Below are 40,535 nucleotides of genomic sequence, written 5' to 3' on the forward strand. Positions count from 1 at the left end.
CGATGTGATCGTGATCGCCCGCATGGATCGCCGCCGGTTCGAGGCGGATGATCATGAAAAGAAACTGGAATTCCTGAAGTCCGATCCGGTGGTAAGCCAGATGGAGGCGGTGAAGAATGGTCGCATCGTGATCATCGACGCCCATGCAATGGACCCGTCGATCCGCAATATCGCGGCGCTGGAAGAGCTGGCGGCGGCGCTGCCGGCCTTTGATCTGAAATGATCTGCCAGAGATGAAACGCCCGGTCACCCCTGTTGCGCTAGCCGCCCATGTCGCTTTGCGCGCCATGGCGGGGGTGGCTATCCTGGCGATCGCCGTTCTGACGGGGGTGATCCTTGGCGAGACGCCGCTGCCCTGGTCGACAGTCTGGGCGGCCCTGGCGAATAATCTCTGGAATGCCGGGCTGCTGGTTGACCCGATCGATCAGGGCATCATCTGGGCCTATCGGGTGCCACGCACCCTGGTCGCTGCCGGATGCGGCGCGGGGCTGGCGCTGGCAGGTGTAGTGTTGCAGGCGCTGGTCAGAAACGCGCTGGCCGATCCTTATCTGCTGGGCGTCTCGGCGGGGGCATCCACCGGGGCGGTGGCGGTGACGATCATGGGCGTCGGCGCCGGGGCCATCGGGATCTCGGGCGGGGCCTTTCTGGGGGCGGCTTTAGCCTTTGGGCTTGTTGCGGCCCTGGCCCGCGCGGCGGGCGGCGGCCCTGCACAGATGGTGCTTGCGGGCATTGCCGGATCGCAGCTTTTCAACGCGCTGACCTCTTTCTTCATCGCGAAATCGGCCAATGCCGAACAGGCGCGCGGCATTATGTTCTGGCTTTTGGGCAATCTTTCGGGCGTGCGCTGGCCCGATGTGACACTGGCGGTGCCGGTCGCGGTCGCAGGGTTTCTTGCCTGTCTCTGGCATGCGCGCGCGCTGGATGCGTTTTCCTTTGGCTCGGACGCCGCCTCATCGCTGGGGATCGCGGTGCGCCGCGTGCAGATCGTGCTGATCGGCGCGGTGACCCTGATGACCGCGACGATGGTAAGCCTTGTCGGCTCCATCGGCTTTGTCGGTCTGGTGATCCCGCATGCGGCGCGGTTCCTTGTCGGCCCGCGCCACGGCCGGCTGATCCCGGCGGCGGCCCTGACCGGGGCCGTGTTCCTGATCGCGGCCGATGTGGTCTCGCGCATGCTGATCCCGGGCCAGGTGGTGCCGATCGGGGTGGTCACCGCGCTGGTGGGCGCGCCCGGCTTCGCGCTGATCCTGATCCGGGGGAGGGTGAGCGGATGAAGATCGCGGCGCATGATCTTGGCTGGGCCGCGCGCGGGCGCCCGATTGTCGAAGGGATCACCCTGGAGGTTGCCAGTGGCGAGACGCTCGGGCTGATCGGGCCGAACGGGTCCGGGAAATCGACGCTGCTGAAGCTCTTTGCCGGGATCGCGGCGCGGGCGCGCGGCACGGTCAGCCTGGACGGCACGGCCCTGTCGCGTATGAACCGGCGCGATATTGCGCGGCGCATCGCCTTTGTTGAACAGCAGGCCCAGACGACAGAGGCGCTGCGCGTGCAGGACGCGGTAGAGCTGGGCCGCACGCCCTGGCTCTCGCCGCTGGCGCCTTTTGGTGCGCAGGATGCCGCGATCTGCGCCGAGGCGCTGGCGCGTGTCGGGATGGCAGACATGGCCACGCGGTCTTGGACCACCCTTTCGGGCGGCGAGCGTCAGCGCGTCCATATCGCCCGGGCGCTGGCGCAGCGCCCGCAGGTCATGCTGCTGGACGAGCCGACCAACCATCTTGATATCCATCATCAGCTGTCCCTGTTGCGGCTGGTCTCGGATCTGCCGGTGACGGTGGTGATCGCGCTGCATGATCTGAACCAGGCGCTCGGCTGCGACCGGCTGGCGGTGTTGGAGGGGGGCAGACTTGCCGCCCTTGGCCCGCCGCGCGAGGTGCTCAGCGCCGACCGCCTTGCCCGCATTTTCCGCGTCGGGGCCAGGACGCTGACCGACCCGACCGATGGTGTCACGCAATTCCGTTTCCACTGCCTTGAGGATCAGCCATGAAATCCGCTCTTGCCGCCCTTTTTCTGATGATCGCGACGCCCGCGCTGGCCGAAACGCATGAGGTGGAGATGTATAACCGGTCGGAAAACGGCCCGATGATCTATGAGCCATCCTATCTGAAGATCGCCCCGGGCGATTCCGTGCGCTTTATCCCGACCCAGCCGAGCCATAATGCCGCGACCATTGATGATATGATCCCCGAAGGCGCCACGCCGTTCAGATCGAAGATCAATGAGGATTTCACTGTCACCTTCGATGTGCCGGGCGCTTACGGGATCAAATGTTCGCCGCATGTGGCGATGGGGATGGTGATGCTGATCCATGTCGGCGATGTGGCGGAAACCGTATTGCCCGAGACCCTGCCGGCACGTGCACGTGAGCGGTTCGAGACGATCCTGTCCGGAATTGAGAAGTGATCAATCACGATCTCGCTGAAGAGATCCGTGACTACTGGTCGCGCCGCTCGGAAACCTTTGACCAGGCATTCGGCCATGCGATAGCGCCAGGGGCCGAGGCCGCCGCCTGGGCGCAGCCGATGCGCGATCACCTGCCGCCCGCGCCGGCGCGGGTTATGGAACTGGCCTGCGGCACCGGCGAGGTGACGCGGCTGATCCATGATCTGGGCCATGAGGTCACGGCGCTGGATTTTTCCGAGGCGATGCTGGCGGTTGCGCGCGCGAAACATGCGGGCAAGCCGCGGCTGCGCTTTGTGCTGGCCGATGCGCAGGTCACGATGGAGCCCGATGCCAGTCAGGACGCGATCCTGTGCCGGCACCTGGTCTGGACGCTGACCCGCCCGGAAGAGGGCTTTGCCGACTGGTTTCGGGTGCTGAAACCCGGCGGGAGGCTTCTGGTCTATGATGGTGACTGGGCGCAGCCCGCGCGTTCGGGCCGCTGGCCGGCGCGGGTGCTGGCGCTGTGGGAACGATTCTCGCCCGACCCATTTTATGACGGTGCGATGGGCGCGCGCCACGCCGCGATCATGGCGGGGCTGCCTTTCGGCACCGGTCTGCGCTTTGAAATGCTGGTGCCGTTGCTGGAAAAGGTGGGGTTCACCGCCATCACGCGCCACTCGCATGAGCCGATTGCCCGGGCGCAGCGGCGGGTCAACGGGCTGCGCAACCGGCTCAGAACCCGGGTTTATGACCGCTTTATCCTGACGGCGCAAAAGCCCGGCTGAGAGCGGCAGGGTCAGCCCTGGGGGTAAAGCCGTTCCGACCGGTCGAGATGCTTTTGCATCCGCTCCGCCGCGAGATCGGGGTCCTGGGCCGCGAGTGCATCGGTGATCGCCTCATGTTCCGCAAGCGTCACCGTCTCATGCCCGGACCAGTGCAGAAGCGTGTTGTGATGTTTGAAGAGCCAGCCCAGCATCGCATGTGACAGCGCCGTGATCACCGGATTGCCAAGGATCGCGGCCAGAGCCGTGTGAAAATCGATATCGGCGCGCATGAAAGCCGCCGTATCGCCAAGCGCCGCACGCTGCAGGCCGACCAGCCCGCGCAGGCGTGCCACATCTGCGGGCGTCGCCTTTGTGGCGGTCATCCGGGCCAGCCCGGTCTCGAACAGCTTTCGCGCATCGCGCAGATGCCCGAGATTGCCCGGCTCTGCCGCGATCAGAAGGCTCGCGATATCATTGATCTGATGCAGTGCCAGATCCGGGTTCAGCGGATTGACGCGGCTGCGTTCGCCATGAGAAATCGTGATCAGCCCCTGGGTGTGCAGCTGCTGCAGAGCCTCCCGCACGGCGGGGCGGCCGACACCCATCCGCGCCATCATCTCGCGCTCGGAGGGCAGGGCGTCGCCAGGACGCAACTGACCCGAGGCGATCATGGCGCGCAGTTGCTCGACCACCGAGTCCGACAGCTTGCGCCGTGCGACCGGCGCAAGAGAAAGATCGGAAGATCGCGGTTCTGGCTTCATGGCGGCCCTTAAATGGCGCTTTGATGGACGGATGTTCCCGCCCGGTGGCATGATGATATAATGACCCGGGCGGCAGGGAAAGCACAGCCTGGTCAGAGCCACGCAAAACGGGTGAAAAACCCTGCTGCCCGATCCATGTCAGAAGCGGTTTCGAGGCGCGTGCCGGAACGGAGAACAGCAGAATGAAATTTGCCGTCATCGGGCTTGCCTAATTCGGGCGGTTCGACGCCGTCTTGCTGTCGCGCCATCATGACGTCACCGCGGTCGATGTCTCTGCAATCCCGGCGGATCGCCGCACATTGCAACAACTCCTCCTTCGGCTATGACGTCTATTGTCTGCCGAAAGATACCAAACAGCTTTTGACCAGGTATTCCGAGGTGCCGCAGAATCTGATCACGGCGATTGTCGATCCCAACAGGACACGCAAGGACTACCTTGCGGGGCTGACCATTGCGCTGAATCCGCAGGTGGTGGGTGTCTGCCGACCGGTGATCAAAAGGGGCTCTGACAATTTCCGCGATAGCTCGATCCAAAGCAGCATGAAGCGGATCAAGGCGAAGGGGGTCTGCGTCGTTATTTTCGAGCCGCCGCCGGAGGGGCGCGCGTTTTTCGGATCGAAAGCCGAACGCGAACTGGAGGCTTTCAAGCCCGGATCTGATCCTCGTAAACCGCCGGACGCCCGAGCCTGAGGACCTCCGTGAAAAGGTCCCGACCCGCGATCTTTTCGGCGCGGATTGAGGGCGGGGCGGGGTTTTTCGGGTGCGGGGAACGGGTCTTGCGCCACGTCGCCGCTGTTCGTCACCGAGAGCGATTTCCGGTCTGTTCTCACCGGGCAGCTGCCCGCGACCCCTGACCATGCCGCAACCGTCTTTGGCTGTCTGGAACTGGCCTGCGCATTACAGGCGGGCGTGGCGGTAAGGCTCGTTCATTTCGTCGAACAGCCGGATGCCGCACGCGCGACGACCATGTTTGAGGCGGGAAACTTCCGGTGGAATGCCGGGATCTTCCTGTTCCGCACTGCCGGCCTTTCACCGTCCATGACGACGGGACGCCGCTGACGGAACATCAGTCGGTTTATCGGCTGCTCGGTTTGATCCACCGGATGAAACCGGATTAAGAAGCCGGGCAAGGTTCCGTTGGGGCTGCCGAACAGCAGGCCGGCCGCTATCCGGGTGAGGATGTTTATGCGCGTGGCCAGGGCGCGAAGGGGTGAGGGCAGGAATAGATGCGGGCAGGTGCAGGTTCCGCCGCCTGACCGGGCCAATGGCGGCGGATCGCCCTCATCGCGCTTGCGGCAGCGGGGCGGCGCCTGACATCAGTGTTGCGGTGCGCTGCTTTCGCCAAAGCCATGCATACGCCGCGACCATTGCATGGCGACCATAAAGCCCTTGGTCGAAGGCAGCATCACCAGAGCCAGGGGGATCACGGTCAGCGAAACGATCAGGCCGACGATGCCCGGCGTCAGGTCGGTATAGCTGAAGAGACCGTGGATCATGAACCCGGCGATATGGCAGATGATCAGCATGGTGATATAGGCCGGGCCGTCATCGGCCCTTTGATGCCAGAGTTCTTCGCCACAGGCCGGGCATTGCCGTACCACCTTGAGATATGACGAGAAAATCGCGCCCTCACCGCAGGCCGGGCAGCGGCACATCAGGCCACGGCGGATCGCCTGTTTCAGCGGGCGTTCAGGAAGCTCTGCGGCGGAATGCGACGTATCGGTCATGCTGTCCTCGGGTCACGGAAGCCTGCGGGCGCTGCTGTTGGCCCGTTGCCAATGATGTAGGGCAGTTTCATCATAAAGACAAGATCCCGGCAGTGTATGGGTCTGCGACGGAATGACCCATATATTCAGCCGGGATTGTGCGGATCGCGGCCCTTTGAGAGCCGGTGATAGGTGTCTCGATGTCTGGTCTCCATCCTGAGATGGAAAAGCGAACTGCGGGCGCGCGCGCGGGCAGGGCGCCTGGGGCCGGGATGGCGTCGCCAGGCGCGCCAGAGGCGGCGCAAAAGCTCAGACACGCTGGCTCCAGAGCTGGCCATAGCGCTCCATCTCCCGATGTAAAAGGGCACCGTGGCGGTCATACCAGTCGGTCACCGAGGTGAATTCACGTATATGCGCCTTGCCGCCGGATATTTCGACCACCGGCCAGTGTCCGACCAGGGCATTGGAAATGCCGAACAGGTCATCGCCCCACCAGCGCGCGGGGCCGAAGACGTGACGCAATCCCCGCCCCGATTTCATCGCTGCCAGCACAGCATCCGGCGCGGTGCTGTCGGCGGCCTCGGCCGACGCCTTCCACAGATCCAGGATAGCGGCATATTGCCATGAGACCGAACTCCACTGGCCCGGAAAGCGCGCCTCATATTCGGCATGAAACCGCGCCGGTTCGCGAAAGTTCACCTCGGGGGCTGCAAGGGCAGGGTCGTCGAAATCGGGGAACTGGAAGATCGCGCCTTCGAGGAAGTCCGGCGACGTATGGGCAATGATGCGGTCGTGGAAATCCAGCGTGCAGGAGAGGATCTGGCCGCGAAACCCCTGGCGGTAAAGCTGTTCGCAGATCGGCAGAATGTAATCGGGATAACAGGTGTCGAGGCAGACGATCTCTGGCCCGCCCGACAGCATCCGCCGCACCAGCGGCTCAAAATCGCTGGTGGCGGGGTCGAAAAAGAACGGCTCATCGGTCATGCGGATCCCGGCTGCGGCAAAGGCGGCAAGGTATGTTGCGATCGAGGGCAGGCCGAACACATCATCCTGGGCGCAGATCGCGGCGGAGCGGAGTTCGGGGCGGTTCCGCGCCAGCCAGTCGACGCCGGTGACATTATAGATCGGGTGGACCTCGGCCGGGGCGATGAGTGTTGTGGTCTCGGGGCTGAGATCGGAGGGCAGCAGGGTCGAGGCGAGCATCCCCGTCTCCTGCACCAGGGGCGCCGCACCGGGCCAGGTGTCGCCTCCCAGCATCATGAGAAAGCTGACGCCATCACGCCGGATCAGCTTTTGCGCGCCGACCCTCGCACGGGCCGGGTCATATTCATCGTCGAACGCCATGATTTCGACCGGCAGCTGGCGCCCGCCAATGCGGATCCCGCCCGCCGCGTTGATCCATTCCGCCCAGAGCCGGCTTCCATCCAGACCCGGCTGCCCCCAGGCGGCGACCGGGCCGCTCAGCGGGCCGAGAAAGCCGACCCTTACCCGGTCTTCAGCGGCCCCGACGGCGCGCGGCCAGAGCCCGGCCGTCAGTGCGCTGACCGTAGCGCCCAGGGTGGCGGTGAGGATGTTGCGGCGGTTTGCGCCGCCAGGGCGGGGGCTTTTCAGCATGGCTGTCCGTTTCGGGGCTGCCGGCATCAGGGCAAAGGCCCGGTCTCAAGTCAAGTAATTTCACGCTCAGGAAACTGGCTGCTGGTTATGCTGCGGAAATACCGGGCGGGGCCTAGTCTGGCTCTGACGAAAACACCGGCGCGAAATCGGCAGGGGCGAGGGTCGCATCAGCATCATAGCTGCGGATTGTCTCAGGCGTCACGGTGACGATGGCCGGGCCGGCATGGCGGACCTCAAGCTTGCCCTCAATCGCGCGGACCGCCATTTCCACCGCCAGCCGCCCCTGCAAAACCGGGAAATCCGAGGGGGCCGCCAGGATCTTGCCGCGCAGAATGCCGCGATGCACGGCATGGGTCATGTAATCCGAGACGATGCCGATATCGTCGCGCCCGCGCGCGCGCAGGATCGACACCGCCGCTTCGGCCATCGGGCCGGAGCCGACGAGGTAATCGGGCCAGGGCGTGGTCTCCAGCACATCCTCGATCAGAAGCACCTGTTCTTCGCGCCCGGTATCACCATGCCGCACCGTCGTAATCCGCGCGGAGCTGCCCGCAAGCGCGGCGCGGAACCCCTCATCGACGAAACGTACCCAGCCCGCGCCTTCCGGCCCGGGAAACCAGGCGACCGAGACCGGGGCACTGCCTTTCGGGTGCCGCCCTGCCAGCGCGAGACCGGCGGCGGCGCCCATCTCGCGCCAGGGCACGGAGGCCTTGGCGCTGATGCCTTCGGGGGCGATGTCATTCACCGCGGCGATCACCGGCATGGTCCGGGCGATCCGGGTCAGCGCCGGCGTCATCCCGTCATAAGACACTGTGCCGATGATCAGCGCATCGGCCCCGGTGGCCACGCAGGCCTCGGCCTGTTCGATCTGGCGCGCGAGATTGGGATAGCCGCCGGCCTCATAGAGCGTGAAGCCGACACCGAGGCGCCGTGCCTCTTCTACCATGCCGTGATTGACGCTGAGCCAGTAGGAATCCTTGAGATGCGGGTAGAGGATGCAAAGCTGCCAGGGCTGAGCGGCGTGATCCAGCGGCTGATAGCTGAGCGGATGGGTCGGGCTCGCGTCATCCATCGGGCGGTCATGGACCAGCAGGGACCAGGGTGCCCCGGCAGGCTCGGCGCGCAGCGCGCCGAACAACCCGCTAAGGGCAAAAATCACGCCTGTCACGGCAATGAGGGCGGCGGTCGGACGGGTCATATGCATTTTTCGGATGGCCTCGCGGCGGTTACGTGCCAGTTTCGGCGCAAATCCCAGGCAGGGAAAGAGGCGATTCAGGTGATGCAGGGCGATCTGGCGACAGGCGGGGGCAAAGGGGGCAGGGGGCTGGGCTCCCGGCTTCTGATGGCCTTTCTGGTCATCACCGGCCTGCCGCTGGCGGCGGCGCTGATCGGCTGGCTCGAACTCAGCGGCACGATCCGAGCCCAGGAAGAGGCGAGCGAGCGCACGATTCCCGCTTTGGCCGGGCTGCGCGGCTTTGCCGAATCCAGTGCCCGTATCGTGGCGCTGGCCCCGGAACTGGCTTTGGTGCAGACCGAGGCCGAGCGGCGCGAGCGTACTGCCTGGCTTTTTGATCAGGCGGATGTGCTGAACAGGCGGCTGGCGCCCTATCGGAACAGCGACCGCGAAGCGATCGCCGGGCTTGAGATCGCGATCCGCGATCTGCGCGGTGCGATTGGCGTGCTCGATCTGGTGGTGCAACGCCGCATTCTCGCGCGGCTCACTCTGCGCCAGCATATCGGCGAGGGCATCGCCGCCGCCGCCGAGCTTGGCGGTATTGCCGATACGATGGTCGCCAATGCCGAAGCCGCCGCATCGGCGACGATTTCCAGCCTTTACGAGATCGGCCCCGCCGGCGGAGAGGCGGGGTTTGCCGCCCTCGACAAGCTGATCGAGGTCGATCTGTTCCAGCTGAGCCTGATGTTCGAGATGCGCGCCCATGCCTCTGAACTGGGGCTCTTGCTCAACCGCCTCGCCACCGTGCCGGACCGGCCCTCGGGCGCGACCGAAGAGCTTGCGGGGCTGCGGCGGGTGATGGAGGAACGCCTTGCCATCGTCTCGCGCCGCGTGCAGACGATTGCCGATCCGGTACGGGCGAACCGGGCGCTGGCGCTTTTGACGGTGATCCGCGCCGGCGCGCCGCGCACGCCTGGCGCCAGGGCGCGCGGCGCCCCGGATATACTGGATGCGACCGCTGCGGTCCTGACGCTCGAGGGCCGCATCGCCTCGGCCGGGGATAGTGTGATCGAGGCGGTGGGGCGGATCGACAAGAGCACCGGGGTGCTTGCGGCCTCGGTGAGCGCGCGGGCGACCGAGGCCGGGACGGGCGTCCTGTCGGCGATCCGCTATGCGCAAAGCCTGCAGGCCTGGGGGGCGGTGACCGCGCTGATCATCTCGCTTGCGGTGTTCTGGTTCTATGTGCGCGGCAATATCTCGCGCCGGCTCGACCGGTTGTCTTTGTCGATGACGCGGCTGGCAGGGGGCGCGATCGGCGAGGAGATCCGGCCCCGGGGCCAGGATGAGATTGCGGCGATGGAGCGCGCGGTGGCGGTGTTTCGCGCCCAGGCGATCCATAATGACGCGCTGGAGGAGGAGCGTGCGCGCCACCTCGATGAATTGCACCGGCACCGGAATGAGTTGCGCGATCTGGTCGATGAGCGGACCCATGCGCTGCGCGAAGAGGTCGCGGCGCATGATATCGCCCGGGAAAAGGCCGAAGCGGCGGATCGCGCGAAATCGGAATTCCTCGCGATGATGAGCCACGAGATCCGCACCCCGATGAACGGGATGCAGGGGATGATCCGCTCGCTGCCGCGCGACGGGCTGACGCCGCAGCAGCTTGATCAGCTTTCGGCGCTGGAGCTGTCGGGCGAGCGGATGATGGGGATCCTCGGCGATATTCTCGATTTCATCCGGCCAGACCGCGATGAGGCGCGGGCGGTCAGCGCCGGTTTCTCACTGCCGGATCTGGTTGCCGATGCGGAATGGCTGCTCAGGCCGGTGGCCGGGGAAAAGGGGCTCGCGCTGCAGATCACCCTGGCGCCGGATCTGCCCGGCCATGTGACCGGGGATCGCGGGCGGTTGCGGCAGATCCTTGTGAACCTTCTCTCAAATGCGATCCGATATACGCCCGGGGGCCATGTGGCGCTGGCCGTGACCGCGACCCCGGCGGGGCCTGGCCGGGTGACCTTGCGCTTTCAGGTCAGCGACACCGGCCCAGGCATCGCGCCTGAGGCCCGCGAACGGATTTTCGAGCCGTTTGAGCGTGGCGAGGCACCCGCTGCGCGGCAATTCGGCGGCACCGGACTTGGGCTCGCGATCTGCCGGCGCTTTGCCGCGCAGATGGGCGGGCGGCTCTGGCTGGAAGAGGCGGCCCCGCCCGGCGCGGTTTTCGTGCTGGAGCTGGAGCTGCCGGTCGCCGCCGCGCCGGCGCCCGCGCCTGTGATGGTCCCGGTCGATCTGCGGCCGCTGTCGCTGCTGGTGGTCGAGGATCACCCGATCAACCGCATGGTGGTCGCGGCGATCCTGACGCCGCTGGGGCATCGGTTGCAGATGGCCGAGACCGGGCTGGCGGCGGTCGATCTGGCGGCGGCGGGCGATTATGACGGGGTGCTGATGGATGTCGATCTGCCCGACATCTCCGGCACCGAGGCGCTCAGGCGCATTCGTGCGCTGCCTGATCCTGCCCGGGCTGACGTGCCGGTGATCGGGATCTCGGCCCATATCGCGGGCCGCGAAACCGAGGCGAGCCTTGAGGCCGGCATGGCGCTCATGCTGGCGAAACCGCTTTCCCCGCAGCGGCTTATGGCGGCGCTGGCGGATGTTTGTCGCCAGGGTGATCCGGTTTTGCAGGGCGCGCTTGCCGATCTGCCGCCCGATGTGGTGGCAGAGCTGGCGGGGCTGTTTCTCGACCGGCTTGACCTTGCGCTGCCCCTGATCCGCGCGGCGGCGGCGCGCGGCGATATGGCCACGCTCGCGCGGGAGGCGCATCAGCTGGCGGGCGCTGCGGCGAATTTCGATCTCGCCTCCCTGACCGGCTGCCTTCAGGAGACCGAGCGTGCAGCGCGGGCGGGCGGAGACCCGGGCCCGGCGCTGGAGCGGCTTGGCGCGCTAGTGGCCCGGGCGAAAACCGCGATGCGGGCGGATCTGGCGGCCTTGTCGGCTCAGTCCAGCGCGGCGGTGAACAAATAGCCTTCGCCATGCGCGGTGGCGAGGATGCGGGGGCTGCGCGGGTCATCGCCAAGCTTGACCCGCAGCCTTTGCACCAGCACATCGACGCTGCGGATATTCACCCCGCTGCGGCGGGGCGAGATGGCGCTGGCCAGCCGGTCGCGGTCCAGCACAAGGCCCGGAGCGGTGACAAAAACCCTGAGGAGTTCATATTCCGCGCGGGTCAGGGGGATCACGGCCCCCTCTGGCCCGGTCAGCGCACGAGTCGCAAGGTCAAAGGTAAAGCCTTCAAACCGCAGCGATTTTCGCTCCAGCAGCCGCAGCGCCTGGGTGCGGCGCAGAAGGTTCTTGATCCGCGCCAGCAGCTCGCGCCGGTTGAAGGGCTTGCAGACATAATCATCGGCGCCAAGTTCCAGCCCGATGATACGGTCGACCTCATCGGTACGGCCCGAGATCAGGATGATGCCGATCTCCGAGCGCGCGCGCAGATCGCGGGTGATTTCCAGGCCATCGCGGCCCGAGAGGTTGATATCGACCAGCAGAAGATCGGGCGTGTCGCTGGCGAGCAGATACTCGGCCTCTTCGGCGGTATCGCATTCCGAGATCCGGTAGCCGAATCCTTCGAGATAGCTGGCCAGCGTTTTGCGGGTGACCGGCTCATCCTCGACGATCAGGATATGCGCGGGCCGCGGACGCGGGCCTTGTGACGCAGATCGGGGGCTGGCGGTCATCTCGCTCCTGGTCGAAATAGGGGATAGTTCTTTCTGTTAACAATCTTTCACAATTTAATCCAGTCTGTTCATCCTAAAGGGCTTACCTGGTAACAACCTCTGGCTAGCCTGAGGGTCAGGAGAGGCCGAACCTCCCGACCACAGCCGCAGCGGGAAAACCCGCGCGGGCCTCACAACAGGGAAAAACCAGATGACCAGAACCAGCCGCCTGTCGCGGTCGGCAAGGCTTGCCCTTGCACCGATCTTTGTCGCCGCCAGCCTTGCAGGCGCGGCACAAGCCGAGGATTCCTCAGACCCGATCACCATTCCGATCCATAACTGGTCCAGCCAGATCGTCATGAGCCATGCCGTGGGTCAGATCTTCGAAGGCATGGGCAATTCCGTCGAATATGTCTCGACCGACAGCCAGGCGGTCTATGAAGCGATCCGGCTGGGCGATGCCGCGCTGGAGGTCGAGGTCTGGGAGGGTGCATTCGGCGCCTCCTTCGATGCGGCGGTGGCGAAAGGCGGCATCCACGAGGCCGGTAACCACAACGCGGTGACGCGCGAAGACTGGTGGTATCCGCTCTGGACCAAAGAGGCCTGCCCGGGCCTGCCCGACTGGGAGGCGCTGAATGCCTGCGCCAGCGCCTTTGCCACGCCTGAAACCGGCGAGAAGGGGCGTTTTCTGGGTGGACCGGTCGACTGGCTGAAGCATGACGCGGAAAAGGTCGATGCGCTGTCGATGAATTTCACCGTGGTCAATGCCGGCTCGGCGGCGGCGCTCTGGGCGGAACTTGCGGCGGCGGAAAAGGATAAGACGCCGATCGTGCTCTTCAACTGGACCCCGAATTTCGCCGAAGCCGTCTGGCCGGGTGAATTCGTCGAATTCCCGAAATGGGAACCGGGCTGCGATACCGATCCGGCGGTCGGGCTGCATGCCGATAAGGTCTATGATTGCGGCAACCCCGCAGACGGCTATCTGAAGATCGCCGCCTGGGATGGGATGCCCGAAAAATGGCCGGCCGCCTATGCCGTCTTGCAAAAGGTCAGCTTCACCAATCCGCAAATCGCGGAAATGGCCAAGCTGGTCGATGTCGACGGGATGGAGCCGGAAGATGCGGCGGCCGCGTGGCTGAGCGCGAACGAGGCCATCTGGAAACCCTGGCTGGAATAAGCCCACAGGCTTTGTGACCCAAGGATAGCCTCTCAGGCCCGCCCCCGTTCTGGCGTTCAGGGGCGGGTTGCCTCAGCCCGGAGACCCGTATGACCGATTTCCCGCCCCGCCCCGCTCCTGTCATCTCCTGCCGCAATGTCTGGAAAGTGTTCGGACCCCGCCCCGAGGCCGCGCTGGCGGCTTTGCGCGCGGATCCGGGCGCGCGCCCCGAAGGGCATGTGACGGCGGTGCATGATGTCTCACTCGATATCATGCCAGGCGAGATGCTGGTGGTGATGGGGCTGTCGGGGTCCGGGAAATCGACACTGGTCCGGTGCCTGTCGCGCCTCAATGAGATCACGGCGGGTGAGATCCTGATCGAGGGCCAGGATATCGGCAAGCTGAACGAGGCGGCGCTGATTGACCTGAGGCGCCGCAAGATGGGCATGGTGTTCCAGAGCTTTGGTTTGCTTCCGAACCGCAATGCGCTGGAAAATGTGGCCTTTCCGTTAGAGATGCGCGGCCAGCCCCGGGCGGCGCGGATTGAGCGCGCCCGCGAAATGCTGGCTCTGGTGGGCCTTAAGGGCCGCGAGGGCTATTTCCCGCGCGAGCTGTCCGGGGGCCAGCAGCAGCGGGTCGGGATTGCGCGCTCGCTCGCGGTTGAGCCGGATATCTGGTTCCTCGACGAGCCGTTTTCGGCGCTTGATCCGCTGATCCGGCGCGAGATGCAGGATGAATTCCTGCGCCTCAAGGGGATGCTGAAAAAGACCATCATCTTCATCACCCATGACTTCGACGAGGCGCTGCGCCTTGCCGACCGTATCGCGATCATGAAGGACGGGCGGGTCGAGCAGATCGACACGCCTGGCCGCATCGTGCTGCAGCCTGCGACAGACTATGTCGCGCGCTTTACCGCCGAGATCGACCGCGCGCGGGTTTTGCATGTTTCGGGCCTTGCCGGCCCGGTGGCGGGCCGCGCCATCGAGGGGCCCGCGCTGCCCGGGGGGCAGACGCTGCGCGACCTCGCCCGCCGGCTGGTCAATGACAGCCGCGACTGGATCCCGGTGGCGGATGGCACCGGCCGTGTGACCGGTATGCTGGAGCGCCGCCACGCCCTTGATATCTTGCTGGGCGAAGCGGCATGAGCATGGTGGACCGGATCGACCTTTCCTCGTCTTCGCCCCGGCCGCATGCCGTCTGGCTGATGCTGGGCCTCGCAGCCGTGCTCATCCTTGGACGCGATCTTCTGCCCGCAGAGCTGCTGCGCTTGCCGGATTGGCTGGTGGTGCCTTTCGCGCATTGGATCAACGCAGGCTTTGCCTTTCTGCGCGATGATCTGGGGCTGATGCAGGTCACCCGCGCCTTTGCCGCCATGCTGGAATGGCTGCTCGATGTGACGGCGAATATCCTTTACGGCAAGAACCGCTGGCCGAGGCTTGGCCCGCTGCCCTGGTCGGTGGTGGCGATATCGATGGCGGCCCTTGGCTGGTGGCTCGGGGGATGGAAGCTTGCCGCGCTTGCGGGGGGCACATTCGTCTGGATCGCGGTTATGGGCCAGTGGCAATGGGCGATGGAGACACTTTCGGTCATCGTGGTTGCGGCGCCGTTCTCGGTGCTTGCCGGTCTGATCCTTGGCATTATGGCCTGGCGCTGGACGGCGGTGCAGCGGGTCCTGAACCCGATCCTGAATGTGGCGCAAAGCCTGCCGCATTTCGCCTATATGATCCCGGTTGTGGTTTTTATCGGGGTCGGCCCGAAAGCAGGGGCGATTGTCACCATCATCTTCTCGGTGCCGCCGATGATCCGGATGACCGGGCTGGGCCTGCGCAAAGTGCCCGAAGAGGTGATCGAGGCCGGCCGCATGTCCGGGGCCACGCCCTGGCAGCTTTTGACCCGGGTTCGGATTCCGACGGCACGCCGCGACATCCTGATCGGCGTCAACCAGGTGATCATGCAATGCCTTGCCATGGTGGTGCTCGCAAGCTTCATCGGCATGCCGGGGCTGGGGCAAAAGCTTTTGCAACTGTTGCAGGCGCTGAAGATCGGGCTTTCGGTTGAGATCGGCATCACCATTGTGCTGATCGCGGTGGTGCTTGACCGGCTGAGCCGGGCCTGGGCGAAACGCCAGCCGCTGCATCACGCAGAGGGGCTGTCCTGGGCGCGGCGTCACCCGGTTCTGCTGGTCTGGGCGGTTGCGATTGCCCTGGCCTTTGCCCTGTCGCTGGTCTTTCCGCTTCTGGCTCAGGTGCCGCGCCGCGACGCGCTGAGCATTGCGGCCCCGGTCGATGCGCTGGTGGACTGGCTGATCCGGCTGGTCGATCCGGTCACCACCTGGCTCCGCTGGTTCCTGATCACCTGGGTGCTGATTCCGCTGCGCGATGCGATCCTGTGGCTGCCCTTCAGCGCGGTGCTGCTGGCGGTCGCGGCGGCGGGCTGGGCCGTCGGCGGCTGGAGATCGGCGCTGGTCATGCTGGGCTTCATCGGCGCCATTGCCCTTTCGGGCTGGTGGGACCGGGCCATGATCACCGTCTATATGGTCGGCTTCTCGGTGTTCCTGGCGACGCTGATCGGCTTTCCGCTGGGGATCTGGGCATCCGCTTCCGAGACCCGCGCGAACCGGGTGCTGCTGGTCTGCGACTCGCTTCAGACCTTCCCGAGCTTTATCTACCTGATCCCGGTCGTGATGCTTTTCGGCGTCAATGACGTGGCGGTGGTGATGGCGGTGGTGACATTCGCGGCGGTGCCCCTGGTGCGCTATACGATCGAGGGGCTGCGCGGAGTTGCGCCGGAACTGATCGAGGCGGCGCATATGAGCGGCACGACAAGGCGACAGATGCTCTGGCATGTACAATTGCCGATGGCGGCGCCGGTGATGCTGGTGGGGGTGAACCAGTCGGTGATGTTCTCGCTGTTCATGGTGATCATTGCGGCCTTTATCGGCACCCAGGATCTGGGCCAGGAGCTGCAACGCGCGCTTTCGGCCAGCGATGTCGGCAAGGGGATGGTGCTGGGGCTGGCGGTTGCCTTCCTTGGCCTGGCGGTCGATCACCTGATCACCCGGCAGGCACAGCGGATGGGGACGGGGGCAGGCGGCTGACGCCGCCCCGCTTTCCGCTTGCTGTGCCAGGCGGATGTCAGCGGTCGCGCCGTGACACCGGTGATGCGGATAAATCAGATGGTTGCGAAGCGGCGGGATTGCGCCGCTTCGGGGGCGGGCCCCGCTACGGGCCAGGACAGGGGGTCAGCTCTGGCTGCCGAACCGGCGCCAGGCCCAGGCCAGCGCCGCCATCACGGTGATGATCAGCCCATAGGTCAGCACTGTCGCATCCAGCCCGATCCGGGGAATGGCAAAGCCGGCCGCAACCACCGGCAGACCAAAGGCCAGGTAGCTCAGCGTGAACAGGGCGGCAAAGAGTTTGCCGCGCTCATCCGGCGGGCAAAGCGGCACGATGGTCCGCAATGAGGCATAGAAACAGGTGCCGAACCCGGTGCCCGCAAGTGTCAGCGCGATCAGGTAAAGCGGCAGCACCCGGAGCCAGATCCCGGTCAGCGTCAGCGCTGTGCCAAGCGCCAGGGCGAAGGTGCCGTACAGCATCACCTGGCGCGGCGTGTACCGGCGGGCAATGAAACAGGCCAGCGCGCCCATGCCTGACAAAAGCGTCACCACCAGCGCCTGGGTTACAAAGCTGGTGATCCCGAAAAACACCGAAATCACCGGCGCGCCCAGCGAGAGGTAAAGCCCTCCGGTCGCCCAGCCGGCAATGATGGCGGGCGTGCTCTGCCAGAAGGCCGCGCGGGTCTGCACCGGAATGCCCACCTGCGGACGCAAGGATTGCAAAAGTCCGGCATGACGCGGCGAGGTCTCGGGCATTTTCCACACGAGCGCCGCAAACCCCAGACAGATCAGCGCGATCGCAAGAAAGACATCAAGGCGTGCGTCGATGGCATGTTCCATCACCACACCGGCCAGCGGCGCACCTGCTGCCATACCGGCCAGCGGGATGACCGAGTTGCAGACCTGAGCGAGGCCGGGGCGGCTTGCCGGTTCAAGATCGGTGACGGCGGCTGAGGCCGAGGTCAGCAACAGCGCGCAGCCAATCCCCTGAACCGCGCGGGCGATGAACAGACCCAGCGGCCCGGTGGCCAGAGCAAAGCCCAGCATCGAGCCCGCCAGCAGCACGAAGCCAAAACTCAGCACCGGCCGCCGCCCGATATGATCCGAGGCCGAGCCGCCGGTCAGAAGCGTCGCCAGCAGCACAATCGCATAGACGGCAAATATCGCGGTCAGCGTCGTGGCGGAGAACCCCATCTCGCGTTGCAGCACCGGGTAAAAAGGCGAGGGTGCGCTGGAGCTGGACATCATCACCCCTCCCGCCAGTGCCGCAATGATAAACCCCGCGCGGCGGCGGGAGGAGCTGGCAGGGCCCGGCTGGGCGGAAATTGTCATGGGGGGCTTTCGTGGACGTCTTCAGGGGGGAGTGGCCGGGCGGGCCGTAATGGTTCGATATTCTTCGAACGGATTTCTACTGACAAACCTGCAACTGTTCAACTATATTCGAACCATGGCCGATCAAGACAGTTTCACACCTCTCAGTCTTTACCACCCGCCCGGCGAGGATCTGGTCCTGACCGATATCCTTTTCGCGCTCAGCGACCCGGCGCGCCTCGAGATCGTGCGCCAGATCGCCAGCGGCGCGCTGGAAATGGCGCATTGCCATCTCCAGAACCCGGATGCCCCGAAATCGACCAAATCGCATCATATGAAAGTGCTGCGCGAAGCGGGGGTCATGCGCAACGAACCGGCAGGGCGCGGGCGGCTTCTGAGCCTCAGGCTTGAAGATCTCGACCGGCGGTTTCCCGGGCTGATGCGGGCGGTTCTTGCCGAAGATCCGGGCTGATCCCTGCGGCTTACGGGTCTTTTGGCGGCTGAATGGATTTTTAAGGACGGGCAGTCCGGGCTTTGACGGTCACAAAGATTGACCACAGCCAAAGCCTGCGCCTATCGTGAGCCCATGGTCCCGGATCCAGGACGGGCCGGGAGAAACAATCGCACGGAAACCATCGGAGGGCAGGTTCGCTTTGCCCTGGATTTTCTGCCTGCGCGGCCGCCGCCATCGAAAGGGCCCGGTGCTGTGAGTAGCAATGTGCAATCCGTCAGGCACAGCGAGGATGTTCACCACCAGGCCACGCTGTTGCAGGCCTGGGAACAGGATTACATCCAGCTGCATGCCGGGGCCTTTACCGGCTCGCTCAGCACCTTCCGGCTGGGTGCGGCCCGGCTGTTTTCGGAACGGATGAACCGATCGGTCTTGCAGACCGGCGCGCTGCCGGCGGGGCGGCTGGCCTTTGGCCTGCCGGTCAGGGCAGGGGGGCGCAGCTGCATCTGCGGTGAAGAAGTCGGGCCGAACAGTCTTCTCGTTTTTTCCGGGCGGTCGGGGTTTGAATTCCTGTCGCCCGATATATTCGAATTTCTGGGCATCGAGATCGATGTGAACGGCTTTGCCGATCCGGTGTTCGAGGCGATGTTGCATCAGCTTGATACGGTCCTGTCCTCCGGGCGCCGCAGCCTGCCGATAGCAGGCGCCCGGGCCGCCAAGCTCGGGCGGCTCCTGCACGGGATCTTGCATGAAGAGGGGCTCGATCTCAGGCTTGAGGAACTGCCGGCTGCCGCCACTGCTTTCAGCCGCGGCCTTGTGGGCTGGATCCTTGACATGTTGCAGCCCGCCGGCACCGGTGAGCCGGGACGCAGCACCATCCGGCACTGGGACACGATCAATGCGATCCGCGAGCTGGTCGCCGATGGCCAGACCTGCCCGGTCTCGGTCGCAGAGCTGACGGTCGAGCTGGGGCTGTCGCGCCGCACCTTGCAGAATGCCTGCCAGGAGGTGGTCGGCCTCAGCCCGGTGCAGTTTCTGCGCGCGCTGCGGCTGTCAGAGGCGCGGCGGATGCTGCAAACAGACCGCCCCGTAACCGAAGCCGCGACGCAGTTCGGCTTCTGGCATCTCGGGTATTTTTCGCGCGATTACCGGCAGATGTTTGGCGAATTGCCCTCGGTCACCCGTGCCGCTGCGGCGCAGACCCGCCGGCGCCTCGTGTCTGGCCGATGACGAGGTCCTGTCACGACCCGGGTTTCGGAGCATTTTTCGCCTTCGGCAGCGCAAAAGCAGAGGTGGAGATACGCGCAGCGAACATGATGAGAAGTCCGCTGTTCAGTTAGGCGGATCCTGAGGCGCGTCTCCCGTTTCGCAGGATCCGGCAGATGCAGAGCGACAAGCGGACGGGCCTTGATGCGGAAAGACGCAGAGACAGGCTTTAATGCCAGGCCGCAACAGGTCGTCAGAATGCGCCTGTTGGATTGCGTCCTTCAACAGAACAAGGCGTTTACTCAGCGTGTCGCGGGACTCGGTTCGGAAGATGATGTCGTTTCGGTTGCGCCAGGTCAGCGGCGCACAGCCCGGGTCCCGCGCCCGAAGCCCGATCCTTTCATTCCAATAATCAGGGGCTGGCTGGCGGCGGATCAGACCATGCCGCAAAAGCAGCGGCATACGGCGCAGCGGCTGTTTGACCGATCGGGCATGAATTAGTGGCGGGCGGGAGTGTGCCGGTACTGTGGTCCGGAGCCGGCACATTCCCGCGCGAACTCAGTTTCGCCATGGTTTCGCCCTGTGACGGACACAGGCGATCCCCAGCTCAACAGAATGATCCATCGACACATAAACCAGTTTCTTGCCGATATCGCCTCAACCCAGAGAAGGGCCCGGAGAATGAGAACTCAAGGGATTATCCTGCTTCTGACAGCGGCCGTTCTCGGTGCCTGGTTCATGGCCACCAGCTGGGGCGCCTGACGGCTGTCTCGAAATCTGCCGGCGCAGGATGGTCACGCATATCCCTGGCCTCGGTATGGGCGTATGACGAAGACCGCATGACCTGACTTCATATCTTTTACGTTCAGTCTGTGCTATTGTGGTTTCGTCCGCAGGTATTCCCTGTGGCGTCATGGAGGTACCGACATGGGCCCCGACAAAGCTGCTGCGACTTCCCTCAGATCCATTTTTGACGAGCCCTACGACCCACCAGGCTGGGGGATGGGAAAGCTATATGGCAAGCGCTCAGAGGAGCCACCGAACAAGAGCGAGATTGAGAACATCATGCATGACTACTCGAAGCGCTTTGCGCCACTGATGTCAGCACGATCAAAGACGTGATATCCGGTTGGCCTGTCATCGCAGGGGGCGCATGAAGAAGCCCTCCGGCGAGGGCGGGCTTGTCAATCACCGTCTTCTCAGGGCCTGCTCTGCCCCGGCCCGCGGAGGGAAAAACGGACCATTAAGAATGGAGCGGTTGCCCGGCAAAAGACTGTCGCCCGACAATGGACAGGTGCAGGGCTTCGCCTGCGGCTTTCGGTTCAGCGGCCTGAATTTCAGAGCCTGCCGCGCCTGAGAACGTGGCCGGGCGCCGGCGGGACGGGTGCCACTTCATTGCGAAGAAAGGCGGGCAGATTCAAGTCAGATCACCTGGCAAAGATCCGGAAGGCGGTTCTGCAAGGGCTTATCTCAGATCGAGGGCGCCGGCATCCTTCAGCAGGGGTGTAATCAACACGACCGCCTCGGTCCGGTTGCGCACATTCAGCTTGGCGAAAATGCTCTTGGTATGGGTCTTCACCGTATTGATGTTGATCCCGAGCGCCAGTCCGATTTCGTGATTGGGCGCCCCTGATCGCATCAGCATCAGCACCTCCATCTCGCGCGGGGTTATCCCCGCCGCGCGCAGCCGCCAGGGAAGCCTCATTTCAGCTGCGGCAGCGACGGCTGCCGGGACGGGTGGGGCCGCGCAAGGCAGTGGCACGGCCTCTTTCAGCCCAACCGACCTGAAGTCATGCCGCAGCCGGACAAGCTCATGGTCGGGCTGCGCGATCAGACTGGCCAGCACCGACCGGCAAAAGAGCTGCGATGCGGTGCGTCCCTGGCTCTTTGCCGTTGCAGATAAAGTGGTCAGCAGCCCCTCTGGATCTCCCCCGAGCAGTCCGGCCCGGGCCGCCCGCGCCAGTAAGACTCCAAACGGCTCCCAGATCTGCCAGATATCGGGGCCAAACCGCAGACGCGCATCGCTTTCCTGCCGCAACACCCTGCCAAGCCCATCCTGCGCCGCAGAGACATCGCCCCCACGTAAGGCCCGGTCTGCAGCTTCAATACTGAGGCGGAACTCCATGCGCAGATCCTCTTCCTCGATCGCGGCACGGTGGAAGCGGCGAAGAAGCGTTGTCGCCTCATAGTCCCGGCCCTGCTGGTCATAAAGCCGGACCAGGCCGACCACGGGTATGAGCTTCCTTTCCCAAAGACCCGGAACCTGGGTGTTCTCACTTTGCAAGGCGGCCAGCCACAAGGCTTCGGCATTGGCAGCATCACCCGTCATCTGCGCGAGCTGCCCCTGCAGCGCGGACGGGAGTGCGACCATATACGAGGTATCACTGAAGTGTTGCCTTGCGATGGTCATGGCCATCGCAAGCACCCTTTCAGCATCTGCCAGCCGACATCTGTCGAGGTAGGAAATGCCGGAGATGCAGAGGGAATGCACCTGCCCCCAATGGCAGCCGAGCTCATCATATATGGTATGTGCGCGCCAGGTCAGACGTTCGGCACGTTCAAGATCTCCCTCATGCAAAGCCACATAGGCATGGATCGACAACAGGTCGACCTGGCCAAAAGGAAGGGCATCAAGCCCGTCATCCGGGATGGCATCTATATGTCGGCGCGCGGCCACCATATCGCCGCCATAGGCCCCGATCAGGGCCCGCATCAGATCGATCCGGCCCGTAATATTCATCCGCGTTTTTTCAGGAGCCTCGTCCAGGGGCCCGCGGTCATGATGGCCCTGCGCCAGCGTCTGCAATATCTGCTCTGCCTTCAGGAACTGGCGCAGATTGATATAGCGCCAGACCATCAGGAACATGAGCAGCGGCCGGGCTTCGCGGCTTTCGCGCGGCAGTTGCGCCATCCAGTGCGAATAGGTGTCAAACCGCCCATAGCTCAGATAGTCAAAGGTGCAATAGCCTTCAATCAGCGCTGCCGCCTGTTCGGGGCGGTTGGCCCGGAAGGCATGATGTACAGCATCAAACGGCATATTGGCGCGGATGAACCATTCCGAGGCGCGCAGATGCAGGGCCGGCAGCTCGGAGGGCGCGCGGGCCCGCAAGCGGGCCTGCAGGAATTCGCGAAACAGCTGATGATACTTGTACCAGCGGTGCGCCCCGGCCAATTCGGTCAGGAAAAGCTGATCGCTTTCAATCCGGGCAAGGATCGCGGCCGAGCCCTCCTGCCCGGTCACCGCATCGCACAGCTCTGGTGTCAGCGCCTCCAGCACCGAGGTCAGTTCCAGAAACTGGCACAGTGGCTCTGGCAGGCCGGCGATCACCTCGTCGAGAAAATACTCAGCATATTCGCGCTGACTGCCGGCGGGTGCGCTGCGCAGGAAACTGCTGTTCGGGGCGTTTTCAATCAGCGAGGTCAGTCGCAATCCCGCAGCCCAGCCCTCGGTTGACTGCTGCAGGATCCTTGCCTCTTCAGGCGACAGATCCTGCCCTATGCCAGAGCGAAAGAAGGACTGGACTTCGTCCTCCGAGAATTGCAGCTCGCGCGAAGACAGTTCCAGCAATTCTCCGGCGAGCCGGTAGCGCCCCAGCGGCAGGGCAGGGCGGTTACGCCCGGCGACCACCAGCGTCAGGTGTTCAAATCCTGCTGCAAGAATACGGGTTAATGTCCGGGTTTCGGCATCTCCCTCGATAAGATGGAAGTCATCGAGGATGAGTGTCAGCCGAATCTGGCCGCCTGCCGGTCCGGCTGCATCCCGCAATCGGGCCAGCAGGCGCATATCAGCATCCGCCCCCTCATCGCGCGTCGAAGATGTCGTCTCGTCGGGCTGATCCAGCCGGTTCATCGAATGCATCAGGCAATCTGCCAGCGGCAGATGCTCGCGATGCCGGTCAGAGGCGGCATACCAGGCAACGGGCTGGCCGTCCGCGCGCAGCGCATGGGCCCACTGGCTCAGCAGGCTTGTCTTGCCGGAACCAGCCGGCGCATGTACCACCACCAGCCGATAGCGTCCAAGATCGCGGGCATGATTGCTCAGGCGGGGCCGGTCCAGCAGCCCGGAATGCAGCCGGGGCGCGGTGCTGTTTCTGTCGCTGAGCCCTGTAGGTGTCACGGAATGGCTGCCTCCCTGTCGTCTCACACTTTCGGGTGAGAGAAGTTTTTTTGCAAGGCCACCCTTTGGGATCATGTGTCGCAGATCAGGTCTGGCTAGGCTGTCCGCCATGCTGTGACGCGAAAGATCAAGTGAGGCGACTGAAGTGAAACTTGCGGAATATGTCGGATATGATGCGACCGGGCTGGCCGAACTGGTTGCCCGTGGGGATGTCTCTCCCGCAGAGCTTCTTGATCTGGCACTGGCGGCCGTCGAACAGGTGAACCCTGCGCTGAATGCGGTGGTCCATACTTTTCCTGAGGAAGCCCGCCGTTTCATCGATCAGGATCTGGGGGCCGGGCCGTTCCGCGGGGTGCCGTTCCTCCTCAAGGATCTGACGCAAAACTATGCCGGCCAGCCGACCGGTGCCGGAACGCCGTTGCGCAATGGTCACCAGCCCGCAGAGGACACCGAGCTGGTGCGTCGCTACAAGAAGGCCGGCTTCGTGACCTTCGGCAAGACGGCTGTGCCCGAGCTGGCAATGGACTGGACCACGCGCTCGCGTCTTCATGGCGAGACAAACAATCCCTGGAATACCGCACATACTGCCGGCACCTCCAGCGGTGGCACGGCGGCGGCTGTGGCAGCAGGGATCGTCCCGGCGGCGCATGGCAATGATGGCGGCGGCTCGATCCGGGTGCCGGCATCCTGCTGTGGCGTCTTCGGGCTGAAACCGTCGCGCGGGCGCAATCCGGCCGCACCGGCCGGCGAGACATGGGATGGGATGCTGGTCGAGCATGTGCTGACCCGTTCAGTTCGCGACAGTGCCGCGATCCTCGATGCAACTGCTGGGCCAACGGCGGGCCAGTTCTACAACAGCCCATCGGGTGGCAATTTCGTCTCTGAACTGCGCCGCGATCCCGGCCGGTTGCGGATCGGCGTGCTGACCGATGCGCCTTATGGCGCACCGACCGACGGGGATTGCCTCGCTGCCGTTGAGGACGCCACCCGGCTGCTGAACAGTCTTGGTCATGATTGTGCCCCGGCCAGCCTGCGGCTGCCCGAAAACGGCTGGCCGGGCTTTGAAGCCTATATCCTGACGGAATATGCGGCAGATATGCGGGTTGAGGCAGCCCAGCTCGGGCGTGCGCTGACCGAGGCAGATTTCCCTGCAACCCTGAATGAGATGATCGCGGCCGGAAACGCGCTCTCTGCCGTCGATCAGCGCATGGCAACCGCGGCGGTGCATGGCGTGGCCCAGGCCGTTAACCGGATGTTCGAAGGCTTCGACGTCATCCTGTCGCCGACTCTGGCCCGCCCGCCACTGCGTCATGATGAATTCCCCCATGATGTGGACATGCGCGAGCACTACCGCTTTTACCTGTCATGGATGCCCTATACCCATATCTACAATATCAGTGGCAGCCCGGCGATCTCAGTCCCGCTGCACTGGAATGCCGCCGGTCTGCCGGTCGGCGTACAGTTTGCCGCCGCCCCGGCGCGTGAGGATCTGCTGATCCGCCTTGGCAGCCAGCTGGAAACCGCCCGCCCGTGGTGGAACCGCCGCCCGGCCATTTTTGCCGCCTGAAATCAAGAAACGCCAACAGGGAACTCTGATGTCACACCCCAACAGCCGTAAGCGCCTGCTGACGCTCTCGTCGGCACTCAGCCTTTCTGTCCTCCTTGCTGCCGCACCCTCACTCGCGGATGAGATCACGCTGGCGCGTGGTGTCGATGCCGACAGCCTTGATCCGCATCGCGCCAGCACCACCCAGTCCCTGCAAGTGACCAGCATGATCTATGATACCTTGCTGACCATGGCGGCGGATGGATCCATCCATCCGGGGCTGGCCAATGGGTATGAGGTCTCTGAAGACGGGCTGAGCTATCGCTTTGCGATCCGGGACGGTATCGCTTGCCACGATGGCAGCCCGTTCGACGCGGCCGCCGCGAAAATCAGCTTTGACCGGGCGATCAACCCCGAGACGCTGAACCCCAATCTCTCGGCCTGGGGCCCGGTGGTGGCAACAGCAGTGGAAGACGGCAGCCTGGTGGTGACGCTGAGCGAGCCTTACGGTCCTTTCGCCTCGTTCCTGACCAGCATTCAGGCGGGCTTCCTCTGCCCCTCGGCGCTCTCCGGGGGCGAGTTCACCCCGATTGGTACCGGCCCGTTCAGGCTGGAAAAATGGGTGCGCAACGATGCCATCGTGCTGGCGGCCAATGACGCCTATGTCAATGTGCACCCGCTGGTGGAAAATCCGGGCCGTCCACATCTCGACCGGGTCACCCTGCGGGTGATCCCTGAAGCGGTGGCCCGGATGGCAGCGCTGCGCTCGGGTGAGGTGGATATCGTCGAGCCCTCGCTGGAAGAGGCGGTCGATCTGAAAGATGATCCTGATTTCCGCGTCTATGCGGCGGAGTATTCCGGCCAGCAGGTGCTGGCGGCCTTTACCTGGCGGGTCGCCCCGCTGGACAATCCAGAGATCCGGCGCGCCATCGGCATGGCCCTGAACAAAGAGGCCTATGCCGAAATCGCCTATGAAGGGCTGGTATCGGCCACGAATTGCACCGTCGCCCCCAATCTCTTTGCGGTGGATCAGGAAAAATGTGCCGAATGGGGCGTTTCCTATGATCCTGATGCGGCCCGTGCGGTGATGGAGGCTGCGGGTTATTCCGCCGCCAATCCGCTGAAAGTGAACCTGCAGGTCCATAAGCTGCCGGGCTTTGACCAGATGCACCAGATCATGCAGCAGGACCTGGCAGAAATCTATATCGAGGCCGAGATCCAGACGCGTGAGGTCGCAGCCTTCTTCGACTTCATGACCCAGGAAAACCTGAAGACGGATATCAAACCGACGATCTGGACCATGGGCATGTCCGGCGTCGATCCCGATTACATGTATTTCCTGTGGAAACAGCCCGGCTTTGTCAGCATGGGTGTCAATGACACGCTGGATGCAATTCTTGTCGAACAGCGCAGGCTGACCGGCGAGGCCCGTGCGGCGAAAGTGCAGGAAGCCGAAGAATACCTGCTGAGCAATGGCTATGCCGTGCCACTGGTCTCGCCCGGCTGGAACTGGCTGATGGCTTCTTCGGCCAGGGTTGAGGGTTTCAAGCTTGGCCATATGGTGTCGCTTGTCTTCAACGATGTGACTCTGGCCGACTGACGGACAGGCGATCTGCCCCTGCGCGTCGCCTTTCGGGCGGCGCGCCAGTTGTATTCTCAGGCTTCCCTCACCCCTTCCGAGACGAAAGTGACCGATGCTGTTTCTTGTGCTCCGACGGCTGCTGATTGCCTTTGCGACCATCCTTGTGGTGATCGCATTGTCGGGTGTGCTGATCCATATCGTGCCCGGCGATCCGGTGACGGCGATGATGGCACAGTCGGTCTCGGCAACCCCCGAGGCAATGGCCGATATGCGCAGCCGTCTGGGACTGGATCTGCCGGTCTGGCAACAGGTGCTTCACTATGTCGGCAATGTGCTGCAAGGGGATCTGGGCACCACGATCCGGGGTGGCGAGCCGGTGGCGGAACTGCTGCTGCTGCGGCTGCCGAATACTTTTGCCCTTGCGGCGGCCGGGCTGTTCACCGCCCTGCTGATCGGCGTGCCGCTGGGCTTTATCGCCGCGCTGAACCGCGGGCGTGTGACCGATATGGCGATCATGATGATCGCGGTGCTTGGGGTCTCGGTGCCCGGCTTCTGGATGGGGCTGGTGCTGATCCAGGTCTTCGCGCTGAAGCTTGGCTGGCTGCCGGTCGCCGGATCGGGGCTGCGCGGGATCCTCCTGCCCGCGCTGACGCTGGGGCTGTGTTATGCCGCGCTGATCGCGCGAATGACCCGCTCGGCATTGGTCGAGATCCTGTCGGAAGATTATATCCGCACCGCCCGTGCCAGAGGCCTGCGCGGCTGGCAGGTGCTGCTGGTCCATGCGCTGAAACCTGCACTGATCAGCATCGTTACCGTGGTTGGCCTTGTCTTTGCCTATCTGATGGGCGGCCAGGTGGTGATCGAAAACGTGTTTTCCTGGAACGGTATCGGGCGGCTGGCGGTGCAGGCCATGCTGGAGCGGGATTACCCGATGATACAGGGATTCATCGTGGTCTTTGCCACCTCGGTCGTGGTGATCACCGCGCTGATCGATATTCTTTACACCCTCCTTGATCCCAGAATGCGGAGACGGACATGACCGCCATTCCGGCCCCAAAACGCATGAGGCGCAGGGTTCCCCCCGGGCTTTGGCTGGGCGGAGCGCTGTTGTTGCTGCTGGTTGCGGCAGCGCTGCTGGCCCCCTGGATCGCGCCCTATGAACCGACGAAGATGGGCGTTGGAAAGCGGCTGCTGGCGCCGAATGCCAGCTTCCTGTTTGGAACGGATGAATTTGGCCGCGATCTGTTCAGCCGTGTTCTCGCCGGCGCGCGGCTCTCGCTTGGCATCGGCGCGGTGGCGGTGCTGTCCGGGCTGGTGATCGGTGGCACGATCGGCCTTGTCGCAGCCTTTGCGCCTGGCTGGCTCCGCGCGGCGCTGCTGCGGGTGGTGGATGTGCTCTACTCTTTCCCCGACACGCTGATCGCGCTGTCGCTCGTCGCCTTTCTCGGGCCGGGCATCGGCAATGCGACACTGGCCATCGCGATCTCACTCGTCCCCTTTTATGCCCGGGTGAGCTATGGGCTGGCCGCAGCCGAGGCCGCACGCCCCTATATCGAGGCGGCGCGGCTGGGCGGGATAGGTCACACGAGGCTGGTGCGGGTGCATGTCATGCCCAATATCGCCCAAAGCCTGATCGTGATGGGCAGCCTTGGCTTTTCATCCGCCATTCTTTCGGCGGCGGGCCTCTCATTCCTCGGGCTTGGCGTGCAGCCGCCCTCGCCGGAATGGGGCGCCATCCTGTCTTCGGGGCGCAACTACATCAGCAAAGCCCCCTGGATCCTCATTTTCCCGGGGCTCGCCATTGTTCTGACGGTCATGGCGCTGAACCTGATCGGTGACAATCTGCGCGATCTGATCGATCCGCGCCAGCGGGGGCGGACATGAGCGCGCTCGAGATCCGTGACCTGACGGTCACATTCGGCGGCAGCACAGACGCGCTGACGGTTGTAGATGCCGTGAGCCTGACGGTTGCTCCCGGTGAAATCCTGGCTCTGGTCGGAGAATCCGGCAGTGGCAAAAGCATGACCTCGCTTGCGGTCATGGGTCTCTTGCCGCAGGCGGCACGGGTGACAGGCGGCATTACCGTTGGCGGTGCTGCGGTAAGCGGACTGGGTCGCCGGGCGCTGGAGGATCTGCGGGGCCGGCGCATGGGCATGGTGTTTCAGGAGCCGATGACCTCGCTCAATCCGGTGCTGACCATCCGCCGTCAGATGACCGAAGGTCCGCGCCGCCATCTCGGGCTTGGCCGGGCTGCGGCAGAAAAACTGGCCTGTGCCGCGCTGGCAGAGGTTGGCATTCCCGATCCTGTGGCCGTGATGGGGCAATATCCCCACCAGCTTTCGGGCGGCATGCGGCAGCGGGTGATGATCGCTTCGGTGCTGGCGCTGAAACCGGCGCTGCTGATCGCGGATGAGCCGACCACCGCCCTTGATGTCACGGTGCAGGCGCAGGTGCTGGATCTTCTGGTTGCCCTGAAGCATCGCAGCGGTTCGGGTATCCTTCTGATCACGCATGATATCGGAGTGGTGGCGGAAACCGCTGATCGGGTTGCGGTGATGCAGCGCGGCCGCATCGTCGAGACCGGCCCGGTGGATCAGGTGCTGTTTGCACCGCGACACGACTATACGCGCAAACTGCTGGCGGCCCATCTGGATGTGAATGAGGCGCTTGCCATGCGTGCCGAAGAGCGGAAGACTGATCCATGACCGAACCATTGCTGCGACTTGAAAATATTCGCCGCACGTTCCGAAGCGGATCGCGTGTGGTCACAGCCGCGGGGGCGTGTCCCTGCATCTGGCGGCGGGCGAGACGCTGGGCATTGTCGGCGAAAGCGGTTCCGGAAAATCCACCATCGGGCGCATCGCGACCGGGCTTGAAACGGCCGATGCAGGCAGGGTGCTGATTGATGGCGCCGAACCTGCCCGGCTGCGGGGGCGCGCGCAGCGGGCGGTCCTGCGCAAGGTTCAGATGATCTTTCAGGACCCCTATTCCTCGCTTAATCCGCGGCTGACGGTGGGAATGCAGGTGGCCGAGGGGCTGATCGACCGCAAGAGCCTGGGGCGCGATGCCCTGCGCCAGCGCCTTTCAGAGCTTTTCGTTGATGCCGGGCTGGAGCCTGGCCATATCGACCGCTATCCGCATGAGTTTTCCGGTGGGCAGCGCCAGAGGGTCGCCATCGCCCGCGCTCTTGCCCCCGAACCCCGCATGATTGTCGCGGATGAACCCGTCTCGGCGCTGGATCTGACCGTTCAGGCTCAGATCATTGACCTGATGATCCGCACACAGGCACGGCGTGGGCTGTCATGGCTGTTCATCTCGCATGACATCTCAGTGGTGGCGCGGCTTTGTGACCGGGTGGCGGTGATGTATCGCGGGCGCATCGTCGAACAGGGACCGGCAGCGTCCGTCATCCGCATGGCAGGACATCCCTATACCCGCAATCTGCTGGAGGCGGTCCCACGGCTTGATCATCGCCGGACCGGCGAGAAATCGGTGCCGCATGTTCTGCCAGAACATGGGGACGATGATCAGTTTGAGGAGGTGACGCCCGGTCACCTGGTAAGGCGCGGTCGCTGAAGCGCGCCCGGCCCCTGTGCGATCCGCTTCATCATAGTCTGGAATGACGCTGGCTGCGGCGTGAGGTCAGGCCGGTGCCTCTCCCGGCGGCTTCGCCAGGTTCATCGGATCAAGCGGCCCGAGGAAGCTTTCAAGGAAATGATAGCACGCCCGGCGGGCCGCATCACGCGAAAGCATGGTGGGGTCGATGCCCTGCTCCAGCCAGAGCCCGTCACTCAGCGCGATGAACAGAACCGCGACGGAATGGGCGTTGACGGTGAGGCCGCGGCTGCTGGCGGTTTCAGTTACGGCGCGGGCGACCTGGAACAGAAAGTCCTGATAGCGGGCGCGGTGGACATTGCGCAGGGCAGGGTTATTGGCAATTTCCCCCCAGAGGGCAAGCCAGATCCGCAGGCTGTCGGGGTTGAACACTGCGGGCGCGAAATTGGCCTCGACCAGATGTACAAGGCCGGAACTCTCACCACGAAGGGCGGAGGCGTCAGGCGCTACCGCGCTGGTAAACCTGTCATACATCGTGGCATAGCAGGCCGCGAGCAGCCCGTCTTTCGAGCCGAAATGATGGTTGATCAGCCCGCGTGAGACCGCGGCCTCGGCACAGATATTGTCAATCGTGAAGGCCGTGATGCCGCCGCGTGCAAGGCAGGCCAGCCCGGCTTCAACCAGCATGGCGGCGCGGGTCTCACTGGAATAGCGTCGGAAACGGGGGCCTTCGGTGCTCTGGGTCATTCCTGCCGGGGGCGGCAGCCGCCCCCGTCCTTTCAGCTATGGTTCGGTCCGGACTTTCAGCCGGCGGTGAAGCGGGTAGGGTCCGGGTGCCCGTCCGCCAGAATGACCGGCTTCAGCCCGGTGTCGTGAATAGCAAGATAAGGCTCGAAACAGATGAAGATAAAGCCGCCCGACAGTTCCATCAGATCCTCCATTTTGTTGAAGATCTCTTTGCGTTTCGCAATGTCCTGTTCGGTCAGCGAGGCCTGGTAAAGCGTTTCATACTCCGGGCTGTTAAAGAAAGACCAGTTATATATGCCGATCTGATCGGGGCGGAACCAGACCAGATTTTCGGTAGGCTCGATTCCGCCGGCGAAATTCATCAGCACAAGCTCGATTTCCTTGTACCCCTCGCCGGCGGTCTTGTCGCCAAGCGCCCAGTAAGCCGCGTCCTCACTGGGCTGGATCTCGATATTTATGCCAACCTCGGAAAGGCTGGCCTGGATGATCTGCGCGGTCGAAAGCGAGGTCTGGTCTGTCAGGCAGTAAAGCTGCAGAGTGATCCCTTCGGCGCCGGCCTCGGCCAGCAGGGCGCGCGCCTGGTCAGGATCGCGCGGATCATAGATGTTCTTCGCGCGCCCATATTGGCCGCCCGATTGCACGACGCCGGTCGCGCGGCTGGTCAGCCCGTCATAGACGCCCTCGATCACTGCCTCGCCATCATAGGCCAGCTGGATCGCGCGCCGCACCCGCTCATCCTGCAGCTGGGTCGCATTCATATTGATCGTCAGCCAGGCATAGCGGGTCGAGGGCGACTCGATCAGGCTGGCACCTGCGGGCGGCGCGGCCTTGAGGCCGGCAAACCCGCTGACCGCGAGGGCCGAGAAATCGAAGGCATCGGCCTCATAGGCCAGAAGCGCCGCCTGGTCATCGGTGACGATGTAGAATTCCACCCTCTCGAACGCGGGTGCTTCCAGCGGCCAGTCCGGGTTGCGGCGCAGGGTGATCTTCGCGTTCTGCTCCCATGTGTCGAACAGATAGGGGCCGCATTGCGCGGGAAATTCGGTGGTGAAAGATCCGCCCGCCGCCTCGGTCGCGGCTTTGCAGACCAGATGCCCGCCGTAATAGGGCAGGGCGATCACTTCGAAGGGCCGGAAGGCGTCTGTCAGGTGGATGATGCCGGTCTTTTCCCCCGTCACCTCGACGCGATCGAGTTTTTCAAACTGATAGGCCCAGGCGCTGTCAGAGCCTGCCAGGCGCTCGAAGGAATATTTCACATCCTCGGCGGTGACAGGGCCGAAATCGCTGGTCCATTTCAGCCCGTCATGCAAGGTGAATTCCAGCGTGGTCGGGCTGGTCCATTCGTAACGGCTGGCGGCATAGGGGGAGACCGCCTGAACCTCGCGCATGTCGGGCAGCCGTACCAGGGTGACCGTGCAGCAGCGTTGCAGGATGTCGTCTATTGCGCCGACCATATTATAGGGATCAATGGCCTGAAAATCGCCGGCAACCCGCAGGCGCAATGTACTGCCGGACTGTGACCAGGCGAGGTTCGGGATCCCGGCGGTCAGGGTTGCCATAAAGGCGCCACCGGCTTTCAGAAGGCTGCGGCGATCGGTGCTCCAGGTCATGATGTCTCTCCACTGTCGGTTTTTGTTTAATTGGCCCGGGCTGCGGGCAAGTCAGGCAAATCAGGGACGGCGAGATGGCAGCTGACAGACCGCCCCGGGGCGATCTCGCGCAAAGCGGGGCGTGTCTCGCGGCACAGGTTCATCGCCCGCGGGCAACGGCTGTGGAATTCGCAGCCTTTCGGGCGCCGCAGGAGGCCGGGGATCTCTCCTTTGATCGCCAGATCGGCGCGGCGGCGGCGCGGATCGGGATCTGGCTCAGACGCGATCAGGCTGGCCGTATAGGGATGCGCGGGCCTCGCGAAGACCTCTGCGGCAGGCCCGGTTTCGACCAGCCGCCCGAGATAGAGAATGGCGATGCGGTCGGCGGTATTACGCACCACCGCCAGATTATGGGTGATGATCAGAAAGCTGACGCCGCGGCTTTCCTTGAGATCCGAGAGCAGGTTGAGGATCTCTCCCTGGATCGAGACATCAAGACCCGCTGTCGGCTCATCCGCAATGACCAGAGCCGGATCAAGCGCCAGCGCGCGCGCCACACTGACCCGCCGGGCCTGGCCGCCCGACAGCTCATGCGGATAGCGGTCTGCCATGGCGGGCGGCAGGCCGACCCGCGCCAGCATCTCCCGCGCGCGCGCCTGCCGGTTGGCGGGGGTCGGGCCATGGATCACGAAGGGTTCGGTGATCAGGTCACCGATCCGCATCCGGGGCGACAGCGAGGCGACAGCGTCCTGAAACATCATCGCGGTCTCGCGCCGCAGCCTGCGTATCTGCGCGGGGCCGACAGCCTCGCCGTCAAAGCGCAGCTGGCCGCCGCTTGCGGGCACAAGGCCAAGCATGGTGCGCGCAAGGGTGGTCTTGCCGGAGCCGCTTTCGCCGACGATCCCCAGCGTCTCGCCCCGGTTCAGGGTCAGGGTGATGCCGTTGAGGATGTTGATCACCGGACGGCGAAAGGGCAGCAGGGCCGACAGGAGATCGCCCGGCAGCGCCATATCGACGCGCAGATCGCTGACCTCGTAAAGCGCGTTCATGGCGTCACCTGATGACACAGGACCGCGTGGCTTTCGCTCAGCCGCACGCGCGGGACGGGGTGGGCACAGCCGGGGCTGCCTGCGGGCATCGGCTGGCAAAGGCGCAGCCGGCGGGCGGTGCCGTCAGATCCGGCAGGCGGCCCGGAATCGTGGGCAGGCGCGCGACAGGGCCCTGAATATGGGCCGGATCACAGGCGATCAGCGCGCGGGCATAGGGGTGGCGGGCAGTGTGGTAGATTTCATCGGTGGTGCCCTCTTCGACCACCTCGCCGGCATACATGACATAGACACGATCACACAGCTCTCCCACCACGCCCAGATGATGGGTGACGATCACGATGGAGCCCTGATACTGTCGGCGCAATTCGCGAAACAGGTGGATGATCTGCGCCTCCATCGTCACATCCAGCGCGGTGGTCGGCTCATCGGCAATCAGCAGATCCGGCTGCATCATCAGCGCCGCCGCAATCGCCGCGCGCTGGCGCATGCCGCCCGACAGCTCATGCATGTAGCGCCTGAGCACGAGCTCCGGGTCGGGGATGCCGACGCTTGCCAGCATGGCACGGGCACGAGCCAGCTTTTCCGCGCGTGACACGCGTGCGCGATGCTGGAAATCGACCAGTTGCTGGCCCAGTGTCAGCACCGGGTTGAAGGCGCTCATCGGGTCCTGGAAGATCATTGCCACCTTGTCGCCGCGCAACTCGCGCCGCCGCGCCTCGGTGGTGGTGATCATATCCTCCCCCCTGATCCGCAACTCGCCCGAGAGGGTGGCGCCAGGGGCCGGCAGGCCGATCAGGGCCGAGGCAAGCGTGGATTTGCCGCACCCGCTTTCGCCGACGATGCCGATCACCTCGCCGGCCCGCGCCGTCAGGCTGGCGCCGCGCAGGGCCTGGACCGGCCCATAGGACAGCCGCAGGCCGGTAACTTCCAGAAGGGCACTCATGCCTGCCTCCGCTTCAGTTTCGGATCAAGCGCATCGCGCAGGCCCTCGCCCAGGAAAGTGAAGCCGATGGTTGCCAGAACCAGAGGAATACCGCCCGCGATCACCAGCGTCGGCTGCTGCCGGAGCGAGGTATAGCCGTCATAAAGGATGTTGCCCCAGGAAGGCGTTGGCGGTTTGACACCAAGGTTGAGGTAGGAGAGCCCGGCCTCAAGCATGATGACCACCGGCACATCCATGGACAGCACGATTACCAGCGGTCCGACCACATTGGGCAGGAGATGGCGCAACAGGATGCGCGCAGTCGAGGCGCCCATCGTGCGTTCGGCCTCGATGAAATCGGCGTTCTTCAGGCCCAGAACCTGCGCCCGGATCAGCCTTGCATAGCCCGGGATCGAGACCAGCACGATCACCAGCAGCAGCGTCTGGGTGCCCGGGCCTATGACGGTGATCACGGCCAGTGCGAAAAGGATCATCGGCAGGGATGAGAGGGAATCCAGCACCAGCACCAGAAGCCCGTCCAGCCAGCGCGGGCCATAGCCTGCGATCAGCCCGAGGATAAGGCCGATGGCCCCGGCGATTCCGGTGGCGCCAAGGGCGATGGCCAGCGCGTTGCGGGTTCCCATGATCAACCGCGAGAAAGTATCGCGCCCCAGCTGATCGGTTCCCGCCAGATGGGTGAGGCTCGGGCCTAGGAGCTTTGACTTCACGTCGATTTTCAGCGGATCAAAGGGGTGATCCAGGGGGCCAGAATCGCAATCAGCAGAAAGCTGCCCACCAGGATCGCGCCAACCGCGCCCATCGGATCCGACATCAGCCTGGAGAAGGCGCCTTGCGGGCGCACCCGAGAGAGGGGATCGGCGGGCGCCGGTTCAGCTGCGGAAGACATCGCGAACCCTCGGATCAAGCCGCGCGATCAGCAGATCGGCAGCAGTGACGATAAAGAGGTAAAAGGCGGTCATGAAGAGGACCGTGCCCATCACCAGCGGGTAATTCCGTTTTGCCACCGCCGAGGTGATCAGCGAGCCGATCCCGGGCCGCGAAAACACCGTCTCGACAAAGACCGCCGATGACAGGATGGAGCCGAACCCGACTGCAAGGATCGCAATGGTCGGGATGATCGCGAGGCGCAGCGCGTAGCGGGTAACGATCTTGGTCTCGGACAGGCCAAAGGCGCGGGCGGTGCGGACATGGCTGGCGCCCATCACCTCCAGCATCGAGGCGCGCACCAGCCGGGCAAGATAGCCGACCCAGGTGATGCCGATGGCAAAGGCCGGCAGGATTACCGCGCGGATCTGGCTGCCGAGATCTCCGGCCTGGCCCGCACCGATGGCGGGCAACCAGTTCAGCCAGACCGCAAAGATCAGCAGCGAGTAAAGCGCAATGACGAACGAGGGCACGGCAATCATCGAAACCGACAGCACCCCCAGCAGCCGGTCGATCCAGGTGTCGCGCCAGACCACCGCGACACAGCCAAGCGCCACGCCGAACACCAGTGCCATACCAAGCGCGACCAGCCCGAGGATCAGCGTATTGGGAAAGACTTCCAGGATCTGATCCAGCACCGGCCGCTTTGACCAGACATCATAGCCCAGATCGCCCCGCAACGCGTTCGAGAAGAAGTTCCAGATCTGGGTCAGCACCGGCTGATCAAGGCCCATTCTGGTGTTGAGCTGGGCCTTCAGCTCGGGCGTGGCCCTTGGTCCGAGCGCCAGGGATGCCGGGTCGCCCGGCACCAGAAACACCATCGCAAACATCGCAAACATAACGATCACGAGTATCAGTATCGCAAGCCCGATGCGCCGGATGGCATAACTCAGCATCTGCGGTACCTCTGGCGCAGGGGCCTGTCAGGTCCGGGCCTTGTGTCCTCAACGCGGGCCCGGCGCAGCGGCGCGCAAAGCAGAGGATCAGCTTCGGGGTCAGAGATGGTCACGAGCGATCCTCTCATCCCAGTTGCGCGTAAAGATCACCGCACCATTCTCGCGGATGGTCACCGTCATCTCAACACGGAAATTGCTGGCGTCGCAGGTCAGCCGCCCCTCACTTTCATGGCTTGCGGTCAGGCCCTTGCGCTCGATCTCCACCCGGAATTTGGTGAGGGTGGTGGCTGAAAGCGGATCTCCCTCGGTGATTTCATAGCGCGACAGGCATTCGGCGCGGTGGATATGGCCGATATCGGGCATCTCGCTGATGCCGGTCCAGCGCGGAAAATCGACGGTCATGCGGCCGGTCAGCAGATCATGGCGCACCTCGCGCCGGGCCGCAGCCTCGACCGGATGCGAGATTTGCGGTGTGTTCTCCGCAGAAACCGGCGGGTCAAACGCGCGCAGGGCACCATCGCTCGCCTGCGGTGCCCGCACCGGCAGCATCAGACGGCTCTCGCCGGTCTGAATGGTCAGCGTCGCAGGCTCGGGCGAGGGCCAGGCAATCGGCCAGTAGGTGGTGGAGATCGAGACTGCCAGCCGGTGACCTGCCGGCACGGCAACCGCCAGATCCTCCATCTCGACCGTGGCATCGGCCAGCTGGCCCGGCACCAGCGGCTCGGGAAATTCATGGCTTCTGCGATGCGTGAGGTTCAGGATGCCGATGCCGATCCGGGTCGAAGATCCGTCCTGCGCCACATCATTAAGCCTGACCGAGACCAGCGCCATCGGCTTGTCAGACGCAAACCGCAGCAAGACCTGCGGCGCGCCAAGCAGCTCGATCCGCGCCGGCAGCGGGTCCGAAAGGAACACGAGGCTGCCGCCATCATCCATGCGCTGATCGGTGGCCCAGTCGGCATTCTCGCCATAACGCCCGACTTCGCCGGCGGTCAGGCCCACCCACAGGGGCGAGCAGACCGGCAGACCCTGCACCGGCCCGGCCTCTTCGCCCAGCTGGTGGCCGGCATTCAGATGCAGGATGCGCGGCGTGACATGTGGCGATGGCCAGGACGGCTCGCCAATCCAGCGGCCGGGGCGCTCCAGGTAGCAGGTGCGCGGCGGCACGGGCTCCTGCATCCAGGTGCGGTAAAGGGGCTCGTCCATGATGCCGGTCTCGCGGCCTTTCATCCAGTGATCGCACCAGCGCAGCACTTCCTGCAACCAGCCGATGGCGGGCGCGACCGACACATCATAGGGGTAGGAATGGGCCCAGGGGCCGACCAGCCCCAGCCGTGGCCCCGAAAGCCCGGCCAGCAGGCGCGGCACCGCCTCGGAGTAATTGTCGGCCCAGCCCGAGACCGCATAGACCGGGATGGTGATTTTTGAGAAATCCTCGCAGACCGAGCCCTGTTTCCAGTAGTCATCGCGGCGCTGGTGGCGCAGCCAGGTGAGCATCCAGGGGAAATTCGCCTCGATCCGCTGCATCCAGATCTCGCGCCAGCGCGGCCCGACGATCGCCTCATCCGGCGGCAGGTCATTATTGGCAAACATGGTCGAAGACCAGTCGAAATCATCCTTTGACAGGCAGCCGCCGACCCGGTGGATATCGGTTGCAAAGCGGTCATCGGTCGAACCGACGGTGATCACGGTTTTCAGCGCTGGCGGCTGGCGCGCGGCGATCTGCAACCCGTTAAATCCGCCCCAGCTGATGCCGATCATGGTGACCTGGCCATCGCACCAGCCCTGAGCGGCGATCCAGGCGATCAGTTCGCAGCCGTCGATCTGTTCCTGCACCGAATATTCGTCGGTGATGATGCCGTCGCTTTCGCCGGTGCCGCGGATATCGACGCGGATGGCGGCATAGCCGTGACCCGCCAGATATTCATGCATGGCATTGTCACGGGTGCGGGTGCCATCATGCTTGCGGTAAGGCAGATATTCGAGCACCGCAGGCGAGGGCATATCTGCCCCGTCCGGCCCGACAGGCAGCCAGAGCTTTGCCGCCAGTCTGGTCCCGTCATTCAGCGGGATAAACAGGTTCTCGATGATGCGAACCGGGTACTGGAACTGGCTGTGATCGTGCATAGCGGCTCCTTTGTTGAACAACAATGCAATAAAGAATTTCTAGTGGCAAACGATTTTTTGCGTGCTGACAGCCTGAATGTTCTCACGGAATTGATCAGGCATTATTCTTATATCACTGCATCGAACGGGCTTGACCCGCTGAAATTTACATCGCTACTATATATATGTTCAACAAGGATGGTCCGATGTCGCAGCCAACCGCCAGGAATCCGCGCTATGATGTGCTGTTTGAGCCGCTGGCGATCGGGCCGAAACTCGCAAAGAACCGCTTTTTCCAGGTCCCGCATGCAAGTGGCATGACAAATGCGGCCCCGCATGTACGCGCGGCCTTCCGCGCCATGAAGGCCGAGGGCGGCTGGGGCGTGATCTCGACCGGCGCCTGCTCGGTTCATCCGTCGTCGGATGACAGCCCTTTTCCGGCGGCAACGCTCTGGGATGAGGCCGATATCCGCGCCCATGCGCTGATGACCGATGCGGTGCACGAACATGGCGCGCTGGCCGGGGTCGAGCTCTGGCATGGCGGCGCGGTGACGATGAACCGCACCACGCGGCTCGCGTCGCTGTCGCCCTCGGGCGTGCCCTGGATGGCGGGGCATCCGGGCTTTATGTCCTCTGCACGGCCCCGGGTGATGGACCGCAGCGACATCCGTGATCTGATCCGCTGGCATGCGGATGCGGCGGTCCGGGCCGAACAGGCGGGGTTTGACATCCTCTATGTCTATGCCGGCATGGGCTATCTGCCCTATCAGTTCCTGCTCTCTGACTATAATAAGCGCACCGATGCCTATGGGGGCAGCGCCCGCAACCGCGTGCGCCTGCTGGCCGAGCTGATCGACGCCGTGCGCGAGGCGACACATGGCCGGCAGGCGGTGGCGCTGCGCATCTCGCTGCAGGAATTGCGCGCCCGGCCGTCCGACTCTGCCGAAAGCGAGGCGCATGAGGTGATCTCGCTTCTGGCCGATGCGCCTGACCTGTTTGACGTCAAGATGGACTATTCTTCGACCGACTGCTCGGTCTCGCGCTATTCGCCCGAGGGCAGCCATGAGGCGGTGATTTCTTTCGTCAAACAGCTGACCGACAAGCCGGTTGTGGGGGTGGGGCGCTTTACCTCGCCCGATACGATGGTTTCGATGCTGCGGCGGGGCGTGCTGGATTTCATCGGCGGCGCGCGGCCGTCCATCGCTGATCCGTTCCTGCCCGAAAAGATCCGCACCGGGCGCGAGGACGAGATCCGCGAATGTATCGGCTGCAACCTGTGCATTTCCTCCTGGCATGACGGGGTCTGGGTGCGCTGCACGCAAAACCCCACCGCAGGTGAGGAATGGCGGCGCGGCTGGCATCCGGAAAAGGTGCCGGTGACGGCGCCCGCCATTCAGGGGGAGGCTGAAAGCGTTCTGGTGGTCGGTGGCGGTCCTGCAGGGCTGGAGGCGGCGCTGACGCTGGGGCGCCGGGGCTACCGGGTGACGCTTGCCGATCAGGCGCGCGAGTTTGGCGGGCGCCTGCGGTTTGAATCGCGGCTCCCAGGCCTTTCGGCCTGGAACCGGGTGACGGAATACCGGCTCGGGCGGTTGTCGCAGATGCCGAATGTGTCCCTGTTCCCTGAAAGCCCGATGCAGGCGGCGGATGTGCTGGAATTCGGCGCGCAGCATGTGGTCGTGGCGACCGGTGCGCGCTGGCTGCCGGTGACCTGCGGCATGAATGAACTGCCCGCCGGCCGGATCGAGGGCCCGCGTGTCTATACCCCTGACGACCTCGCGGCAGGTGCCCGCCCCGAGGGGCCGGTCGCGGTGTTCGACTATGACAATTATTATATGGGCTCGGCGATTGCCGAAATGCTGGCCGATCAGGGTCATGCCGTCACCTATATCACCAATTCCGGTGCGGCGGCGGCCTGGGGCATCATGACGAATGAACAGCCTTTGGTGCATCAGAGCTTTGCCCGCCGGCAGATCGCCTATCGCACGCTTGAGGTGGTGACGGATTTTGATGGCGAGACCCTGACCCTTGCCCAGACCTTCAGCGGTGCAACAAGCCGGATCGCCGCGCGGTCGCTGGTGAT

At 64.2% G+C, this 40,535-nt stretch carries 35 protein-coding genes and 1 pseudogene (2 of these 36 running past the window's edge); 21 read left to right on the top strand and 15 right to left on the bottom strand.

Annotation, left to right across the window (positions count from 1 at the left end; genetic code table 11):
* The 5 genes in view from QNO18_RS19710 to QNO18_RS19730 are tightly spaced (at most 10 nt apart) and all read left to right on the top strand, a layout consistent with a single transcriptional unit that may run on beyond the window.
* On the top strand, positions 1 to 223 hold the 3' portion of the coding sequence (locus QNO18_RS19710) for an ABC transporter substrate-binding protein (RefSeq protein WP_283179285.1). It extends 737 nt beyond the left edge of the window; the window shows 223 of its 960 coding nt (coding positions 738-960); its start codon lies off the left edge, out of view; its stop codon occupies positions 221 to 223.
* A gap of 10 nt (positions 224 to 233) precedes the next feature.
* Positions 234 to 1,274: an iron ABC transporter permease gene (locus tag QNO18_RS19715; RefSeq protein WP_283179227.1), complete on the top strand. Its 1,041-nt coding sequence runs from the start codon at positions 234 to 236 to the stop codon at positions 1,272 to 1,274.
* The gene (locus QNO18_RS19720; protein WP_283179228.1) at positions 1,271 to 2,044 is read left to right on the top strand and encodes an ABC transporter ATP-binding protein; all 774 of its coding nucleotides are present in this window, start codon (positions 1,271 to 1,273) and stop codon (positions 2,042 to 2,044) included. The genes QNO18_RS19715 and QNO18_RS19720 overlap by 4 nt, the downstream gene beginning before the upstream one ends.
* Positions 2,041 to 2,460 (top strand): pseudoazurin, encoded by a 420-nt coding sequence (locus QNO18_RS19725; RefSeq protein ID WP_198835032.1) that lies wholly within the window; start codon positions 2,041 to 2,043, stop codon positions 2,458 to 2,460. The genes QNO18_RS19720 and QNO18_RS19725 overlap by 4 nt, the downstream gene beginning before the upstream one ends.
* A complete protein-coding gene (locus QNO18_RS19730) occupies positions 2,457 to 3,224 on the top strand; it encodes a class I SAM-dependent methyltransferase (protein WP_283179229.1) in 768 nt (255 codons plus the stop codon). Before QNO18_RS19725 ends, QNO18_RS19730 begins: the two co-directional genes overlap by 4 nt.
* A gap of 11 nt (positions 3,225 to 3,235) precedes the next feature.
* Here the strand turns inward: QNO18_RS19730 and nanR are convergent, their stop codons facing one another.
* Entirely contained in the window at positions 3,236 to 3,964 is a 729-nt protein-coding gene (nanR, locus tag QNO18_RS19735) for a transcriptional regulator NanR (RefSeq protein WP_283179230.1), read from the bottom strand.
* Positions 3,965 to 4,231: 267 nt separating this feature from the next.
* Between nanR and QNO18_RS19740 the strand changes: the two genes are divergently transcribed.
* Positions 4,232 to 4,654 (top strand): hypothetical protein, encoded by a 423-nt coding sequence (locus QNO18_RS19740; RefSeq protein WP_349293899.1) that lies wholly within the window; start codon positions 4,232 to 4,234, stop codon positions 4,652 to 4,654.
* Between the two features lie 45 nt (positions 4,655 to 4,699).
* A complete protein-coding gene (locus QNO18_RS25745; RefSeq protein WP_349293900.1) occupies positions 4,700 to 5,023 on the top strand; it encodes a sugar phosphate nucleotidyltransferase in 324 nt (107 codons plus the stop codon).
* A gap of 257 nt (positions 5,024 to 5,280) precedes the next feature.
* Here QNO18_RS25745 and QNO18_RS19750 read toward each other — a convergent pair whose 3' ends face one another.
* The 3 genes from QNO18_RS19750 to torT all read right to left on the bottom strand — a co-directional run bounded on the left by QNO18_RS19750 (position 5,281) and on the right by torT (position 8,482).
* Positions 5,281 to 5,691 carry a DUF983 domain-containing protein gene (locus tag QNO18_RS19750; RefSeq protein WP_283179231.1) on the bottom strand — a complete coding sequence of 137 codons (411 nt, stop codon included), beginning with the start codon at positions 5,689 to 5,691 and terminating at the stop codon, positions 5,281 to 5,283.
* A 288-nt stretch (positions 5,692 to 5,979) separates the two neighbouring features.
* Positions 5,980 to 7,284 (bottom strand): ABC transporter substrate-binding protein, encoded by a 1,305-nt coding sequence (locus QNO18_RS19755; RefSeq protein ID WP_283179232.1) that lies wholly within the window; start codon positions 7,282 to 7,284, stop codon positions 5,980 to 5,982.
* Positions 7,285 to 7,396: 112 nt separating this feature from the next.
* Positions 7,397 to 8,482, bottom strand: a complete 1,086-nt coding sequence (torT, locus tag QNO18_RS19760) for a TMAO reductase system periplasmic protein TorT (protein WP_283179233.1) — start codon at positions 8,480 to 8,482, stop codon at positions 7,397 to 7,399.
* Between torT and QNO18_RS19765 the strand changes: the two genes are divergently transcribed.
* Entirely contained in the window at positions 8,483 to 11,473 is a 2,991-nt protein-coding gene (locus QNO18_RS19765) for an ATP-binding protein (protein WP_283179234.1), read from the top strand.
* On the opposite strand, the gene QNO18_RS19770 is transcribed toward QNO18_RS19765, so the two are convergent.
* Positions 11,446 to 12,183, bottom strand: coding sequence for a response regulator (locus QNO18_RS19770; RefSeq protein WP_092902885.1), 738 nt, complete (start codon positions 12,181 to 12,183; stop codon positions 11,446 to 11,448). The genes QNO18_RS19765 and QNO18_RS19770 overlap by 28 nt on opposite strands.
* A 190-nt stretch (positions 12,184 to 12,373) precedes the next feature.
* Here QNO18_RS19770 and QNO18_RS19775 point away from each other — a divergent pair, with 190 nt between their 5' ends.
* The 3 genes from QNO18_RS19775 (at position 12,374) to QNO18_RS19785 (ending at position 16,415) form a co-directional block, all read left to right on the top strand.
* On the top strand, positions 12,374 to 13,339 hold the full coding sequence (locus QNO18_RS19775; protein WP_283179235.1) for an ABC transporter substrate-binding protein: 966 nt from the start codon (positions 12,374 to 12,376) through the stop codon (positions 13,337 to 13,339).
* A gap of 89 nt (positions 13,340 to 13,428) precedes the next feature.
* Positions 13,429 to 14,463 carry an ATP-binding cassette domain-containing protein gene (locus QNO18_RS19780; protein WP_283179236.1) on the top strand — a complete coding sequence of 345 codons (1,035 nt, stop codon included), beginning with the start codon at positions 13,429 to 13,431 and terminating at the stop codon, positions 14,461 to 14,463.
* Positions 14,460 to 16,415, top strand: coding sequence for an ABC transporter permease subunit (locus QNO18_RS19785; RefSeq protein ID WP_283179237.1), 1,956 nt, complete (start codon positions 14,460 to 14,462; stop codon positions 16,413 to 16,415). Before QNO18_RS19780 ends, QNO18_RS19785 begins: the two co-directional genes overlap by 4 nt.
* 144 nt (positions 16,416 to 16,559) lie before the next feature.
* On the opposite strand, the gene QNO18_RS19790 is transcribed toward QNO18_RS19785, so the two are convergent.
* Positions 16,560 to 17,765 (bottom strand): MFS transporter, encoded by a 1,206-nt coding sequence (locus QNO18_RS19790; RefSeq protein ID WP_283179238.1) that lies wholly within the window; start codon positions 17,763 to 17,765, stop codon positions 16,560 to 16,562.
* A gap of 115 nt (positions 17,766 to 17,880) precedes the next feature.
* On the opposite strand from QNO18_RS19790, the gene QNO18_RS19795 reads away from it, so the two are divergent.
* The 3 genes and pseudogenes from QNO18_RS19795 to QNO18_RS19805 form a co-directional block, all read left to right on the top strand.
* A complete protein-coding gene (locus QNO18_RS19795) occupies positions 17,881 to 18,216 on the top strand; it encodes a helix-turn-helix domain-containing protein (protein WP_283179239.1) in 336 nt (111 codons plus the stop codon).
* Positions 18,217 to 18,462: 246 nt separating this feature from the next.
* Positions 18,463 to 19,425, top strand: coding sequence for a helix-turn-helix domain-containing protein (locus QNO18_RS19800; RefSeq protein ID WP_283179240.1), 963 nt, complete (start codon positions 18,463 to 18,465; stop codon positions 19,423 to 19,425).
* A gap of 307 nt (positions 19,426 to 19,732) precedes the next feature.
* Positions 19,733 to 19,887, top strand: a pseudogene (locus QNO18_RS19805) (IS21 family transposase); the annotation flags it as partial.
* Between the two features lie 979 nt (positions 19,888 to 20,866).
* Here QNO18_RS19805 and QNO18_RS19810 read toward each other — a convergent pair.
* Entirely contained in the window at positions 20,867 to 23,518 is a 2,652-nt protein-coding gene (locus QNO18_RS19810) for a LuxR C-terminal-related transcriptional regulator (protein WP_283179241.1), read from the bottom strand.
* Between the two features lie 145 nt (positions 23,519 to 23,663).
* Between QNO18_RS19810 and QNO18_RS19815 the strand changes: the two genes are divergently transcribed.
* From QNO18_RS19815 to QNO18_RS19840, 6 genes are all read left to right on the top strand, one after another.
* Complete coding sequence (locus QNO18_RS19815; protein WP_283179242.1) at positions 23,664 to 25,085, top strand: amidase; 1,422 nt, start codon at positions 23,664 to 23,666, stop codon at positions 25,083 to 25,085.
* Between the two features lie 28 nt (positions 25,086 to 25,113).
* Complete coding sequence (locus tag QNO18_RS19820; protein WP_283179243.1) at positions 25,114 to 26,664, top strand: ABC transporter substrate-binding protein; 1,551 nt, start codon at positions 25,114 to 25,116, stop codon at positions 26,662 to 26,664.
* 94 nt (positions 26,665 to 26,758) lie between these two features.
* Positions 26,759 to 27,685: an ABC transporter permease gene (locus QNO18_RS19825; protein WP_283179244.1), complete on the top strand. Its 927-nt coding sequence runs from the start codon at positions 26,759 to 26,761 to the stop codon at positions 27,683 to 27,685.
* The gene (locus tag QNO18_RS19830) at positions 27,682 to 28,530 is read left to right on the top strand and encodes an ABC transporter permease (RefSeq protein ID WP_283179245.1); all 849 of its coding nucleotides are present in this window, start codon (positions 27,682 to 27,684) and stop codon (positions 28,528 to 28,530) included. The genes QNO18_RS19825 and QNO18_RS19830 overlap by 4 nt, the downstream gene beginning before the upstream one ends.
* The gene (locus QNO18_RS19835) at positions 28,527 to 29,351 is read left to right on the top strand and encodes an ABC transporter ATP-binding protein (RefSeq protein WP_283179246.1); all 825 of its coding nucleotides are present in this window, start codon (positions 28,527 to 28,529) and stop codon (positions 29,349 to 29,351) included. The genes QNO18_RS19830 and QNO18_RS19835 overlap by 4 nt, the downstream gene beginning before the upstream one ends.
* Before the next feature lie 76 nt (positions 29,352 to 29,427).
* Entirely contained in the window at positions 29,428 to 30,222 is a 795-nt protein-coding gene (locus tag QNO18_RS19840; protein WP_283179247.1) for an ATP-binding cassette domain-containing protein, read from the top strand.
* A gap of 66 nt (positions 30,223 to 30,288) precedes the next feature.
* On the opposite strand, the gene QNO18_RS19845 is transcribed toward QNO18_RS19840, so the two are convergent.
* The 8 genes from QNO18_RS19845 to QNO18_RS19880 all read right to left on the bottom strand — a co-directional run bounded on the left by QNO18_RS19845 (position 30,289) and on the right by QNO18_RS19880 (position 38,476).
* On the bottom strand, positions 30,289 to 30,948 hold the full coding sequence (locus QNO18_RS19845; RefSeq protein WP_283179248.1) for a TetR family transcriptional regulator C-terminal domain-containing protein: 660 nt from the start codon (positions 30,946 to 30,948) through the stop codon (positions 30,289 to 30,291).
* A gap of 56 nt (positions 30,949 to 31,004) precedes the next feature.
* Positions 31,005 to 32,558 (bottom strand): ABC transporter substrate-binding protein, encoded by a 1,554-nt coding sequence (locus QNO18_RS19850; RefSeq protein WP_283179249.1) that lies wholly within the window; start codon positions 32,556 to 32,558, stop codon positions 31,005 to 31,007.
* A 26-nt stretch (positions 32,559 to 32,584) separates the two neighbouring features.
* The gene (locus QNO18_RS19855) at positions 32,585 to 33,586 is read right to left on the bottom strand and encodes an ABC transporter ATP-binding protein (RefSeq protein ID WP_283179250.1); all 1,002 of its coding nucleotides are present in this window, start codon (positions 33,584 to 33,586) and stop codon (positions 32,585 to 32,587) included.
* A gap of 37 nt (positions 33,587 to 33,623) precedes the next feature.
* Complete coding sequence (locus QNO18_RS19860; RefSeq protein WP_283179251.1) at positions 33,624 to 34,529, bottom strand: ABC transporter ATP-binding protein; 906 nt, start codon at positions 34,527 to 34,529, stop codon at positions 33,624 to 33,626.
* A complete protein-coding gene (locus QNO18_RS19865; RefSeq protein WP_283179252.1) occupies positions 34,526 to 35,236 on the bottom strand; it encodes an ABC transporter permease in 711 nt (236 codons plus the stop codon). The genes QNO18_RS19860 and QNO18_RS19865 overlap by 4 nt, the downstream gene beginning before the upstream one ends.
* An 8-nt stretch (positions 35,237 to 35,244) precedes the next feature.
* A complete protein-coding gene (locus QNO18_RS19870) occupies positions 35,245 to 35,415 on the bottom strand; it encodes a hypothetical protein (RefSeq protein ID WP_283179253.1) in 171 nt (56 codons plus the stop codon).
* Positions 35,399 to 36,349, bottom strand: coding sequence for an ABC transporter permease (locus QNO18_RS19875; RefSeq protein ID WP_283179254.1), 951 nt, complete (start codon positions 36,347 to 36,349; stop codon positions 35,399 to 35,401). The genes QNO18_RS19870 and QNO18_RS19875 overlap by 17 nt, the downstream gene beginning before the upstream one ends.
* A gap of 99 nt (positions 36,350 to 36,448) precedes the next feature.
* The gene (locus tag QNO18_RS19880) at positions 36,449 to 38,476 is read right to left on the bottom strand and encodes a CocE/NonD family hydrolase (protein ID WP_283179255.1); all 2,028 of its coding nucleotides are present in this window, start codon (positions 38,474 to 38,476) and stop codon (positions 36,449 to 36,451) included.
* A gap of 185 nt (positions 38,477 to 38,661) precedes the next feature.
* On the opposite strand from QNO18_RS19880, the gene QNO18_RS19885 reads away from it, so the two are divergent.
* Positions 38,662 to 40,535 carry the 5' portion of an FAD-dependent oxidoreductase gene (locus tag QNO18_RS19885; protein WP_283179256.1) on the top strand. It continues 241 nt past the right edge of the window, so only the first 1,874 of its 2,115 coding nucleotides appear in the window; its start codon is at positions 38,662 to 38,664; its stop codon lies off the right edge, out of view.

Source organism: Gemmobacter sp. 24YEA27 (assembly GCF_030052995.1).
Classification (GTDB): Bacteria; Pseudomonadota; Alphaproteobacteria; order Rhodobacterales; family Rhodobacteraceae; genus Pseudogemmobacter.

Coding starts and splice junctions, on each gene's coding strand:
- QNO18_RS19875 (WP_283179254.1), bottom strand. CDS start 36,349: ATGCTGAGTTATGCCATCCGGCGCATCGGGCTTGCGATACTGATACTC.
- QNO18_RS19845 (WP_283179248.1), bottom strand. CDS start 30,948: ATGACCCAGAGCACCGAAGGCCCCCGTTTCCGACGCTATTCCAGTGAG.
- QNO18_RS19795 (WP_283179239.1), top strand. CDS start 17,881: ATGGCCGATCAAGACAGTTTCACACCTCTCAGTCTTTACCACCCGCCC.
- QNO18_RS19860 (WP_283179251.1), bottom strand. CDS start 34,529: ATGAGTGCCCTTCTGGAAGTTACCGGCCTGCGGCTGTCCTATGGGCCG.
- QNO18_RS19720 (WP_283179228.1), top strand. CDS start 1,271: ATGAAGATCGCGGCGCATGATCTTGGCTGGGCCGCGCGCGGGCGCCCG.
- QNO18_RS19870 (WP_283179253.1), bottom strand. CDS start 35,415: ATGTCTTCCGCAGCTGAACCGGCGCCCGCCGATCCCCTCTCTCGGGTG.
- QNO18_RS19750 (WP_283179231.1), bottom strand. CDS start 5,691: ATGACCGATACGTCGCATTCCGCCGCAGAGCTTCCTGAACGCCCGCTG.
- QNO18_RS19880 (WP_283179255.1), bottom strand. CDS start 38,476: ATGCACGATCACAGCCAGTTCCAGTACCCGGTTCGCATCATCGAGAAC.
- QNO18_RS19855 (WP_283179250.1), bottom strand. CDS start 33,586: ATGAACGCGCTTTACGAGGTCAGCGATCTGCGCGTCGATATGGCGCTG.
- QNO18_RS19850 (WP_283179249.1), bottom strand. CDS start 32,558: ATGACCTGGAGCACCGATCGCCGCAGCCTTCTGAAAGCCGGTGGCGCC.
- QNO18_RS19765 (WP_283179234.1), top strand. CDS start 8,483: ATGCATTTTTCGGATGGCCTCGCGGCGGTTACGTGCCAGTTTCGGCGC.
- QNO18_RS19820 (WP_283179243.1), top strand. CDS start 25,114: ATGTCACACCCCAACAGCCGTAAGCGCCTGCTGACGCTCTCGTCGGCA.
- QNO18_RS19790 (WP_283179238.1), bottom strand. CDS start 17,765: ATGACAATTTCCGCCCAGCCGGGCCCTGCCAGCTCCTCCCGCCGCCGC.
- QNO18_RS19715 (WP_283179227.1), top strand. CDS start 234: ATGAAACGCCCGGTCACCCCTGTTGCGCTAGCCGCCCATGTCGCTTTG.
- nanR (WP_283179230.1), bottom strand. CDS start 3,964: ATGAAGCCAGAACCGCGATCTTCCGATCTTTCTCTTGCGCCGGTCGCA.
- QNO18_RS19780 (WP_283179236.1), top strand. CDS start 13,429: ATGACCGATTTCCCGCCCCGCCCCGCTCCTGTCATCTCCTGCCGCAAT.
- QNO18_RS19835 (WP_283179246.1), top strand. CDS start 28,527: ATGAGCGCGCTCGAGATCCGTGACCTGACGGTCACATTCGGCGGCAGC.
- QNO18_RS19770 (WP_092902885.1), bottom strand. CDS start 12,183: ATGACCGCCAGCCCCCGATCTGCGTCACAAGGCCCGCGTCCGCGGCCC.
- QNO18_RS19825 (WP_283179244.1), top strand. CDS start 26,759: ATGCTGTTTCTTGTGCTCCGACGGCTGCTGATTGCCTTTGCGACCATC.
- QNO18_RS19830 (WP_283179245.1), top strand. CDS start 27,682: ATGACCGCCATTCCGGCCCCAAAACGCATGAGGCGCAGGGTTCCCCCC.
- QNO18_RS19755 (WP_283179232.1), bottom strand. CDS start 7,284: ATGCTGAAAAGCCCCCGCCCTGGCGGCGCAAACCGCCGCAACATCCTC.
- QNO18_RS19725 (WP_198835032.1), top strand. CDS start 2,041: ATGAAATCCGCTCTTGCCGCCCTTTTTCTGATGATCGCGACGCCCGCG.
- QNO18_RS19740 (WP_349293899.1), top strand. CDS start 4,232: ATGTCTCTGCAATCCCGGCGGATCGCCGCACATTGCAACAACTCCTCC.
- torT (WP_283179233.1), bottom strand. CDS start 8,482: ATGACCCGTCCGACCGCCGCCCTCATTGCCGTGACAGGCGTGATTTTT.
- QNO18_RS19785 (WP_283179237.1), top strand. CDS start 14,460: ATGAGCATGGTGGACCGGATCGACCTTTCCTCGTCTTCGCCCCGGCCG.
- QNO18_RS19775 (WP_283179235.1), top strand. CDS start 12,374: ATGACCAGAACCAGCCGCCTGTCGCGGTCGGCAAGGCTTGCCCTTGCA.